This is a genomic window from Hymenobacter persicinus, assembly GCF_004167665.1.
GTDB classification, from domain to species: domain Bacteria; phylum Bacteroidota; class Bacteroidia; order Cytophagales; family Hymenobacteraceae; genus Hymenobacter; species Hymenobacter persicinus.
In genome coordinates, this window is record NZ_SEWE01000010.1 from 56,121 (window position 1) to 112,029 (window position 55,909).

Consider the following 55,909-nt stretch of genomic DNA (forward strand, 5'->3'; position numbering starts at 1 on the left):
TTACTCTGATCAAACAGGAGTCCAATATGCGTGGTCTGAATCCTAGTATTGAAAGTAACCCAATTGATTCCTAAACAACGGCAGATTTTCTTCTGTGTATGAAAAAATAATTGCTAGGTTTTTAGAGTATTTTATTGCTGATTTGTCTCGGTATTAAACAAAACCAATTAAACCGTTCGCCAATGGCACTTGATGTAGCGCAGTTTCAGCAGGTTCTTGATCTTGCTAGTAAATCAGAGGCAACTTCCAAAGAGCTGCGTAAGGCTCTCAACCGTATTCAATCAGCCGTTCAGAATCTGGATGTAGCGGTAGGAGATGCAATTGCCATTCTCGATGGTGGTGTTGAACCGAAGCAGAAGAAGCCTTATTCTGGTAAGCCTCGTGGACGTCGTAAGAAAGAAGCTGGTGGTACGCAGGCTATGCTTGAAGGCATTCAGGCAACAGCAGCCGGTGATACAGCTAGCGACACAGCAGCGTTAGCGTCGACTATTGAATCAACCAGTAAGAAAGCTGGCAAGGGTAAATAACACCATCATGACTTGTAGGATAGCCCGATTAGTAGACCTAATCGGGCTTCTTTGTGTTGAACAATATGCTTTTCACTACGACCTACTACAGCGGCTATCATATTTAGACGGATTGTATGTTTAAGCTAACTTCATTGTGGTATTAATCATTTGTAATTTGTGAAGATTAGGTGTGATCTTATTTACGACGCAAGCATAGTTGATACAATACCTAAACAAGACGATAGCGGGCATAAAAAAGAGCCACTGCTAGTGGCTCTTTTGCTGCTGAGTGTCTGTAAGGCTATGCTATTTTCATTTTGCTGGTTGATGACTCTGTTGGCATAACCCAGCCCGCTTTGCTCATTTCATCTGTGTTAAGCGAACCATCACCATAGACATTCATAATCATATCCAATTCTGAGTGACCAACAATGTTCTTGATTGCTGTTATTTTCATTCCATCATTCAGGCTCTTATTGATAAATGTTTTTCTCGCTGTATGGCTCAAGATCAATTCTCTTTTGAGTTTGGTGTTATCCTCCTTCCCAACGTTGTTCTTAAAGTTGGTTCTGATTAGCGTGTAGCAGCCGATATCAGCTCGTTTCATCATCTTGTTCATAAAGTAACCAACTTGTGCAGTGTACTTAATACCTGTGCCTGTTTCCTTATCAAAAGCGAAGTTATAGTTGTGAAACTCTAAGACTCTTAGCGCGTCAGCGGTTACTGGTACTTCTACCATCTTAGTTGTTTTCTCTTGTAGTATCTTAATCTTCAAGCCGCCATCAATTTCTTGTATATGATGCTTTCTTACTTTCAGTGCATCAACAAATCTAAGTCCGGTATTTGCCATGAATACATAGAAATCACGGTGAATAAGTTCTTGATCCGTTTCTGTTGGCATGTGAGTAACAGCTTCTAATTCATCCTTGCTTAGAAATACTACTTTGTCATTCTGTACTTTCTTCAAGCCGGATTTCCATTTCTTAACTGAGCTAATGTCATAACCGAACTTATCAGCATAGAAGTAATAGACAATCTTCATTTTCTGTAACAATTCTCTGACAGAGCTATTGCGCATTCCTTTTATGTAAATAATGTCGTTGAACTCTGGATTAATTTCCTTCTCTATTGACATTGCTTCATGGTCAATGACTCTTGTATCTTTATTGGTGGTTAAGTATTCTCTGAAATTGTTTAACAACGTCTTGTTAATATCAGTGATATTTAATGTTGGTTTCCAATTTTCTATAATAGACTTTAGGCTAGTGTAGTTCTTAATGCTACTTGGTTTCAGTGTTGTGTTCTCTTTTAAGAATGAATCAATGTGAGAAGTGAATAGCTTAGATACATGTACGCCTTGATCTTTCTCTTCTTGCTCTATTTCAAGTTTCTTTAGTGTTACTTGCTTTTCTAGCTCAGCTAACTCAGAACGCAACATATCAAGAGTACGACCTAGTATCTTCTTAGCGGCTGGGGCTAATGTTTTGAGGTGCTGTAACTTCTCGTATTCAGTATCTAAGTTACGCTTGAACGGCTCTACACCATTCCTTTCACATTCAGCTAAGCAATACTCAACGTCTGACAATAGAGCTTGGATTAGCTTGTTCAACTCACCAGCATCTTTCCTATTTATAACGCGTCCGGTTGTCTTGTTGAACTCGTTTGGAGCTATGGTTACACCAGATACTTTCTTTTGAAATGGTACCTTATCTATGTGCGCTTTATGACTGTAGTTGATGCTGACACCAATTGTACCATTCGTGTTCGTACGCGGCTTGAAGCTAATCTTTCCCATTTTGCACTTTGTTAAGTTGGTGTATCTGGCTGAAAGCGAGTTGATACACAAAGATAACAAAGTCTCTGATACTGTATAAAGCATGTATAAGTTGGCTTATTGGAGGTAGTGATACAGAGCCTTTAAAGCAACGATTCCACCCCACGAAATCAGACCAATTACAACGAATAAAATGCTGAATATCAGTACTATTAATCCCTTGCCTGATCCTGTGTGCTTACCAGTAGCATAATGGTCTTTTAAAAGCCTAACATTCTTCTCGTTGCTCTTGTAGGCGAAATCGAACAGGTTGCCCAGAATCGGCACAGCTCCCACGATGGTGTCGATAAGGATGTTGAGGGCCATGCGCACGACCACCGCGCCGCTGGCTCCGTGGCGCATCATGGTCAGCAACAAAGCTCCGGACACGGCAAATGTGGACAGGTCGCCGATAACCGGAATCAGCCCCAGCAGCGGGTCGAGGCCGAAGCGGAACCGGGTGCCGGGCAGCTGAAACTGGCTGTCCATGAGGCGGGCCACGCGCTCCACCCAGCGCAGGCGCTCATCGGTATCGAAGGAAGCGGAAGCGGGCGGGGTGGGCTGATTGCGAACGGGCTGCATGGGAGAGTTTTTTTCGTCTTAAACGCGGGCCGCGGGCAAACGGCCGACCGACCAAGGCCGGAAAATCGTAGGGAAGCCTGCCAACCACTTGGCGCCTGCGACGGTTGTTGTCTTCCCGTTCTTTCTACCACCTAAAAAACTGTTTTGCTATGGAAACCAGAATTCTGGGCCGCTCCGGCCTGCGCGTCTCCGCCCTGGGCCTGGGCTGCATGGGCATGTCCGACTTCTACGGGCAGCCCGACGATGCCGAAAGCACCCGCACCCTGCACCGGGCCCTGGAGCTGGGCGTCACGTTTTTCGACACCGCCGACATGTACGGCCCCTTTAAAAACGAGGAGCTCGTGAGCCGGGCCTTCCGCGACCGGCGCGACCAAATTGTGCTGGCCACCAAGTTCGGCATCCTGCGCGACCCCAACGACCCCACCAAGCGCGGCATCAGCGGCCGACCCGAGTACGTGCGTCAGGCCTGCGAAGCCAGCCTCAAGCGCCTGGGCACCGACTATATCGACCTCTACTACCAGCACCGCGTCGACCCCGCGACGCCCATTGAGGAAACTGTGGGAGCCATGGCCGAGCTGGTCAAGGAAGGTAAAGTGCGCTACCTGGGTTTGAGCGAAGCTGCCGCCGACACGGTGCGCCGGGCCTGCGCCGTGCATCCCATTGCGGCCCTGCAAACCGAGTATTCGCTCTGGAGCCGGGAGCCCGAAGACGAGATTTTGCCTGCCATTCGGGAGCTGGGCGTGGGTTTCGTACCCTACAGTCCGCTGGGCCGGGGCTTTCTGACGGGCCAGATTCAGCGCTTCGAGGACCTGGCGCCCGACGATTACCGCCGCCACACGCCGCGCTTTCAGGGCGAAAACTTCCAGCGCAACCTCGACCTGGTAGCCCGCATCCGCGACATTGCCGCCCAGAAAGGCTGCACCGCCGGGCAGCTGGCCTTGGCCTGGGTGCTGGCCCAGGGCCAGGATGTGGTGCCCATTCCCGGTACCAAACGGGTGAAGTACCTGGAAGAAAACCTGGGTGCCCTGCAGGTTCAGCTCACGGCCGCCGAGCTGCGCCAGATCGACGAAGTAGCGCCCGTCAATGCCGCCGCCGGCCCCCGCTACCCCGCCGCCATGATGAACTCGGTGAATGGGTAAAGCGGTGAAATGGTGGAGTAGTGAAGTGGTGAATTGCCGTTCCGCTGGGGCTGGTGTCCTGCTTGGCATGGCGAGCAAGGCGAAGCAATCCGTCATTTGAAACGCCACAAACCCTGTTGACCAAGAAGCCCCGACGTTGCGCGAACGTCGGGGCTTTTTAGTGTAGATAGAATAAGGCATTGCCGCCGCTTGAGGCGCGAAATGTCGTGCCTCCTCGCAATGACAGGAGATGAACTCACCAGTTCACTACCTCACCGCCTTACCGGAGGGAGCAGGTCAATCAGGCCGTCTTCGCTGACTACGATGGCCATGCAGGCGTAGTGGCTGCTTTCCACGTAGCGCAGAGCGGAGTTGTAGCGGGAGCCGCGGGAGGAGTCACCCTTTTCGGTAGCCAGGCCGTCGAGGATGGCCCCGATGGCATAGCAGATACCCGACGGGTCAATGAACACGGCTCCGTCGATGTTGGTCACCAGCCGCAGCACCGAGGGCGTCATGATGCGGGGCGTGACACGGAAGCACTGCCGGGTGAGGCGCACGGCTTCCTGGGCGGCACCTTCCGATATCACCAGGATGGTACCGTTGGTTTGCTTAGTAGCCTTGAGCGTGAGCTCCCACAAGTACGCAATGCCCGCCGCATCGACGGTGGGAAATACGTGGTTGATGGCCCGGGCAAAGTTTTCCTCGTCCACGCGGCCCTGAGGCAGGCGGGGGGTGTTGGTGACCACCTTCATCATCACGTTGCCGCTGTGGCTGAGCTCCCAGCTGTAGTGCTTGGTGAAGTGGACCGTGAACAGCGGCTCGTAGTGCGGGTCGCTGGGCTCGACCAAGTGGCCCAGGCCGAAGACGTTGGCCGCGTCGGTAATCAGGGACGTGCGGCCCTCACTGAGCTCCAGTAGCTTACGAATGGAGCGGTGGTCGCGCAGGGTGATGGGGGTTTCGAGCGTCAGCACGGGCACCACGGCGGGGTGGTGGCGCCGGGCGACGAGCATGGTGCCCACGCCTTCGTCGCCCTCGTGGCGCAGGGCCGCCACACCGTTGCAGGCATCGTAGAGGCCGTGGTTGCCGGCGGCGGGACGCAGCATAAACCGGCGCCCGGCGGCCCGCAGCACCTCGTTGTAGTCGCGGTCCAGCACCGGCCGGTCGTCGTCGGTGTCGGTTTCGCGCAGGGCCCGGGAGCAGTCCTGCAGAAACTCCTGCACCGCCGCCGACAGCAAGGAGCTGGAGCGCATGCCGACCTGGGGCGGCAGGGAGTAGTAGCTCTGGAACGTTTCGGCCGAGAGCTGGAGCACGACCACCACCAGGTAGCCGTTCAAGCTCACGGGCAGGGAGCAAAAGCTCAGCCGGTCCTCCTGGTGGCGCTCAATCAGTCCGTTGAGAAGCTGCTCGGTGGCCGAGCGCATCAAATCGTACCAGCGCAGCTTCTCGAACCGGTCGTGGTCGGTGGGGTGCAGGTGATAGACCACGTCGCGGGGGCCGTCGGGCTCCAGGCTCGCGGCCCGGGCCTTGACGTCGGCAAAGTCCGCGGGCTTGTAGCGGTGGGTGGGGGGCTCAATGACGACGGCCTGGGGCTCGTCGGTTTCACGGGCCGAGGCCAGGCCCAGCAGGAAAACCTCGGGCTTCAGATTTCGGTCGAGCAAATTAAAAACACCATCGGCAAAAAGCTGGGCCGTGACGCGAAACAGGCTTTGGTGGTCCCACATGGGCAATTCGGGGCGGGGCAAACGAACGGGGAGGAAGGGCGTGAACCGGAAGGTACGGGAAAACGCGGCGGAAGGTGGTCGTCGGCCCGCACAAGATTCCGGGCCGGTAAGCCCAACAACGCCCTGCCGGCGCGGTTAGTGGGGAGAAACCCGCGTTCCGGCTTGCGAATGGGCGGCGGCGGGTGTAACTTAGATATTCCAGCCGCCGCCCGCCATGTTTATCGATATCATCCTGGCCCTTGCCTGCGCCATGTCGTTTTTACCCCTCACCACGGGGTATTGCGCCTACAGCTACGGCCGCTCGTTCTGGCTGTGGTTTGCCCTGGGCTGGGTGCTCCCGATTGTCTCGTTTTTCCTCTTGTTTGCCCTGCTCTACCGCAAGGAAATGGACGGGGGAGAGCAGGCCCTAGCCCAGGCCAAGGAAATTCTGGCCGCCGCCGAGGCCCGCAGCGTCCGGCTCCGGGAGCCGGAATAAGTCATTTGCTCCTTCTTTAATAAACGCCTGCCTGCACCCGGGTGGGCTTTTTTGGGGCCGACCGCTACCAACTTTCCAGCCATTGCCGCACGCCCCGGGCGGCGGCAGCCCCAGTGCTGAAGCAGCCCTGAAGCAGATAGCCGCCCGTGGGAGCTTCCCAGTCGAGCATTTCACCGGCCACAAAAACTCCCGGCCGCGGCCGCAGCATCAGGTGTTCGTCTACCGCCGCCCAGTCGACGCCGCCGGCTGTGGAAATGGCCTCGTCCAAGGGCCGCAGCCCCGTTACGGGAATTGGCAGGTGCTGGAGTAGCTGGGTTAGTGCTTCCGCCGAGGCGGTGGCTTCGGCCGGGGCCAGCTCGCGCAGCAGCGTCGGTACGGGCCGGCCCAGGCGCAGCTGCTGCTCCAGAAAAACGGCCAACGACTTGCCGCCCCGGGGCTTGCGCAGTTTCTGCACCAGCTGTTCCGGCGTCAGGTCGGGCTTGAGGTTGAGCACGAGCGGAGCCGGGGCTGAAACGGCCAACGCCGTCCGCAGCGCGGGCGTGAGGGCGTAGACCGGCGTGCCTTCCAGCCCGTAGTCGGTCAGCATCAGCTCGCCCCGCACCGTAGTTTCGTCGCAACTCAGGGCAATGTTTTTGAGGGGGACGCGCCCGATTTTCTCCCGGAAAAAAGTCGACCACGCCACTTCCGCCCCGCAGTTGGAGGGCGCAAACGGTGCGCTGCCCACCCCGACGGCGGCTAGGGCCGCCACCCACTGTCCGTCGGAGCCGGTCTTGGCCCAGCTCGCCCCGCCCAGGGCCAGCACCGTGGCGGCTGGTTGCAGCTCGGTTTCCTGCCCGGTAGCCTCGTTGCGCATCCGTAGGCCAGTGGCCGAAAAACCCAGCCAGCGGTGGCGCACGTGCACTTCCACGCCCAACTCGTGCAGGCGCGTGAGCCAGGCGCGCAGCAGTTGAGCGGGCTTGTAGTCGGCCGTGGGAAACACCCGGCCGCTGGTGCCCACGAAGGTATCCAGTCCCAGGCTGGTCACCCACTGGCGCAGGTTGTCGGGGGAGAAGTCCGTCAGGAAGCGGGCAAACCGGCCTTGGTGGAGGCCGTAGCGGGTTGCGAAGCCGGGCTGCGGCTCGGCGTTGGTCAGATTAAACCCCCCGTGTCCGGCCACCAGAAACTTGCGGCCCACCGTGGCCTGGGCCTCGTAGACCCGGACCCGGTACCCGGCTTCAGCCAGGTGCTGGGCAGCCAGCAGCCCGGCCGGTCCACCCCCGACAACGGCAACGAATAAAGACATAAGCAGCGGCTAAAGAGGCTGCAAGGTACGCGCGCCAGCAGTGCCGACCCAGCCCGGACCATACCCCAAATAGGCGGCTAGTCCGGCGCAATGGCTACGGCAGCCGTATAGCCGAGTTGATTTCTGCACCAAACCAGCATCTATGGGGCCGTATACCATTCTGATCGGGCTGAGCATGGCCGTCATTCTATCCTATCTGTTCGACCTGGCCGCGCGGGCCACCAAGATTCCCTCGGTGCTCATGCTGCTGCTCACCGGCATTGCCCTGCGCCAAGCTGCCGACTACACCGACACGGTGGTGCGCATTCCGCAGGTGGTGCTGGAAATTTTCGGCATCATCGGCCTGATTATGATTGTGCTGGAAGGCGCCATGGATTTGAAAATCAGCCGGGAGAAGGCCCCGCTGATTCGGCGCTCCTTCGTGGCAGCCGCGCTGATGCTCATCGTGCAGGCCGTGGCCATTGCCCTGCTGCTGCGGGCCTACGTGGGCGCTCCGCTGCAAACCTGCCTGGTCAACGCCGTGCCCCTGGCCGTGATTAGCAGCGCCATTGCCATTCCCAGCGTGGCCAACCTGTGGGGGGAAAAGCAGGAGTTTATTGTCTACGAAAGCACGTTTTCCGACATCCTAGGCATTATGTTCTTCAACTTTGCGCTGCAGGACAATTTCGCCCAGGGCATTTCCGTCGTCACCTTCTCCCGCGACGTGGTAGCCGTGGTACTGGTGGCCGTCGTCAGCACGGCGGTGCTGGCTTTTTTGCTCGACCGGATCCGGCTGCACATCAAGTTCTTCCTGATTTTCGCCTTTCTGATTCTGATCTACAGCCTGGCCAAGAAGCTTCACCTGTCCTCCCTGCTCGTGGTGCTGGTGTTCGGCTTGGCCGTCAACAATGCCGAGCTGTTTCTCAAAGGGCCGCTGCAGCGCTGGTTTCGGCCCGAGCGGCTGGCCAGTGAGCTGCACCAGCTCAAGACCATTACCGCCGAGTCGGCCTTCCTGATTCGCACCTTTTTTTTCCTGCTCTTCGGCTTTTCCATCACCATCAGCAGCCTGATCAGCGCCACGCTGCTCATCCAGGGCGTACTGATTGTGGCCGTGCTCACGGCCATCCGCTACGTGTATCTGCGCTTCGTGGCCCGCACCGACCTCATTCCCGAACTGTTCATTGCTCCCAAGGGCCTGATTACGGTGCTGCTGTTTTTCAGCATTCCCCGCCAGCACTCCATCGGCGAAATCAGCGAAAACATCCTCTTTATCGTCATCCTGCTCACCGGCGTGCTGATGATGGTCGGCCTGCTGCTGGCCCCGAAAGAACCCGAGCTGGGGGAGTACTGAGTTGATTAGTTGTTAGTTGTTAGTTGTTCGTTGCCGGGCCGTTGAACGATGCTGACAACTGACAACTAACTACGAACAACTAGCAACTGACAACACCTATTCCGTCTCCTTCAGTAACTGGCGGCGGTAGCTGCTCAGGATGGCGGATTTGCGGATAAAGCCCACATAGCGGCCGGCGTTGGCCACGGGCAGGGCGTAGACGTTGAGCTGCTCCATGCAGCGCAGCGTGTCCAGCATCATGTCGTCGGGGTTGACCACGGCCGGGGGCGGGGTCATCAGGTCCCGCACCCGGGTGGTGTTGTAGTGCTCGTCGTCGAAGAGGGCGTCGCGCACGGTGTCGAGCGTGATGATGCCCAGCAGTTGCCCGTCGTCGTCAACCACCGGAAACAGGTTGCGGTGGGCGTGGCGAAACACGGTGACCAGCTCGCCCAGGGTGCTGTCGGGGTGCACCGGCACGTAGTCGGTCTGCACCAGCGACAGTGGGTCGAGCTGGGCCAGCAGGCCCCGGTCCCGGTCGGCGTGCATGTGCACCCCGCGCGTGACGAGCTTGCGGGTATACACCGAGTAGGGCTCGAAGTAGCGGGTAATCAGGTAAGAGCTCGAGGCTACCACCATCAGGGGCACAAACAGGGCGTAGCCGCCGGTGATTTCCGCAATCAGGAAGATGGCCGTCAGCGGGGCGTGAATCACGCCCGCCAGCGTGCCGGCCATGCCCAGCACGATAAAATGCACCTCCGACACCGGGTAGACTCCGCTCAGGTTGATGATGCGGGCGGCAATAAAGCCCATCAATGCCCCGGCAAACAGGGAGGAGCCGAACATGCCCCCGTTGCCGCCCGCGCCCACCGTGATGCAGGTAGCAAACACCTTGAGCAGCATACTGGCGGCCGCCACGGCCAGCAGGGTCCACACGTTTTCGTCGCGGTACACCGAGAAGATGGAGTTGTCGACCAGGTTTTCGGGCTGCCCGCTGAGCAGCAGCTGCACGATGTTGTAGCCCTCGCCGTAGAGCGGGGGGAAAAAGAACACCATGATGCCCAACCCGAAGCCGCCCAGCACTACCTTGCGGAACGTGCCGTGCCAGCGCTCAAAGAACTTGTCGGCCCAGAAGTAGATTCGGATCATGTACACCGACAGCAGCGCCGTAAACAGCCCCAGCAGCAGGTAAAACGGGATGCCCTGCACCGGCCAGCTGTTGGTGATGAGCACGAAGGGCTGCCCGGCGTACAGGGCTTTGGAAACTACGGTGGCCGTGGCCGAGGAAATCAGCAGGGGAATGAAAAACGGCGCCGACAGCTCCGACAGAATCACCTCGACGGCGAACAGCACGCCCGCAATGGGGCTGTTGAAGATGGCCGCCACGCCCGCTGCCGCCCCGCAGCCCACCAGCAGGCGCCGCTCGCGCTGGCCCACGCGCAGGATGCGGCCCAGGTTGGAGCCCAGGGCCGAGCCCGTCACCGAAATGGGCGCTTCCAGCCCCGCCGACCCCCCGAACGAAACGGTCAGAAACGAAGTGATAAGCTGGGAGTAAAGCTTGCTGCGCGGCACCACGCTGCTCTGCCGGGCAATGTTGTAGATAATGGGGCCAATGCCCCGGCTCAGGGTGCCACCCAGCACGTAGCGGGTGAAAATGACCGTGAGGGCAATACCGATGATGGGGTAGAGAAACAGGGCAAACACCCGGTCCTGCTCGGGCACCCAGGCGTAGAGCAAGGTCTGGACCTCGTGCACTGAGGTTTTGATGGCCACCGCCGCCAGGCCCGCCAAGGCCCCCACCAGCACGCTTACCAGAATCAGGTAGACCCGGTCGTTGACGTGGCGCAACCGCCACAGCAACAGGGGACTCAGTAGCCGATGAAGGTAGTTTCTGGACATGGACTAGGCAATGGCGGGCAGCCCGTTCCGGGCCAGGGGGGAGCTTGCTCCGCTACCTCAACGCATGATACTGAAAAAGGGGTATTAACCGGCCACGGAAACGCAAAAATCGCGCCTACTGCATGGTTTTGGGGGGCGTGTAGCCAGCCGAAGCCAGCATGGCCCCGATGCCCTGCATCAACTCACTTTTGAGCTCCAGCGTGCCGCGGCGGTAGTCCTCGGCCAGGGTCCAGAAGTACACGTGCAGGTCCACGGTGCTGCCCACCGACTTCTCCAGCACCACGTAGGGCCGGTGGCCTTCCTGGTTTTCTACTTTGGCATTGGCCTGCACGTAGCGCAGCAGCAGATCCGACAACTGCTGAGACTCGCCCGCGTCGCCCAGGTCAACGCTCACCACGAAGTCCTGCCGGATGTGGCCGTCGAGGGTGAAGTTGGTCAGGGGCTCGCGCAGCACCACGGCGTTGGGAATGAAGATATCCTTGCCATCGAAGGTCTTGATGACCGTGGTGCGCAGGTTCAGCGCCTCCACCCGGCCCAGCAAGTCCTTGACCTGCACCGTGTCGTGAATGCGGAAAGGGCGGTTGAAAGCCAGCACCACGCCGGCCAGGAAGTTTTCGGCAATGTCCTTGAGCGCAAAGCCCACAATAAACGCCGATAGGCCCGCGCCGGCCAGCACGCCGCTGACCATGCCCGAAAGGCCCACCACCTGCATGGCCACTACCACGCCTACCAGCAGCAGGGCCCACTTGCTAAAGCGGGTCAGAAAATCAGCCAGGAGCAAATCGTGGGAACGGGCGCGGAGCTTGCCGCCCAGTAGTGCGCTCAGGCGGGTGGCTACCAGCAGGGCCAACCCCAGCACGATCAGGCCCACGAAGAGCTTGGGTAAAAGGTAAATAAACTGTTCCCAGTACGAGAATAATACGCGGCTCAAATCCTGTAGCATACGGTATGATTACGTGAGTGCCCGGGACAAACGGGAGGGGCAGCATCCGCTTTCGTGTACGGTCTGCCGCCACCCTGGGGTTCGGGACCCCTAGGCGGGGCGGTTGAGCCAGCCCCCAAAAGCCAAGGCTCCGAGGGCGTAAGCCACCACGTCGAGCGGGTCGGCGGTGGCACTGGGCTGCAGGTGGGGCAGTGCCAGCTCAAACCAGAGTGCAGTAACCACCCAGGTGCTAAAAATCCAGGCGGTGGGCAGCACGAAACCGGGGCGGCGAAAGTAAAGCCGGCGCAGCCCCACCAGTGCCACCGTCAGCTCCAGGGGCAGACAAACTAAATCGGCGAGGTAGGACGTGAGCAGGGGCAGCAGCAGTCCGGGCACGACGAAGCGGTTGAACTGCACGAGTCCGTAGGCGGCCACGCCCGCCACGAACAAAGGGTGCCGAAACTCACGGGGTAGCATGTGCGCTAGCCCGCCAGCACGGTGACAAACCAGAGAAAAAAGGCCATAATGGCCGCGAAGGCCAGTTGTCCGCCCCGCACGAGGTACTTGAAAAAGCGTAGTAATGGGCCGTCCGTCGGCTTGATGTCGATGAGCATAAACTGCGGCACCGGCTGGTTGGCAATTTCCTCCTGCTCGGCCGCCCGGCGCTGGGCCGCCGGGTCCAGCAGCTCGCCGCAGTACTCGCAGCAGTCAGTGGCCTGCTGCTGCCACGCGGACCACTGCCGGCAATGGGGACATTTCTTGGACGCGAACAAAGTTGCCATACCGTAAAAGTACGGCAGGAATTGTTGGCCGAACCCGGTCGGCTTCGGAGCGCCAAGACTAAGCAGTGGCCGGGTAAAAAGAAATACAACCCAGCTTTATCAGGCAAAAGTGCACGGCTAAAAGCGAAAATAAGGTTGGGTTTTTGCGAGGGATTTTTCGCTTCAATACGTTTTTTGCAATTAAAAATTACTCCGATTTATACGCCACTTGTTAATCATAAGAAAATTCATGTTTTCTTTGTCGCAACAGTACCCAACACACACTCTCTACAAACACACCCTACCATGGCAACAGCAGATTTGAACAAATTGCAGCAGCTTCTGAAAAGCGCTGAAGACAACGAACTCGTACTGAACCAGGTTCGCAAGAGCATGGACAAAGTGCGCACGGCGCTCGACGAGCTGAACGCCCTGCTGGCCCCGGATTATACGCCTGAGCGCAAGGAGCGTAAGCCCCGCGCCGCCAGCACCAATGGCACCGGCGCCCGTCGGGGCCGGCCGAGAAAAGATCAGTCGGCGGCCTAACGCCCTGCTTTTTTAATAAAGAAGCCCCCGTCAAGCAATTGGCGGGGGCTTCTTTATTTTTGGCCGTCAATAATTCCGGGCTGGTCTGGCTAGCTGAGCTATTTTAGTTTGCCGGTAAAAGGCGAAGTCAGCCGAGCGAATAATGGTTGCCGCTCCGACTGTCTGCTCAGCGTGCAGGTCCGCAATACGAACGTTAGAGCTCCATGATATCCTCGTTCCAGAGGGTGGGCTCGGCTTCGATAAATTCCTCCATCATCTGCACGCACTCGTCCAGGTCGAGGTCGACAACTTCCACGCCGTGGCTTTCCATAAATTCGCGGGCGCCATCAAAGGTGCGCGACTCGCCCACGATAACCTTCGGAATTTTAAATTGCACAATGGTGCCGGCGCACATAAAACAGGGCATCAGGGTGCTGTAAATAACCGTGTCGCGGTAGGTGCGCTGGCGGCCGGCATTGTTGAGGCAATCCATTTCGCCGTGCTTGATGGGGTTCAACTCCTGCACGCGCTTGTTGTGACCCTTGGCCACGATCTGGCCGTTGCGTACGAGCACCGAGCCGATGGGAATACCGCCTTCTTTACGCCCTAAGCGTGCTTCGTCGATGGCGGCCTGCATGAATTCGTCCATGGTAATTGGGGGGAGTGAGGAAGTGAAAAGGAGAAGTGATTACGCCGAAAACGACGAAAAGAAGAAGTGAAAAAAATGCGGGGGCTGCTGAAGATAAGCAGCGGAAAAACGTAATCGGGTCCGGCGCCGGGGAGCTAGACAATTTTACCGGGCGCAGATGCCGCGGTACGGGCAATATTCGCAGCGGCGCAAATCGTCGGTTTTACGGATGGGCTCCTGCGGGTCGAGGATGCGGCGGGCCAGCTCTCCGATAAGCTCCTCACTGGCCTGGGTAAACGACTGGCCGTCGGCCGTGACAAAGGCCATGTCGGCCGTGAGCAGGCCCTCGTTGATGCTGCGCAAGGACAGGATGGCCGCGTCGGCGGCGGGGCGGCTCTGGCTTTCGAGCATGTAGCGGTAGAGCCAGAGCTGCCGCACTTTTTCGGGCCCGGAGTCGGCATCGAGCAGGAGCTTTTCCCGGGCCGCGGGGGCGTCGCCCTTGCTGTTGAGGCGCAGCTCGGCGGCTCGCACCATGCCGGTTTTGTAGTCGACCACGCGCAGGCGGCCGTCGGACAGCTCGTCGAGGCGGTCGGCGGTGCCAATCAGGCGCAGGTTGAGGGTGCTGCCGTCGTCGAGGCGCACAAAGACCGTGGCGTGGAGCTTGGTTTCAAGGCCCTTGATGCGCAGGGGCAGCAGGCCGGGCTGGTTGGGCAGGCTTTCGAGGTAGCGGCGCACGAGCTGCTCGGCCACTTGCCCCAGCACGTGGTTGAGGCCCTCGTCGGGGCGGGCGTGGCGCTCCTGCTCGGCCTGCCAGAGGGCCGCGGCCACTTCCTGGGGCACGCGCTGCAGCAGACCCGGAATATCGGCGGCCGTGAGCTCCCGGCTGTCCTCGGCGAAGGGCAGAAACAGCATTTCCAGGGCCTTGTGCACGGCCGTGCCGAAGCCGTCGGCGCCGAGCTGCTCTTCTACTTCATCGTTTTCGCTGAACTTGGCCAAGCGGTTGAAGTAAAAGCGCAAGCTGCACTTGAGGTACTCGTTCAGGGCGGAAGGCGAGAGGCCGTTTTCGAGCCGAGTGCGCAGGGCCGCCAGCATTTCGGCGTCTTTTTCCAGCACCAAATCCCCTTCGTACCCGTCCGTGACGGCCTCGTCCTCCACCACGGCGGCCGTCAGGTCACGCAAGGTCAGGTTAGGGTTCTGCGGGGCCAGATCGTGCTCGAGCTGGAGTAGGAAGCGGCTCCGTTCCCCGGTGCGGGTACCTTCGGCTCCGGGCAGCACGTGCACTAAATCGACGTGGCGGGCCCGCTGGAGCAGGCGCCAGAACGTGTAGGCCGTGGCCGCCTCGTGGTCGGCGTAGGTGGGCAGGCGGAATTCGCGCAGCACGTCGTAGGGAAACAGGGAGCCGTGGCGCTTGGGGGCCGGCAGCACGTTTTCGTTGCAGCTCAGAATGATGACGTGGTCGAAGTCCAGGGCCCGGGTTTCGAGCAGGCCCATCACCTGCACGTCGGCAATGGGCTCCCCGCTGAAGGGCAGGCGGGTGCTGGTCATCTGGTCGTAGAGAAACCGGCGGAAGGAGCGCACCGACAGGCGCTGCTCCCGGCAGTCGAACACCGAATCGAGCCGCTTGACCAGGGTAAAAAACAGGTACAGGTACTCCGCCTCGATGGCCGAGTGCTGGTCCTGGTACACCTGCTTGAGCAGGTTGATGAGCGTGTAGCAGGCGGCAATGATGTCGTCGCAGGTGTCCCAGGTTTTGAACAGGGCCTCAATGAGCGGGTGGTGCTGGCCGAGCTCCTCGAGCTCGGTGGCGGGCAGCAGCACGGCATTGCGGCGCACAATTTCGCGGCACACCTTGTCGAGCAGGCCGTGGTACTGGGGCTGGTCGGGCTGGCGGTTGAGCCAGAGCTGGAAGCGGCGCAGAAACGGGTGGCCCAGCAGCTTGGTCACGGCCAGGTGGTGGTAGCGCGGCACGCCGTAGTCCTGCCCATCGGCGCCCTCCCGGATGCCGGTCAGGTGCACTTCGAAGAGCAGATCCACCAGGTTGAACAGCGGGGTGCTCTGGAAGCTCAGGCCCATGGTCACGTTGTAGTCGGGCGCTACGGTGGGGGGCAGGCCGTGCAGCACGGGCAGCAGCAGGGTTTCGTCGGGCAGCACGATGGCCACGGTGCCGGTGGGGTTCCGTTGCCGGGCTTCGGTGAGCAGCTGCCCGGCCACCTTGCCCTGCATGCTGGCGTTGGCCACGCCCACGAAGCGCACTTCCCGCTCCAGCCCCCGCAGCAGGTTGGCGGGGCCGCCAAATACCTCGTTGGGCAGCTCCCAGCGCTGGCGGTAGCGACGCAGGTGCTGGCCGGCGCGGTTGGGCGAGTCGGCATCCATGTAAAAGGCGTCGCCGTCGAAGCGCACCTCGGCGCGCCGTTCCTTGAGCAGGAGCTGAATCAGCTTTTCCTCGGCCCGCGACAGGTAGCCCAACCCCAGAAACACGTGCTGGGGCACCTCCTCCTCTTGTGTGAGGCAGGCCGTGAGCTTTTCCACCGCCAGACGGTAGGCTAGGCCGGGGTAGGCAATATGTTCGGCGAGCATTCGCTTACGCAGCTCCCTGTACACCTTTTCCAGGTCGTCCCAAAACTTGAAGTAGGCCCCCGTCATCGACTGGGGCGAGGGCGCCTCGGCCAGCTCCCAGCGCTCCAGGGCCTTGGCCTGGGAGAGGTACTCAAACACCTTGGCGGGCTGGGCCAGGTTCTGGTCGAGGTTGGAAAAGTCCTGGAGCAGCAGGCCCGACCAGCCCACGAACCGGTCGAAGTCGAGGCTGCGGTCGATGTCGCGCAGGATGTCGAAGAGCAGCAGCTGCAGGGTAATGGGCTCCTCAATCTGCACGCCGGCCAGCTCCACCGTGTAGTCTTCCATGGCCGCCACCCGCGGGCTCCACAGCGCCTCGCCGGCCCCGGTAGCCATGGCCAGCTCATTTTTCAGGTACACCACCGCCCGGCGCGTGGGCACGACGACGACCAGCTCCGAGAGGTCCTCGGGGGCATAGCGGCTCACCAGTTCCCGGGCCATCTGGGAAAGAAAGGAATCGGTGACGACGGCGGCCGGGGGAGGGGGAGCGGTAAGCATTGGAGACTGGGATTGAATAGACAAAAGGGCCTTGGTTGAAAAGTGTCAGCCGGAAAGAAAATCAGGGGCGCTATACGCCGCTTTTACTCAACGGCCGCTGCCGCGGGCTGCTGCGGCAGCGTGAAGATTAGTAGGCCCCCGAGCAGCAGGCCGGTGCCCAAACCGCCCAGATGCGCCGCATTGTCGGTATTAGGATATAAAAAGCCCAGCAGCAACCCGACAATGCCGTAGAGGACCGTAAAAATAAGGATTATGCCCCGGGCTTCGGACGGTACCCGGTGGCTGAAAGCCAGGACCAATCCGCCGCCGAACAGCCCAAAAATAGCCCCCGAAGCGCCGATAGAGACTATGTCGGGATGCCACCACGCGCTGGCTAGGCTGGCCCCCAGGCCGCCAAGAAAATAAAGCAAGGCCAGCCGGGTGGTGCCGATGGCGCGCTCCAGCGCCCAGCCAATCAGGCCCAGCGCCACCAGATTGTAGGTAACGTGCATAATGCCGCCGTGGACAAAAATGCTGGTCAGCAGCCGCCACCATTCTCCAGCTACCAGCTTGGAGCCGTGCAGGGCGCCCCAAGCCAGTAGGTCCTGGCTGCGGAAGTGCATCACGCCCAGCCCGGCAAAAACCATGACCAGAAATACCAACCCATTGGTGCCGAGCAGCAAAGGCGTAAGGGCGTAGCCTTGCCGGGGCCACACGTAGGGCTTCAGCTCGGTCCACAGTCCGGGCTCGGGCTCGGCGTTGGTGTCGGTGCGCCGCAGAACTTCCACGGAGGAAACCTCAGGAAATACGAGCATAAGCAAATACAGACCTAACCCCACAGTTAGCGCCCAGCCTAGCTTCCCCAGCGGAGCCTGGGCGCGCGTGGCAAAGCTCTGCGTTTGGGGCAGCACAACTACCGGAGCCGCCGATGCCTGGTAGCGCTGATTACGGCCCACAGCCTGCTGGAATTCGTTGTGGTCGTCGGCCGCCGTGGCCAGGGCCAGATAGCTAAAGTGCGACAAGTCGGCAGCGTTGAAGGCCGCTTCGGAGCGCCGCATGAATTCCTGGTAGCGCGTTTCCTTTTCCGCCGTAGTCAGTTGGGAAGAAATGAATTCCGTCTCGTGCCAGCCCAGCCAGAGCGGTGCTGCCCGCTGCGCAGTATCGGCGGCCGTCGCCAGCAACGGGCAAGCAACGTAAAGGTCGAGCTGTATTTTTTCGTTGTTCTTGCCGACGGGAGTAGCCTGCGGATAAACGCTGGCGCCAGCTTTGTGCACGTACAGCTGCCGGATGGTATAGAAGCGGGCCGTGGGGTGTTGCCGGGACTCGGCAGGCGTTGCCAAGGAAGCAAGCTCACCGGTGGCCTGGGTTAGATAATTGGCTATAGACAGCGCCCCAAACGTCAGCATACCGGCGGGTACCAGGTAGAACAGGGTAGTCCATCGGTCATCGGATCCTCTTCTCAGTAGGCGAAGCGGACCTCGCAGTCCCAGAAAGGCAATGATTCCGCCCAGCGCGAAAAACACCCAGAAGCGAGTTTCCTGGTTTAAATCAACCCACCCCAAGTGCAGGACCAGCAGCCAGAACAGTCCGCCAAACAGCAGTACAAACGACGCGGTGACTAACAGCAGGGGGAAAAAAATGTGGCGAAGCTTGAATCCGTAATTGGCTAACATAAAAGGGTAGAGGTATCTTGAAAAGATAAGCGCTGTTCGCCGAAATAATCCTTCAATATTGCACCGTCCGGCGCAGTTCACTACCCCGCCGGCGCATTTTTATGAAAGCCAAGCACGGCCTGATTCTCTTTATTCTGGGCTGGTGCCTGCGGCTGGTCGGCGGCCTATTCAAGGTACAGCACTGGGCCGGGGCCGACAGCCTGCTGATTATCAGCACTGCGTTGCTCGTGGTGGGGCTGCTGGTTTTCGGGGCCAAGCTATTAGCTCACCCCAAGGTGAAGGAGTTTCTCAACCGGTAGCAGCAGAGCGTTTAAGCCGACAACCGGTTGCCAGACTTGGTCCCAGGCCTTAGGCGTGCGCCTCGGTGGCGTTGGGCTCCACCAGCTCGGCCGCGGCCGGCGCGGGCGTAGGGGCCACATAGTTGGCCAGGGAGCGGACGGCCAGCAACACGCTGACTACGGTCAGCACGGCCCCAGCCAGGAAGGCGGCGCCGGGAAAGTGGACGGGCGCTTCGGGACCGGTGAAGTAGGAAAACAGGTTGGTCATGAACGGCGGCCCCACGATGGAAGTCAGGCTGACCAGGCTGGTGAGGGCACCCTGCAGCTCGCCCTGCTCGTTGGCTGGCACCTGCCCGCTCATGATGCCCTGCAAGGCTGGTCCGGCAATGCCGCCCAGGCAGTAGGGCACCAGAAAGGCAAACATCATCCAGCCTTCGGTGGCAAAAGCAAACAGCAGAAAGCCCACCGCGTACATGCCCAGCCCAATAAAAACCGAGCGTTTCGGGCCCAGCTTGGGGTTCACCCACCGAATCAGCAGGCCCTGCACCAACCCGGTGAGGATGCCGATGGCGCCCAGGGAGTACCCCACCCATTTAGCCGTCCAGCTGAACTTGTACATGGTGTAGTACGACCAAGTGCTTTGGGTGGAGTGGGCCGCCAGGTAAATGCAGACCAGGGAGCCCACCATGCCCAGAATCACCGGGTAGCGCTGCAGCTGCCGGAGCGAGCCGATGGGGTTGGCGCGCTTCCAGTCGAAGGGCCGCCGGTGGGCCTGGTCCAGGGACTCGGGCAGGATAAAGTAGCCGTAGAGCCAGTTGCAGAGCGTCAGCACGGCCGCCACCAGAAACGGCACCCGGGGCCCGAAGCCGCTGAGCAGCCCGCCGATGACGGGCCCGATGGCGAAACCCATGCCGAAGGCCGCCCCCACCAGACCGAAGTTCTGAGCCCGTTTTTCCGGCGGACTGATGTCGGCAATGTAGGCCATGGCGGTGGAGAAGCTGGCCCCGGTGATGCCGGCAATGATGCGCCCCACGAACAGCCAGCCGATGCTGGGTGCGAAGGCCAGAAAGAGGTAATCGAGTCCGAAGCCGAAGAGGGCAAAGAGCAGCACCGGCCGGCGGCCGAATTTATCGGACAGGTTGCCCAGCACCGGCGAAAACAGAAACTGCATGCTGGCGAAGGCAAACATCATCCAGCCCCCGTAGCGGGCCGCCTCGCTGAGCCGCTCGGCCGCGCTCAGGTGGCTGCCCAGCAAGTCCCCGATTAGCTTGGGCATAATCGGGATGATGATGCCAAACCCAATCACGTCGAGCAGCAGCGTGACGAAGATAAAGCCGAGGGCGGCCGGGCGTTTGTCGGACATAGCGGTAGGGCAGGTGGCGGATCCGCAAGTTAGTATTCTGCGCAGGGGCTGCCAAACAAATTAGCATCGGAGCTCCGGCCCAACCCGCCCGGAAGCAGCCGCTTAAAACTCAATTACCTCCTCCGTATCGAAGTAGTAAAGCACGCAGCGGACCTCATTATAGCGCAGCTGCCGAAAAAGCTCGGCGTATTCCTGCAGCAGGCGGCGGTGTTGGTCTTTCGGCGGCGGCACCCGAAAGTCGAGCAGCGTGACGCGGGTGCCGGCCCGGCTCCGGGCCCCGCCCAGGGCTTCAAACACCACCCGGTCGGGCTGGTAGTCGCGGCGCTTCACGCCCCCGACCAAGATTTCCCGCTCGGTTTCCACCGCCACCTGGGCACTGAAGTAGTGGGCCAGTTGGGGGTGGGTCACAACCTGCTGGAGGCGGGCCACCAGCTCGGGCTTTTCGCGCAAACTGATCAGGCCCTCGGCGGCCAGCTGGGTAGCTACCTTCGGCACGTCGGCGGCCAGCACCACCCGGCGCAGGGCGTAGTGCAGCTTGCGGTTCCACTCGTTGCGGACCTGCTGCTCGTCGAAGTCAAAGACCGTATTGGCGTGGCGGCGCAGGCGCAGGCGCTCCTCCCAGGGCGCGGTGCCCAGGTTCAGCAGCGGATAGTCGGCCCGGGCGGGGGGCGCCGGCCGGCGGCGGGCGGCCGCCCCTCCCGACAGCACGAAGCTCACCTGCTCCTCGTCCCACTGGCCGGCATCCACCAGAAAGCGGTGCAGTAGCTGGCTCACGTTGCGGGCCGCGGCCTGGGGCGCGTCGTCGGTGGAAGCAGCTTTCGTGGGGCGGGGCCGCTCGGCAATGGCATAAAGGCGGTGGCGGGGGCGGGTGAAGGCCACGTAGAGCATGTTGAGCCCTTCAAGAAAGGTTTTCTCGCGCTCCTCGGTATACTGCTCGGCCAGGGGCGTGTGCAGCAGGGCGCCGCTCAGCGGCACCACGGCTACGGCGGGCATCTGCTCCAGGGGCTTGGTTTGCGCGTTCAGCTGCCCCCAGAGCAGGGTGTTGCGGTGGGGCTCCAGGCTCCAGTCGGCGAAGGGCACAATGACCACGCCGTAGGCCAGCCCTTTGGCCGTGTGCACGGTGGTAATGGTAACGGCGTCGCGGCCGCCGGGGGCGTTGATGCTCAGCGTGCTTTTGCGCTGGTCCCAGTAGGTGAGGAAGTTGTTGAGGTTGTTGCCGAAGCGCAGGCTGTATTCCAGCGTCAGGTCGAGGAAGCGAAACAGGTACTCACTCTCGCCGTTGCGCCCCAGCAGCCAGAAGGTCCCAATCAGGCGCTCGGTCAGCTCGTAGAGGCCCAGGTTGCCGACTTCGTGTTCCTTCACGTCGTAGCCCAGCTCGCGCAGGTGGTCGAAGAAGGGCTCGGCTTTTTCCTCCACGGCCAGGGTTGAAATATCCCGGGCCCGGGCCGGGGTAGGGGCCAGCCGCCGCACCACTTTGTCGACCAGCAGCAGGGCTTCGGCCCGGGCCAGGGTATCGACGGGCTGATTGAGGACCCGGAAAATGGAAACCAGCAAATTGACGACCTCGGCAAACTCCAAGGACAGCGAATCGGCGGAAATAATGGCGTAGCCGCGCTCCTTCAGAAACTTGGCCACCAGCCGGCTGCTGTGGCGGGTGCGGCAGAGCACGGCCACGTCGCGCAGGGCAAAACCGTCGCGCAGGGCCTGTTCTACGAGCTGCAGCGTCAGGTACAGCGTGCTTTCCTCGTAGTCGAGCAGGGCGTCTTCGCGGTGACCGGGTAGCAGCTCGGCGGAGTAGGTGCCGTCGGCGGGGGAATAGCGCCGGGCCGGGGCATCGTGCTGGGTGAAAATGATTTCGACGTGGCCGGCCGCCGCTCCCGCCGGCGGCGCCTGCTGGGTGAAGCCCTCGTCGTAGATGCTCTGGACCAGCTCAAACTGGGCGTGGGTTTGGCTGATCTGGGCGAAAAAACGGTTGTTGAAGCCGATAATCTCGGGGGCCGAGCGGAAGTTGGTGTTCAGCGCCCGGGGCTCCAGGACGTGGTCCAGGGTCTGGTAGCGCTCCTGGAGCAGCGCCTGCATGTCCGGGTCGGTGGCGCGGCGGTAGAGGTGCTCGGTCTGGCCCTGGTGCAGGCGCAGAATCTGCTCCATCTCGCCCCCGCGCCAGCGGTAGATGGCCTGCTTGGCGTCGCCCACGGCCAGGCTCAGGTTGTCGGTAGCCACGGCGTTTTCGACCAATGGCAGCAGGTTGTTCCACTGCAGTACCGAGGTGTCCTGAAACTCGTCGATGAGCAGGTGGGCGTACCGGTCGCCGAGCCGTTCGTAGAGAAACGGCACGGGCTCAGTCAGCACGATGCTGGCAATGCGGCGGTTAAACTCGCTGATGAGCACCACGTTCCGCTCCCGGCTGAGCTGGTCCACAATCTTGCTCAGCTCGCTCAGCAGCGAAGCGTGAAACAGGTACTGCTGCATGCCGCTCAGCAGCAGATAGCTGGGCAGGTGCAGGGCCCGCAGCTCTTCCAGCTCCCGGAAGGCGTCGTGCAGGGTGGGCTTGATGGCCTCGATGCGGCTTTTGAAAGGCTCCTTGTCGCCGGCCCCGCTGCTCCACTTACCCGAGTCGGCCACCTTGCTGGCCGTAGCCGTGGGCGTGTTGCCGTCCTCGAGCCAGCGCCCCCACTTGGCGAAGTGGGTGTAGATGCCGTTGGCCCCGCCCGCCAAGTGCACCGGCTCCAGCCCCTGCCCGCTGATGGCATCGAGGGCCTTGAAGGCGGCCAGCTGCACGGCGCCCTCAATTTCCTGGCGGCGCTTGCGGATAGCCTCGTGCAGGCGGCGGAAGTCCTGCAGGGTGAGCAGCTGGAGCTGGGCCACGGCCTCGTGCACGCTCTCGTTGAAGAGGTACTTGCCAAACTTGACCAGCTCGTCGGGCAGGGTGTTCCAGCTTTTGCCCTCCTCGGCCTTCCCCAGGGCGTACTCGGCCAGGGTTTTGGACAGCAGCGCCGAATTGGGGTCCCGGTTCACCTTGTCGAGCAGCACGGCCACCGCGCTTTGCAGCACCGCGTCGGTATCGAGTTCCACCTCGAAAGTAGCGGGCAGACCCAACTCCCGGGTAAAGGCCGTCACGATGCGCTGCACGAAGGAGTCGATGGTGCTCACGGCGAAGTCGGCGTAGTGGTAGAGCACCAGGCGGAAGGTTTCCTGGGCCCGGCGCCGCACTTCCTGCTGCTGCTCGGCCTCGGTGTCGAGGCGGCGGGGCAGCTGCCGGGCGGCGTACAGCTCGGCCGTCACCTCGGCCAGCAGGGCATCCGGCTGCCCTTCGGCGGGGTAGGCAAACTGCCGCAGGGCGCCGATGATACGCTCCTTCATTTCCCCGGCCGCGTCGTTGGTGAAGGTGATGGCCAGGATGCTCTTGAAGTAGGCCGGGTCTTCGGAGCCCAGGGCCAGCTTCAGGTATTCCTTGGTCAGCTGGTAGGTTTTGCCGGAGCCGGCAGACGAGGAATAGATGCGGAAGGTGGCGGGCATGGGGAAGGATGGGTAGCGGCCCGCAAAATAGCCTATAAGTAGCGGTTAACCGGGCCTTTTTTTGAGTAAACTGCCACTTCTACAAGGACTTTAACAACAGGCAGAAAAGCTGTAAATAACTATCTAATTGGGTATAATGTCACCTGCAATACTTTTTTTAACGGGTATAGTACTGTATAGCTTAGGTTGCTATGCAGTCGGGCTTATCACGGAGTGGGCATTGTCTTGTAGGCTTGGGTGGCGAGTTCTTATTCGCTCTTTCTTCTATGCGTTATTCTTCGGGGTGGGAATTGTGGCAAGCGGAGGCGAGCCTGGGTTCGGGTTTCCCGCCCCAAATGTTGTAGCGATACTTCTTATGTATGGTTCATGGCGTGGTGCTTTCGTCACTACGCTGGGTGTTTTCATTTTTTGGTGGGTAATGCTGTTGTGCTTTATGCTGGTCTGGCATTTTGTAAAAAAAAGACGACGTAAGATTCAGCCCTAGCAGACAGCTGTCCTTAACCATGGTTATACCTGCCAATTATAACACCGCCTCCCGCAGCCGCTGAATCACGTCCTCCGGCACCCGCCGCGGCCGCAAAGTCTGCGGGTCCAAGAAGGCCCACTGGGTTTCGGCCTCGCAGAGCAGGGCCCCGTCGCTCGTGCGCTCAATGCGGGTAAAGCGCTGGCTCTGGGCCCCGCGCACCGTGCCCACCCAGGTCGTGCAGCGCAGCTCGTCGTGGAGCAGGGCGGGGCGCAGGTAGCGGATGCGGTGCTCCATGACCACCCACATATAAGGACTAGGCGCGGCCGTTGGCGGGTAGCAGGCCCGCCAGTGGGCGCTGGCAATGTCCTGCACCCAGCGCACGTACTGCACGTTGTTGGCGTGATGAAGCTCGTCGATGTCGGCTTCTACCACGCGCACGAGGTGGGAAAAGCGGAAGGAGTCGGGGGCGGCAGGTTCCATGGGGCGTAAAGAAACAACCCGCAGAACTGATTTTCGGCCCGTGAGTCCAGGAAAGAAGCCCCGATTCAGGCTTTTTTCGGGGTGGGGGAATAAAAAATGCGCGGCGGACTAAATATTATTCGGGCCTCGGCAAAGGCCGAAAAGGTGCTTTAAACGGAGTGGTGCCCGTATTAGGGGTCCGCAGCCCGGGGCGGCCCCGCGGATTGGGGGCGGTGGCAAGCTACTGTGCGGGTAAAGTCGTATATTTGCCTAAGTTTAAGAAATGTGCATCACGCCTTCTGCCAGTTGTCCCGCAAGGAGCCCGCTCAGATTTCATGGCCACTTTGCTTGAATGACATACATAAACAAACAACATGCAGACAGGAACAGTAAAATTCTTCAATGACACCAAGGGCTTTGGCTTCATTAAAGTAGACAACTCGAGCGAAGACATCTTCGTGCACGTAAGTGACCTCATCGACGAGATTCGTGAAAACGACAAAGTACAGTTCGAAGTAGCTCAGGGCAAAAAAGGCCTGAACGCTGTTAAAGTGTCGCTGGTTTAGTCCCGCTTCCCTTCGAACAACCAAAGAAGCCCGCTGCAAAGCGGGCTTCTTTGCTTTTAGGGCCACCCCGCGAATAGTATTTTATCCACGCCCTTCGGAACGAATCGGCCCCCTTGCGTCGTTAGGCGGCTTTAGCTGGGTGAATGTTCCACGCTTAGTTGGATAATCTTTACCCGCGAATAACAGCTCCCTATCTTTTTTGCTGGAAAAGCCGTACCTTTGCAGCCGCATTGAGAACGGCCATGTTCCGCGCAGCAGAGGCTGCAGTAATCTAATAGGCTGGCCGCCTTCGTCTTCCCGTCCGTTGCTTCCGTCGCTTGTCGTTGTTGTTGAGTGGGAAAGGAACGTCGCTGAATCCGCTGTTTTCAGAGCTAGTGTCTCCCATTCCATCAAACCAAGTCATGGAAAAAGTAAAATTTGAAGAGCTGAATCTCTCCGAAGAGATGATGCGCGCCATCACCGACCTCGGCTACGAAGAGGCGTCCCCCATCCAGACGGCCGCCATTCCGGTGCTGCTCGAAGGTCACGACGTTATCGGCCAGGCCCAGACCGGTACCGGCAAAACGGCCGCTTTCGGCATTCCCGCCATTGAGGGCATCGATGTAAACAGCAAAGCCGTGCAGGTGCTCGTGCTCTGCCCCACCCGCGAGCTGGCCGTCCAGGTATCGGGCGAGCTGCAGAAGCTGGGCAAATATAAGCGCGGCCTGGCCGTGGTGCCGATTTACGGCGGCCAGAGCTACGACCGGCAGTTCCAGGCCCTGGAGCGCGGCGTGCAAATCGTCATTGGCACTCCCGGCCGGGTAATGGACCACCTCGAGCGGGGTACCCTGAAGCTGGACAAAGCCACCAAGATCATCCTCGATGAGGCCGACGAAATGCTCGACATGGGCTTCCGCGAGGACATCGAAATCGTGCTGAGCAAGATGCCCGAGCAGCGCCAGACGGTGTTCTTCTCGGCCACGATGAGCAAGCCGATTATGGAGCTCACCAAGAAGTACCAGACCAACCCGCAGATCGTAAAAGTCAACCACCAGGAGTTGACCGTTACGAACATCGAGCAGATGTACTACGAGGTGCGCAACCCGATGAAAAAGGACGTGCTGTCCCGCATCATCGACATGTACAACCTCAAGTCGACCATCGTTTTCTGCAACACCAAGCGCATGGTGGATGAGTGCGTGGCCGAGCTCCAGGCCCGCGGCTACTTCGCCGACGGCCTGCACGGCGACATGGGCCAGCAGCAGCGCCAGAATACGCTCGACAAGTTCCGCAAGGGCACGCTCGAAATTCTGGTGGCTACCGACGTGGCCGCCCGCGGCATCGACGTGGAGAACGTGGAGGCCGTGGTGAACTACGACTTGCCCGCTGATGAGGAGTACTACGTGCACCGCATCGGCCGCACTGGCCGGGCCGGCAAGCTGGGCAAGGCCTTCACCTTCGTCAGCGGCCGCGACATCTACAAGCTGCGCGACATCATGCGCTTCACCAAGGCCCAGATCAAGCAGGAGCGGATTCCGTCCTTCGAAGACGTGTCGGAGGTGAAAACCACGCTGTTTTTGGCCCAGATCAAGGAAGTCATTGAGAAGGGCAAGCTGGAGAAATACGTGCAGCGCGTGCAGCGCCTGCTCGACCAAGAGGAGGACATCACGTCCCTGGACGTGGCCGCCGCCCTGCTGCGCATGACCATGAAGGAGGACAAGCAGGCCGAGAAGAGCCTCGAAGCCGGCCGGGAGCGGGGTGCCGTTCGTCCGGGCTTCACCCGCCTGTTCGTGACCATGGGCAAAAAGGACCGGGTGCACCCGCGCGACATCGTGGACCTGATTGCCGAAAACACCGCCCTGGTGGGCAGCAAAGTCGGCGACATTGCCCTCTACGACAAGTTCAGCTTCGTGGAAGTGCCTTCGGAGTACGCCGAGGAAATCATTGAGAAACTGGGCCGCACCTCGATTCAGGGTCGTCCGGTGGCATTCAACATTGCCACGCCCCGCCAGGAAGGCGATGCGCAGCAGGAAGGCAACACCCGCGGCCCCGGTGGCTTCGGCGCCGACGACAACCGGCCCGCTCGCCGGGCTCCGTACGGCAACCGCGAAGGCGGTAGCTCCTACGGCGGCGGCTACAAAGGCAACCGGGACGGCGGCAGCTCCTACGGCGGCGGCAACCGCGGTGGCTACGGCGACCGTCGGGAAGGCGGCTACGGCGGCAACCGCGACGGGGGCTCCTCGTACGGCGGCGGCTACAAAGGCAAGCGCGACGGTGGCAGCTACGGTGGTGGTGGCTACAAAGGCCGCCGCGACTAAGCAGCACAGATTCGCTTAACGCAATAAAAAAAGCCTCTCCGGATTTCGGAGAGGCTTTTTTTATTGCCCTTGGCAAAAGCTTCGTGAGCTACTGCCCAGGGCTGTAATTACTTTTTCTCGGCGGCGTCGCGCAGGTTGCGGATTTCGTCGTGGCCCTGCTGTACGCCCTGGTACTGCTTCTCGATAACGGCTTTCAGGCCGGAGGGCAGGTCCTGGGCTTTGAGAGCCGTCTGGTAGGCTTTCTTGGCGTAGTCTTCGCCCCGCTCGCACTCGGCCAGGATGCTGTGGCGGTCTTTGCCCGACACGATGCCCTTCAGGTTAATAAAGGCGCGGTGAATAGTGCCGGTAACGGAGCTTTCTTCGTCAGGCTTCAGATCCAGCTTGAACATCTGGTCTTCCAGCTCGGTGATGTAGCTGGCGCGCTGAGCGGCGTATTTTTTGAAAATCTGCTTCAGGTCCGCATCCTCGACGTCGGTCATGGCTTCGGCATAGCCTTTCTGGCCGTCCTTGAGGGTTTCGATGAGTTCGTTGGCGAGGGCCTGGGTTGCTTTGGCTTCCATAGACATGGTTGTGGGTCGTTTGGGTTGTAAGGAAAGAACTAGTGCCTCTCTTTACTGTCCCGAAGCCAATAGGGTTACGACTGGGCGCCTAGCCGACGACGGGAACCGACGTCCGACTCAGGGCCTGCCCCGCCAGAAAGCCGGTGGTCCAGGCTGCCTGGAAGTTGAAGCCCCCGGTGATGCCGTCGATATCGAGGACCTCCCCGGCGAAGTGCAGGCCGGGCACGAGGCGGCTTTCCATGGTTTTCATGTTAACCTCCTCCAGTGGAATACCCCCGCAGGTCACGAATTCTTCCTTGAAGGTGGTTTTGCCGCGCACGGCCAGGGGCATGCGCAGCAGCAGCTCAATCAGGCGGTTCTGCAGCTTGGCCGGCAGCTCACTCCAGCGCGTTTCGGCCCCCACGCCGGCTAGCTCGGCCAAACTGCGCCAGAGCCGCTGGGGCAGCCCAAACAGCGGGTTCGACAGCACGGTTTTGCGGCCGTTGTCGGCGCGGAAAGTGTGCAGCCACTGGCGCAGCGTCTCCTCCGTGAAGCTCGGAATCCAGTTGACCAGGGCCGTGCCGGTGTAGTTGAGCTCGTGCAGGCGGCGGGCCCCCCAGGCCGAGAGCTTGAGCACGGCCGGCCCGCTGATGCCCCAGTGCGTAATCAGCAGCGGGCCTTCGTAGTCAAGCTTCTCGCCGGCCAGCACCACCCGGGCCAGGGGCACACTCACGCCCATCAGGTCCTTGAGCGGCGACTCCGGCACGTTGAAGGTGAACAAAGACGGCACCGGTTCCACGACGCCATGCCCCAGGGTCCGCAGCCAGTTGTAGCCCTCCGACTTGGGCAGGCCCCCGGTGGCCACCAGCAGGCGCTGTACGTGCATTACCTGCGCAGTAGCGCCGCTCAGGTGCAGGGCGAAGCCGCCGCCCGGCAGGGGCTCGATGCGCTCCGCGCTGGTGCTGGTCAGGATGCGCACCCCCGCGCGACGGGCGGCGTCGAGCAGGCACTGGGCAATGGTTTCGGAGGAGTCGGTGGTGGGAAACATGCGGCCGTCGGGCTCCGTTTTGAGCTGCACGCCGCGCTTTGCAAACCACGCAACCGTCTCCGGGGCGCCAAACTGGCGGAAGGGCTCCTTGAGCTGCTTGGCCCCGCGGGGGTAGTGCTGCACGAGCTGGGTGACGGTGGGGCAGTTGTGGGTCACGTTGCAGCGCCCCCCGCCCGACACGCGCACTTTGCTGAGCAGCTTGCCGGTTTTTTCCAGCAGATATACCGTGAGCTGCGGATTGGCCTCGGCGCAGGCAATAGCCCCGAAAAAGCCCGCCGCTCCGCCCCCCAGCACTGCTACCGTCGAATTACTATCCTTCACGGTACAAAGATAACCCGCGGATTCGGCCGGGCTTTCGGCTGCCACAGATTTCGTAGTCGAGTAGCCCCTAAACTTGTGCAATCCGGGCGAATCCCTGGTGCTGTGGGCTAGCAGTAGTCCAGGGCCGCCAGTAGGTCGTTGTGCTGAAACTCGTAGGGCAGGGTGCGCTGCAACAGGGAGCTGTCGATAAGCTTGCCACCCTGGCTTGTGGCCTCGAAGGTGGGAACGGTCAGGCCCAGCTTCCGGGCCGCCGCGGAGTAGAATTCCTGGCGGGAGGGATGGTGGCTGGCGCAGGCGTTGAAGGTGTAACCCCAGGCCTTTTCCCGGATGATGCTGGTGAGCAGACCGATGCAGTCGTCGAGGTGAATCAGGTTGACGGGGGCCTCGGCGTTGGGCAGGTTTTGCCGGCCGGCCAGAAAGCGTCCGGGAGGCCGTTCGGGACCAAACAAGCCGCCGAAACGGACCACCGTGCTCAGCCACTGCCCCCGGCGGGGCGTGAAGTGCCCCTCGGCCCGCAGCAGGTCGGAGGCCGCGTCCGGCGACGACACCGCGTCCGATTCCCGCATCCGCCGGTTGGCGTCGGGATACACGCTGGTGGAGCTCACAAACAGCACGTGCCGCACGCCCACCGACGCCACCACGCTGCCCACCGGCCGCAGCAGGCTGGGGTAGCTGTTGGCCGCGGCGGCCCGGGGCGGCACGTTCAGCACCAGCACATCCACGCCCGTGAGCATGGTGCGCAGCGTGTCGGCGTCGGTGGGGCTGAAGTCGTTGCCCAGGCGCAGCAGGTAGGGCGTAATGCCGGCGTCGCGCAGGGTCAGCAGTTGGGTGGGCGTGGTGGTGGAGCCCACAACGGGGTAACCGGCCGCCACCAGGGCCTTGGCCAGCGGCAGGCCCAGCCAGCCGCAGCCGAGCACGGCCACTGTGGGAAGGGAAGAAGCAGATGCGGGTGCACTCATGGAAGGCCAAAGGTGGCAAAAAATCCTTCGTGAGTATCTTCGGCGGGCAAAACCAGGTAAATCCCGTTCTTGCGCCTTTCCCACCATTCTTTTTCAGCCTTCCCCACTATGCCTGCTTACTCCCAACCCATGCTCCGCGACAATGCGCTCCACGGTAAAACCATCGTCGTGACCGGCGGGGGCACCGGCCTGGGCCGCGCCATGACCACGTACTTCCTGCAGCTGGGGGCCAACGTGACCATCAGCAGCCGCAAGCTGGAGGTGCTGGAGAAAACGGCCGAGGAACTGCGCGCCCAAACCGGCGGCCGGGTGCTGGCCGTGCAGTGCGACGTGCGCAAGTACAACGAAGTGGAAGACATGCTCCAGCGCACCATCGACGAGTTCGGGGGCGTCGATGTGCTGCTCAATAACGCCGCCGGCAACTTCATTTCACCCACGGAACGCCTCTCGCACAAGGCTTTCGACGTCATTGTCGACATCGTGCTGCGCGGCTCCTACAACTGCACGCTGGCCTTCGGTAAGCGCTGGATTGCCGACCAGAAGCCCGGCACCATTCTCAACATCGTGACTACCTACGCTTCCGTCGGCTCGGCCTTCGTGGTGCCTTCGGCGGCCGCCAAAGCCGGCGTGCTGGCCATGACCCGCTCCCTGGCCGTGGAATGGGCCAAGTACGGCATCCGCTCCAACGCCATTGCCCCCGGCCCGTTCCCGACGGAAGGTGCCTGGAGCCGGCTGTTTCCCGCCCCCCTGGCCGAAAAGCTCGACCCGGCCGCGTCGGTGCCGCTCAAGCGCGTGGGCGAATATCAGGAGCTAGCCAACCTGGCCGCCTACCTCGTGTCCGACTTCTCAGCCTACGTCAACGGGGAAGTCGTCACCATCGACGGCGGGGAATGGCTCAACGGGGCCGGCGAGTTCAACAAGCTGGAAATGATTCCGGCCCCGATGTGGGACGAAATCGAAAAAGCCATGCGCCGCTAAACCACCGATTCGCGCGAGCTTTTCGGATTTTACGGATTTTGGAAACGACGCTGCTGTCGGTTTGATATTCCGTCAAGCATAGCTGATAACCAAAAAAGGCCACCCCAGCGGGTGGCCTTTTTTGGTTGAAATACTCAGCCCCACAACGCGGGGAGTCTGACTAATTCCGATAAATCCGGGATTAAAGCTTGTATCCCTTGAAGCCTTTGGTGAACTCAGCGGCAGGAATGGGCTGGTTGGCCAAGACGTCGAAGAACTCAAACTTCTCGAATAGGCCCTTGTCGTCGTGGACCTGCACGACCAGGGGCAAAAACAGCTTCTGGTCGACGCAGACGATAGTGCGCTTGCCGTAGCCGTTGGGCACGAGCAGGGTTTTGCCAGCCGGCACGGGCGCGTCGGGGGCCAGGTCGTTGCGCTCCATAATACGGTACTCGCCGCAGCCAAACCGGTCGGCAATGTTGGCCAGGGTTTCCTGCTTGGTGGTTTTGTAACTCACGTAGCGGAACTGCGGAAAATCGGAGCGCAGAACGTAGCAAGGGCGCCCGGTGATGGTCGTGTCGCCGGCGTAGCGGAAGGTGCGCTCAAAGGTGTGGTCCTGGCGCTGGGAGGAGCCCTTGATAATGTCGGCAATGGTGCCAAAGCCCGCGTCGAGGACGCTGTGGTGCTGACCTTTGCGCATGATTGAGCCGTTGGGATCCAGGCTCAGGGTCACGTAAGGAAAGCTGTTGGGGTACACCCAGGCGTCCCCGTCATTCTGGCCCTTCACCCACAGCACCTCGATGCCCTTGTCGTTGCGCAAATACACGCGCAACGGGTTGAAGCCCATTTTCATGGCCGTGCGGGCCTGTTGGTATTTGCCGCCCGAGCGTTCCTGGGCGCGCACGTTGCAGCGCAGGGTTTTAAGACCTTCGATGGAAGCCGTCAGGCGGGCCAGCAACTGGTCAGTGGTCATCTTGTCGGCCACGGGGGCCGGGGCAGCGGCCAGGGCGGCGAGGAAAACGGCTGCGAGAACGGGGAGCCGGAAATGGTGAAGCATGTAGCGCGAAAACAATAAGCTAGAGTCCTGAAAAAGCTAATTTAGCACAAACCGGGCCGTAGCTCCACTCTACCGGCAGAAACCCGGCTAATTTAGGCTGATGCGCGGGAAGCGCGACGCCGTGCTGTCGAACACAAACAGTTCGTCGACCTCCACCTGCTCGAAGAACCGAAACAGCGGAAACTGTTCCACCACGGCCCGAATTACGTCGGCATTAAGGCCATTCATCGTAATCCAGCCCCGGGTGCGGCTGGCGCTGATGGCGTAGGCCTCCACCACGTTTTCCTCAATAAGCCGGTTGATGAGGGCGCGGTGCTGGGGAATCAGGGCAATAAAGTCTTCCGTGAAGCTGGCGGGAAAACGGACGGTAACGACGAAACGGGCCATAAGCAAAGGGCGGCTAACTGCCTGCTAAACGCCGCCCTAACCGATAAAGTTGGCCTTTTCGCGGCCGAAAAGGCAACTTTTTGCCCGCTAGCCCGGACTAGAGGGCCATGAACTTTGCCATCATCACTCCCACGCACAACCGCCGGCAGTACCTGCCCGAAGCCGTGGCCAGCGTGCGGGCCAGCATCAGCGCCCCTCTCGACTTTGGCTTTGAGCACCTGATTTACGACAACGGCTCCACGGACGGCACGCCGGAGTGGTTGCCCACGGCCGCCCGGGAAGCCGGTCCGCCACTGCGCTATTGGCACGACGCGGAAAAAGCCCGCGCCGGGCTGGCCCGCAACCGCCTCATTGCCCAGGCCGGTCCAGATTCCTGGCTCGTACCGCTCGACGACGACGATTTGCTGCTTCAGCGCAGCCTCTATCACTATGCCGACCTGGTGCAGCGCCACCCCGGCCGGCCCTGGTTTGTGGCCGATTTTCTGCGCATGGATGAGGAGCGGCGCTACCTGCCCGGCGAAGATTACTACGCCTGGCGCTTCGCGTCGCCGCGGGAGATGCTGGGGGCTATTTTCCGGGCCGAGCATTTTATTCAGGGCAATGTCTGCTTCAGCAAGGCGCTGTTTGACCAGGTCGGGGGCTACGATGAGGCGCTGCCCATGGCCGAGGACCTCGACCTCTACGTGCGCTTTTTGCTGGCCGGGCAGCTGCCGGTCGTGTCGCCGCACATCAGCCACCTGCACCGCTTCCACCGCAATAATGTGAGCATTGGCGTTGATGCCACCGCCCATCAGCACGACTTGCAGCTGATTTACGATAAATACGCCGCGGCACTGCGGCAGCTAGGCATTGAGAAACCCGGCTCGTAAATGCGCACCCGATAATTATTTCTGCCCGGATTTTTCAAATTCCTGCCGGGTAATAATGGTTAGCTTGGTGTCGGCGAAGGAAAAAATGGAGACGTATTTTTCGCCCAGGACCAAATGATTTTTACCCGGCAGCCGGTCGTGGTACAGCAGTAGAGTACAAATATCCGTCGGGGTCATAAATGGTGTGGTGTCAGCCCGGTGAAAATGCAGCGTTGACCGTACGGGTGCCGTTTGGGACTGGGAGCCGAGTAAAACCGCCCCGGAATGCAGCTGCTGGCGGGCCAGCAGCCGCCCGCTGGTGTTGTAGCGCAGTAAGTAGTCGTTGCCGACCAAGAACTGCCCGGGCTGGGTGGTAGCCGTGAGCACGTACACCCAGGTTTGCTTGCCCTTGGGCAGCACAATAGCGTTGAAAGTGGCATTCGGCGGCAAACTTACGCCCGGAATACGCTGCAGGTCAGCCATGGATTTCAGCCGGACGCTCAATAATTTGCGTTCGGCAGAAGTCAGGTTTCGTGGTCCGCGCCTGACGCCCGTGCTCGGAGCAATGGCAGCCATGGGGAAGCAGTACTCGGCCAGCACCCGCGGCTTGTCGGCGGGGCCGCCCACGAAGAGCGTGCGTACCGAGTCGAGAGTGGTGTAGCTGAAATAAGCCATTACCTGCCGGGTGGGAAAATGGCTGGCCTGTAATAAATCGGTGGAAACCCAGGAGGCACGCTCCAAGTGGTAGAGGGCTTGGCCTTCGCGCAGTATTTCGCGGCTGGCGGTGGTCAGATTACGCTGGGCTGAAACGGCCGGAGCAACTGCCAACAGGCAGAGCAGAAGTAAATATCTCACAGGAATAAAATAGATAAGGAGAAATAGAATAAGCGAAGCTAATTGTTCTTGATAGAATATGAAATAAATGCCTCGTTTAATTACAGATTTTTATAAATGACCCCGCCCTTCATGACTAGTTTAATTTGCCGCAGGGCCGCCAGGTCCTGGGTCGGATCAGCGGGTACGGCAATTATGTCGGCCAAAAATCCCGCGGCTAGCGTACCCCGGTCAGTCAGGTGAAAAATGCGCGCGTTACCGCTGGTTGCGCCCCGTAATACAGTTAGTGGTGGCAAACCGTAGTCCTGGACGAGCAGCTCCAGCTCCCGCACGTTGTCGCCGTGGGGAAACACGCCCACGTCGCCGCCCACGGCCAGCGTCACGCCGCTTTGCAGGGCTGCCCGCATGCTGGCGCGCTGTTGTACTAGGCGCTCGGGCAGGGGCTGGCCCGGCTGCCAGCCCCGGTAGCGCGAAATGGCGTCGCCGGCGGCTACGGTGGGGCAGAGGGCCACGCCGCGCTGCTTCATGAGCCGGAAGATTTCCGGGGTGCCCGCGTCGCCGTGCTCAATAGTTTCGACGCCCGCCAGCGTGGCGCGCCGCATGCCTTCGGGAGTGGAAGCATGGGCTACCACGGGCCGCCCGGCCGAGTTTGCCGTGCGCACAATCAGGTTGAGCTCGTCCTGGGTGAAAGTAGGGCGGGCAGGCTCGTTGGCCCCCCAGCGGTAGTCGGCGTACACCTTGATAACGTCGGCACCCTTGCCAATCTGCTCCCGCACGGCCCGAATAATGCCGTCCACGCCGTCGGCCTCCTGGGCGCCCTGGGGCACGTCGACGTCGGTGGCAAGCTTGGGGCCGTAGCTGCCCGTGGCCACCAGGGCGCGCGTAGCCACGAGCAGGCGGGGGCCCGGAATCAGGTTTTGGTCGATGGCCTGCTTGAGGCCCACGTCGGCGTAGCCCGCGCCCTCCGAGCCCAGGTCACGGGCGGTAGTGAAGCCCGCTTCCAGGGTACGGCGGGCGTGGGCCGTGGCCCGGGCCACCCGCAGGGCCTGGCTTTCGAGCAGCACTTGGTCGTTCCAGGGCGTTTCGTTGTAGGGGTGGAGCAGCAAATGGGAGTGACCCTCAATCAGGCCGGGCAGCAGCGTGAGGCCCGGCAACTCCATGAGGCGGGCAGTAGCAGGGGCTGCAATCTGCGCCGCCGGCCCCACGGCTTTAATCCGGCTCCCTTCCACGAGCACCACCCAGCCCTCGTGCCGGTCCTGCCCATCAAAGACGGCCGCCGGGCGCAGCAGCACCAGCTCCGGAGCCGTGGATGCCGTTTGCGCCGCCGCCGTCAAGGAACTCAACAAGGCGACTACTACTGCCGCACGAGGCAGGAAGGAGGCAAACACGAGCATGGTATGAAGAAGTGAGAGGGACACGTCCTTACCCCGACAATCGGCGTTACGCTCCGGTTGTCGAGCAAGAAACGTGAGGAGTGGCTTTAAGTGAACTTGAGACGTCAACCTACGCAAAAAGCGCCGCCTTCAAACGAAAGCGGCGCCTCTGGGCCTGGGTTGTCCTGGAATCCTACAGTTGTGCGTCGGCTTTGGCGGCTTTCTGCTTGATCTTGGACTTCTTGATCTTCTGGCTTGGTGCGGCGGCTTCGGTTGCATTCGGCCCGCCCACCAGGGTCATTTCCTTGACCAGATGGCCCGCACCGGCGTATTTATCCACCACAAACAGCATGTAACGCACGTCGAGGGTGATATTGCGGACCCGGTCGGGGTCGTACATGATATCGGACATGGTGCCTTCCCAGTTCCGGTCGAAGTTGGTGCCAATCAGCTCCCCGCGGCCGTTGATAACCGGGGAGCCGGAGTTGCCGCCGGTGGTGTGGTTGGTGGCAATAAAGGCGACCGGCACGGTACCGTTCACGGCGTATGGACCGTAATCTTTGCTTTGGTACAATTCCACGAGGCGGGCCGGCACTTCAAAGTCAGGGTTGGTCGGATCGGCCTTTTCCATCAGCCCGTCGAGGGTGGTATAGTAGTCGTACTGCACGCCGTCGGCGGGCTGGTAGCCGGCCACCTGTCCGTAGGCTACGCGCAAAGTCAGGTTGGCGTCGGGGTAGAATTTCTTGTCGGTCTGCATCTGCCGCAGGCCGGCCAAGTACGTGCGCGAGAGCAGAGCAATGTTATCGGTGGCCGCGTTGTATGTCGGCAGAATATTCGCCCGATAATGGCTGATAACGGCGTTGGAGAGCTGGTAGGCTGGGTCATCAGTCAGGGCCCGGGCGTTGCCCTTGCCTAGCTCATCAATAACGGCGGCGGCCCCTTCAGAGGTAGTCAGGCGGGAGCGGCTGAAGAGTTGGGCAGCATACTTGCTCCAGCCGTCGGCGCCGGGATACTGCTTCTGCAGCGCTTTCACGTAGTCAGGAACCAGGGCCGGCGGGGTGCCTTCGGCGTAGAGTGCCAGCAGGGCTGCGGCCACTTTCTGGTCGGTGGGCGCATTGTAGTTTTTGTAGAAACCGATCCGGCCGGCCTTGGCTTTCTCGGCGGCGGCGGCAATGTCCGCGGCGGGCTTTTTCTGGGCTATCAGCTCCGGCAGGTGGGCAATGCTGTTGGCATAGGCCAGCAGCTCCACGCCCAGCACGGCCTCGGTCACGTAGTCCCGGGCCAGGGTGTAGCTGCGGCCGGTGCGGTAGTTTTTCTCAAAGCCGGCCAGCAGCGGTCCGTAGGCGGCTTTGCGAGCCTCGTCGCCGCTTTGCACCCATTGCGTGAAGCGGGCTTCCTGCTCCTGCTTGCGGGTCACGGCGTCGAGCTTTTTCAGGCCCCGGGTTTCGCCGATCCACTTTTTCCAGTAGTTGGCAATGCTGGCGTATTTGGCCGCGTACTGAATCCGGACCTTGTCAGAAGCCTTCATGTCGGCATCCAGCAGGCGGAGCTTGGCATCCCGGATTTTCACCTTCGCCGGGTTCGACACCGAGTAGGTTTCGTCCACGCCCCAGGACGTGAGGTACTCGTTAGTGCGGCCGGGGAAGCCAAACACCATCGTGAAGTCGCCGGGCTTGATGCCGCTGAGCGAGATGGGCAGGTGGTGGCGCGGCTTAAACGGCTGGTTCGTAGGAGAGTAGGCGGCGGGCTTGTTATCGGGGCCGGCGTAGATGCGGAAGATGCTGAAGTCGCCGGTGTGCCGGGGCCAGGCCCAGTTGTCGGTGTCGCCGCCAAACTTGCCGATGGCCGACGGCGGGGCGCCCACCAGCCGGATGTCGGTAAAGACTTCGGTCACGAACATGTAGTACTCGTTGCCGTTGTAGAAGGGCCGGATAAACGACTGGTAGTGCGTGCCCTGCACCGCGGCCTGGGTTACGCGCTGGATGTTGGTTTGCACGAGCCGCTCCCGGTCGGCCTCGGTGATGTTGGACGTGGGCACGCCGGTCAGCACCTGGCTCGTCACGTCTTCCATCCGAATGATAAACGTGGCCGTCAGCCCCGGGTTCGGCAGTTCCTGCTCCCGGTTCATGGCCCAGTAACCCTTGGTCAGGTAGTCGTTTTCCACCGACGAATGGCTCTGAATCTGGCTGTAGCCGCAGTGGTGATTGGTGAGCAGCAGGCCCTGGTTGGAAATGATTTCCCCGGTGCAGCCACCGCCAAACTGTACCACGGCGTCCTTGAGGCTACCCTGGTTGACGCTGTAAATCTGCTCGGCAGTGAGCTTGAGGCCTTTTTGCTGCATGTCGGCCTCGTTGAGTTGCTTGAGCAGCAGCGGCAGCCACATGCCTTCGTCGGGCGGGGTGGCCATCAGGGAAGCGGGCAGCAGCAGGAACGCTAGCAGAGCCAGCCGGGAGAAAATGCGCATGGTGTGAGTAGGGGTGGTGTGCTACGAAAATACGCCTTTTGGCGCGAACCAAGGCCATAAAAAAGCCCGCGCTGGTTAGCGCGGGCTTTGCAGATCTGTCCGAGTGTCGGTTACGAATGACCCAGCTCGGCCACGGCGGGCTGGCTTTTGTCAGATACGGCCGGGGCGGGGGCCACGCCGGACGCAGCACTGGCCGAGGTCTTTTCCCACTCCTGGAAGCGGGCAATTTCTGCCTGAAACTTGGTGATAAACCAGCTGATGAGGGCAAAGTCGTCCATCACGCCGACGACCGGAATAAAGTCGGGCACCAGATCCAAGGGCGACAACACGTACAGCAGCACCGCTACGCCCGACACGATGGTGCTGGTTTCGACCTGCCGGTAAGCGCCCGTCACGTAAGCCTGCACCAAACGCACCAGGGTCAACCCCAGATCGATGAGCTGGCCGAAGGCGCCCTTGCTGCTTTTCTTGTCGGCCAGCTTCTCGGCCACTTCCTTCAGGATGATGGCAATCTGGAAAGGCCGGCCCAGCAGCTTGCTGGCGCGGGTGATGAAGACGCTGAAAATTGCGTTTTTGGAGATTTTGAGGCCTTTTTCGGCAAGAGACGACATACGCGAATGGTGAGAGTACAAAGTCTGGGGCTTTACGACGGTGCAGCTTAAATGGTTGGTGGGCGGCCCGCTGGCCGTAAGTGCCGAGTCGGGCGGGCGGGTTGCAGCTTCCTTTTCGGGCTCAGTAGCGCCGGATTGCGCAATTCTTCTACCTTCGTCCCGCACTACTGCCCCACCTTATGCTGACTGCCCGCCCCGCCTCCGGCACCTACGTGCCCTACTTCCTCAACTACATCAGCCGCGTGCCCGAGGGTGCTGAGCCCCTGGACCTGCTCCGGCAGCAGCCCGCCGAGCTGCGCGCCCTGATCGGAAATTTGAGCGAGGAGCAGGCCCTGACCAGCTACGCGCCCGGCAAGTGGACCATTAAGCAGATGCTGCTGCACATGATTGACACGGAGCGCATCTTCGCTTACCGGGCCCTGCGCATTGCCCGCGGCGACCAGCAGCCGCTGCCCGGCTTCGATGAAAACGCCTACGCCGAGGAATCCGGGGCCGACGGCCGCACGCTGGCGGACTTGTTCGAGGAATACGACGCGGTGCGCCAGGCGTCGCTGACCTTGTTCCGGAGCTTCTCGCCCGACATGCTCGACCGGAGCGGGACGGCCAGCAACAATCCGTTGACCGTGCGGGCCCTGCTGTTTGTATTGCCCGGTCACGAGGCCCACCACATGCACATTCTGCGCGAGCGGTATCTGCCCCTGCTGGGCTAACTCCCTTCGCACAACACCGCCTGACGCTCTTGCGTTAAGGATTCATAGTTTATTTCTCCCTAACCATTTTGCACCATGGCCAAAGCACAAGACGCCCGCAAGGAAAAAAAGAAGGAGCCCGCCAAGTCGGCTAAAGAAAAGAAGGCTGCCAAAGACGAGAAGAAAAAAGCCAAGAACAGCAGCAGCGAATAGCCTGCACCGGCTGCCGCCCGGCCTGCCCCGGTTGGCCCCCATAATTCAAGTCCCGCTACCGGCTGCCGGTGGCGGGACTTGAATTATGGGGGCAAGCGGAAAAGCGGGCTAGAGCGTGTAATACACCTCTTTTTCCTTGTCGTGGTGGTGAATGTAGCCGTGCAGGGTGAGCTTGATCAACGTCTGGTAGGCCCGGCGCTTGCCCAGGTTGCCCAGCTTCATGTACTGGGTTAGGGTAATGCGGGGGTGCTGCTTGAGATACTCTAGCACGGCCAACTCGTGACGGTTGAGCGGAATATGCTCAAACGGCGTGGCGTTGTCGCGCTCCAGGGCCTTTTCCGTCAGGCCGCTGGTTTGCACGCTCTCGTCGCGCACCCGCACGAATCCCCGCCAGTCGCCTTCGGCCACCTGGGCCCGGTGGGGCTTGCGGCGACTCTCGGCCACGGTCACAATCAGCACGGTGCGGTGGTCTTCCTCCACTTCCTCGAAGTGCAGGTCCAGAGGCGGGTCCACGTACTGGGCCGCGGCCAGCTGCAGCAGATACATTTCCTCCTCCGGGTCGCGCACGCCCACCACCCGCCCGGCATCATCGACGCCGACCAAGATGTGGCCCCCGCGCGCATTGGCCAACGAGGCCAGCGTGCGGGAAATGCGGGTCGGGTGGGTTGTCTTCTTCTTGAATTCAACCTGCTCGCCCTCGCCCTGCCTGATTAAGTCCTGAAGCTCCGGCATAGTCTGACTACGGAATGGGTTACGGTGCGGGAAGAGTACTGCGGTTAGCCGATACCGGTTTCCTCCTCCGAAATTCGCCAGAGTCGGCTGGCCTCGGCCCGGTTCTGCGCCCGGCTCGACAGCAGCCGGGCCGGCTTGCTGTGCTTGAAGTACCTGCCGCTGATATGCTGGACCTCGGGCGCCGAGGCCAGGAAAATGCTGGTTTGGGCCCCGCGCTCCGGGCTTACCATGAAGGGCTTACCCAGCCCCCAGACCGTTTTCAGCAGCCCCGAGCGGGTCGGGGGCACCAGGCCGGTGTTCACGATGCCCGGGTGCAGGCAGTTGGCCGTGATGCCAGTCAGGTCGAGGCGGTGGGCCAGCTCGTTGGTAAACAAGATGTTGGCTAGCTTGGAATCGCAGTAGGCGGCGAAGGAGCTGTATTTCTCCGGGTCGTTGCGCGCGGCCTGGGAAGGCTCAATCTCGCCCAGCCAATGCCCGTCTGAGGCCACGGTCACGACCCGGGCCTGCCCGGCGGCATCGAGCTGGGGTAGCAGCAGGTTGGTCAGCGCGTGCACCGACAGGTGGTTGGTTGCCCAACTCAGCTCGTGGCCCTCGGCCGTAATGGTCAGCGGGCCGGGCATCACGCCCGCGTTGTTGACCAGCACGTCCAGCTTGTCGTAGCGTCGGCCTACCTCGGCGGCCAGCTCCCGCACGTTGGCAATCAACGACAGGTCGCAGAGCAGCACGTCGGCCTGAGCCCCGGGCACGGCTTCGACGATGGCGGCCTGGGAATTTTCGGCCCGCGCCGGGTCGCGGCATACCAGCACGAGGTGGGCGCCGCGGCGGGCCAGCTCCCGGGCCGTGACGAAGCCGATGCCGCCGGAAGCGCCGGTGATGAGCACGGTTTTGCCGCGCAAAAGATGAGGGTCAACAAAAGCAGCCATGAGGCAGGCAGAAATGAAAGCAGCGGGAGAAAAAGCCGGGGCGGGCCAGGATACTAACGTTGAAACGATACCGGGAAGTTTTACTTTTTCGCCGATGGGGCCCAACGCAAAATGCCGCCCCCTTGCGGAAGCGGCATTTGGTACCTAAACCGAAAAGCGGGTCTGCTTAGAAGGGCAGGTCGTTGTCGTCGTCGCTGGCGATGGGAGCTGCGGGCTGGGCGCGCAGATTCGGGTTCTGGTTCTGGGCGGGAGCCGCCGCGCGGGGAGCAGCCTGCTGGTTGTAGCCGCCGCCGGCCGGAGCACCACCACCGGTGCCAGCTTCAATGCGCCAGGCTTCGAGGTTGGTAAAGTACAGCATCTGGCCGTTTTTGTTGAACCCCCGACCACGCAGGTTGAAGGTTACTTTTACTTCGTCACCAACTTTGAAAGGATCAATCAGGGCAGTTTTGTCCTGCACCATCTGGAATTTGATATGCTCAGGGTATTGGCCATCCTGAACTTCCAGCACGAATTCGCGCTTGCGGAATTTCTCACTCACCTGCTGTTCGTCGAAAATCTCGTGCAGGCGGCCGGTAGCTTCGTAAGCCATAGGAAAGGATATTAAGAGGGGTTTGAAACGTTAACAAACGTACGAAAAAAAACGGGTTTTGGCCAGGTTCGCCGCCCGAAATCCGGCCCCGTTCTCTGCGTATCTTTACCCTCGATTTCGGCTCTAACCGCTCAGAATAGCATTTTTCGCATGAACTATCCCTTCGCTTTAGCCCTGCACGGTGGGGCCGGTACCATTTCCCGCACGCTGATGTCGGCGGAGGCCGAACGGGGCTACCGCCAGGCTCTGCAAACCGCTGCAGAGGTCGGCTACGCCGTGCTCCGCCAGGGCGGCCCGGCGCTGGACGCGGTGGAAATGGCGGTGCGCAGCCTCGAAGACTGCCCCCTGTTCAACGCCGGCCGGGGCGCGGTGTTCACCCACGACGGCCACCACGAAATGGACGCGGCCATCATGGACGGGCGCGACCGGGCCGCCGGTGCCGTGGCCGGGGTGCGGACCGTGCAAAACCCGATTCGGGCCGCGCGCTTGGTGATGGAAAAGACGGACCACGTGTTGCTGGCCCACCCTGGCAACGACGAACTGGCCCGGGAGTTTGGGTTGCCCACCCAACCGGCCGAGTACTTTTTCACCGAGCACCGCTACGCCCAGCTCCAGGAAGCCCTGGCCGAAGGCCGCATGCGTCTTGACCACAGCGAGGCTAAAGCCGCCCTGCCCAACGAGGACCCCAAAAAGAAAATGGGCACCGTGGGCGCCGTGGCCCGCGACCAGCACGGCAACCTGGCCGCCGCCACCAGCACCGGGGGCATGACCAACAAGCGCTACTCCCGTATCGGCGACTCGCCTATCATTGGCTCGGGTACTTTCGCCGACAACCGCACCTGCGCCATCAGCTGCACCGGGCACGGCGAGTTTTTCCTGCGCGCCGTGGTGGCCCACGATATTTCCTGCCTGATGGAATACCGGGGCTTGAGTTTGGCCGAAGCCTGTCGCGTCGTGGTGCACGACAAGCTTGCGCCCGTCGGGGGGGAAGGTGGGCTGGTGGCCGTCGACAGCTTCGGCAACGTGGCGCTGCCTTTCAACTCCGACGGCATGTACCGGGCCAGCATCTCCTCGGCCAGCGAGCTGTACGTCGGCATTTACAAGGACTAGGTGCACCCGGAAAAATGCACCATATATATAAGGAGTAGCCCGCGGGTGCTTTAACCACCGATACTGCCCACCAAAAAAGCCGGTTCCACTGCGGAAACCGGCTTTTTTTGATGAATTGCTACGCCAAAACAACGGGCTTAGGCCGTCGGGACGGGTGGCGCGGGAGCCGGGGCCGGTGAGGCCGCCGCCTCGGGCGTGTGCAGGGTTTTGTCGGCGTAGAATTTTCGCTCACTGATATCGTACACGTTGCCCTTGGCCAGCACGTGCATGGTCATGTTCTCCAGCGAAATGGCTGTGCCTTTTTTCGCGGCCGCGGCATTGTTGTGCTGGATATTGTGGCCGTCCATGATGATAACCAGGTTGGAGCCGATGGTTTCAATCAGGCAGCCGTCGGTGATGAGGATGCCCGTGTCTTCGCCCAGTCCAATGCCGATGAGCTTGGGGTGGAGGGCCACGGCTTCAATGAGCCGGCCGAACCGGCCGCGCTTCACAAAGTGCGAGTCGATGATGGTGTTGCGGGTCAGGGCCAGGCCGGTGCCCATCTTCACGGCGCCCTTCATCAGCGCGTCGGGCACGCTGCCCCCGCGAATCATGATTTGCGACATGGCCATGGCTCCGGCGCTGGTGCCGGCAATGACGAAGTTGGGCTCCTTGTAATAACGCTCGGTCATGCGCGTCAGAAACTCACTGTCGCCGAACATTTCCTTCAGGCGCGACTGGTTGCCGCCGCTCATCATGATAATGTCGGCCGCCAACAGGCGCTCCAGGTACTCGGGCTGCCGGGCATCTTCGGGCGTGCGGATGTCCATGATGCCAATGTTGAGGCAGTTGAGCATGGCAAACGACGACACGTAGATCTTCGCCACTTCCTCCGGAATCATGGAGGCCGTGGTGATGACCTCGATGCGCGGGTCCGCCTTCCCCGATTCAAGCACCACCCGTTTGATGATGCCGAGCTCGAAGAAGTTCAGGTAATATTTTTTCTTGGTACGCGGGTTCGGATACGTGCCTTTGTCTTCATTGCCACCGATGGCAATCAACTTCCCGAGTGGTTTCTGTGCTTTCAACGCGAAAAATCAATTTTAAAAGAAACGAAAGGTAACAACTGCCAACTGGCAAGCAAGGTTCACGCCACTTAGAGCGGCAGCCTCCGCCGGTTTAGGCCGGCCGGCCCACCATCGTGTCGAAGGTGCTGGTGGCTACCGAGTGGTAGTTGGGACGGGCTTCGGCATAGATGGCCTGGGCCCGGGCCCGCCCGCCGGGACCATTGAGCAGGGCTTTGTACTGCGGAACCAGGAATTTGCGCCGGCCCACCCGGGTCAGGAACTGGTGGAGCGCCGCCTCGGCCGGGGCGTAGCCGACAGCAATGGTGAGCGGAAACCAGGCCGCCAGAATTTCCGAGTTGCCGGACTGGGTAAATCCAAAGGCCTTATCCAAATCCTGAAGCTGGGCCGGGGTGAGCTGCTTGGGCAGGCCGTGCAGAAAGTGCACCCACTCGTGGCTGCTCCAGCTAGCTACGTCGGGCAGCAGAGCCGCCGGGGTGCCTTGCTGCCAGTTGCGCAGGGCCTCTTCCACAGCCGCAAAGCGGGCGGAGCTGACCGGAGGCGCCACCGTCGGAATGCCGGGCCCGTTGATCCAGGCATCGAGCTGGAGCTTATCTTCAAGTCCGGGCTCCCGGTCCAGTAGCTCCCGGCGCAGGTAGGCCACGAACGAGGCCGTGTCCATGGACTGAAAGCTGTGGCGGGCAAAGTACTCCTTAATAAAGGCGTCCAGCTTTTCGCGGCCGACCAGGTGCTCCAGGGTGAGCAGGAGGTAGTCACCTTTTTCGTAGGCAATTTCGTTGAGGCCCTCGTCGGGGTCGCGGCCGGCTAGGTCGAGGTGCAGGTGGGTATCCGGGCTGGTGGCACCCAATTCCTCGATGGTGTGCAGCAGCCCGGTGTGGCCCAGCACCTGGAGCATATCGGCGTAGGGGCGGCCGTAGAGCTTCTCCATAATGCGGCGCTCAAAGTACACGGTGAAGCCTTCGTTGAGCCAGAAGTCGTTCCAGGTGGCGTTGGTTACCAAGTTGCCCGACCAGGAATGGGCCAGTTCGTGGGCCACCAGGCTGGTCAGGCTCCGGTCGCCGGCCAAAATCGTGGGTGTTACAAATGTTAAACGCGGATTCTCCATGCCGCCGAAGGGAAAGGAGGGGGGCAGCACCAGCAAGTCGTACCGGTCCCAGCGGTAGGGACCGTACAGGGCCTCGGCCGCGCCCACCATCTTTTCCAGATCCACAAACTCATGGGTGGCCGTGGGCAGGGTCACGGGCTCGGCGTAGATGCCGGTGCGGGTGCTGAGCGGGGTAAATTCTACGTCGCCCACGGCCAGGGCCATCAGGTAAGCTGGGATGGGTTGGCTCATGCGGAAATGGTACTCGCCGCTGGCCGCGCGGTGCTGGGGGTTTTCAGCGCTCATCAGCGCCAGCAGCTCGGCCGGCACCTGCACCCGGGCCTCGTAGGTGAAGCGGATGCCCGGCGAGTCCTGGCACGGAATCCAGGTGCGGGCCAGAATAGCCTGGGACTGGGTGAACAAAAACGGATGCTGGCGGCCGGCGGTCTGTTCGGGCGTGAGCCACTGCAGGGCCGCGGCTTCGGGCCGGGTGCGGTAGCGCAGCGTCACGGTGCGCGTGTCGGGCTTGATGACCGCGCGCAACGCCTGGCCTCGCACCGGGTCGTCGGCGCCCAGCGCGAATTCCGCCTGCTCCCCGTGCGGTCCGTCGAGCAGCACAGCGTCTACGTCGAGGTGGCGGGCGTCGAGCCAGAGCTCAGTGGCGCCGGTGTGGTTGTCGAGGGTCCAGGTGGCTTCGCCGGTCAGGGTCCGGCTGGTGAAGTCAACGGTCAGGTGCAGGGCCAGGTGACGGACCTGTACTTCGGCGGGGCGGGCGTAGGTGTGCGGGTCGGGCGTGAGCATGGAGCAGGGAAGGAAACGGAAACGATTCTATACGGCAGCGGACCGGCCGCCGCCGGAAAGCGCCAAATATAAGGTAAAACCTGCCGCCCGATTTGGCCTAGCAGCGCTGGGGGCGTATCGGCAAAACCCCTAACTTGCACCCACGGGTGGAATACTGCCGAGCTGACAACCCATCGGCGCGGAAAACAGTAGAACGCGGAACAGCCTTGGGCGGGCGTGGTTGGTTTCCAAGCCGGCCGGCTACCCCGGGCTACCGCCCTTTCTTATCCACCTGTAGTGAACTTCATGAATCAAGCAATTCGTCCGACCTTCTTTACTGCCCTGCTGTTCTGGCTGCTGAGCCTGGCGCTGGCCACTTCCTCGTGCAGTCAGGATCAGAAGGACCAAACCCAGGGCTCGTCGACCACGGCCAGCGGCGCCACCAAAGCGGGCGGCGCCCAGCCTCTGCTCGACAGCGTGTACGTGGTGCGAGCCATGAATGCCGAGCCAGCCTTCAAACCCCAACTGATCTGGGCCAAGAAATTCTACCGGGAGCGGGGGTTCCGCCTCGGCTGGTTTCGCAACCACGAGGTTCTGCCCCAGGCTAAAACGCTGCTCAGCGTCATCAACAAGGCGGCTGACGAAGGTCTCGACCCCAAGAAATACAAGGTCCGGGACTTCGATAAGCTGTTTGCCGACCTAGAAAAGGTGCAGGATGACTCCACCAAGCGCAATGCGCTGGAAAAGGAAATTGACGTGGCTCTCTCCGGCACGTATTTCAACTATGCCTCTGATTTCTACCGTGGTAGAGTGAATCCGCGCGAGGTGAAGGGTATCGACTGGGACGTGAAGCGCAACAAAATCAAGCTGCACAAAGCCCTGATGACCATTCTCAAGGAGCGGGAAAGCACGTATCCGTACTACGAGTTTGAGCCTTTGCACGAGGAATATGAAGGGCTGAAAAAAGCCCTGGCCGAGTACCGCACCATTCAGCGTAATGGGGGGTGGCCCGTGCTGCCCGCCGGCACCAAGCTCAAGCCCGGCGACTCCTCGCCCAACGTGGCTTTGCTGCGCCAGCGTCTGCTGGGCACGTCGGCGGCCAGTGCTACCAGCACCACCCCGGCGCAAACTGTAGCCAACGGGTCGGCCGCGCCGGCTCCAGCCCCGAAGTACGACGATGAACTGGTCAATGCCGTCAAGGAATTTCAGCGCGACATGGGCCTGAAAGTAGACGGTATTGTGAGCGGCGAGACCGTGCAGCAGCTCAACGTGCCGGTGTCGGATCGGGTGCGCCAGATCACCGTGAATATGGAGCGTTGGCGCTGGGTACCCAAGCGGTTTGAGAAGGATTACCTGCTCGTCAATATTCCCGACTACAAGCTCCACATGATCGAAAACGGCAAGGAAGTTTTCGATATGCGCGTGATTGTGGGCAAGACCCTGAACGCCACGCCGGTCTTCAGCGATAAGATGGAGTACGTGGTATTGTCGCCGTACTGGAACGTGCCGTGGAGCATTATTGAGAAGGAGCTGAAGCCAAAGCTGATCAACAATCCATCCTACCTCGACCACCTCGACATGGAAGTGGTGAAGGGCTACGGTAAGAAAGCCGTGGCCGTCGACCCGGGTTCCATTGATTGGTCGAGCATCAAGCAGGAGACGTTCAAGTACACCGTGCGCCGCCGTCCGGGCCCGAAAAACGACCTGGGGGAGGTGAAGTTCATCTTCCCTAACTCGAACGATATATACCTCCACGACACGCCCCACGACGAGCTGTTCAGCCAAACCAAGCGCGGCTTCAGCCACGGCTGCGTGCGGGTGGCCGAGCCGCTGAAGCTGGCCGAGTACCTGCTGCGCAACAAGCCCGGCTGGGACATGCAGACGATTCAGGATACCATTGCCGAGCGCCACGAGAAGTATGTAGCGTTGAAAGAAAAGCTGCCCGTCTATCTGGTTTACTTCACGGCCTGGGTGGATGAGTCCGGCCACGTTAACTTCCGCGACGACATCTACGGTCACGACAAAGCCCTGGCCCGCGAGTATTTCAACTAGCGGCCCACGGTCCCGGACCAAGCGGCCTGCTCGCTCTTCCTAACTCAAGCCCCGACTGCTCCAGTCGGGGCTTTTTGTTTTCTGGCTACCTCTGTCAAGCCTCGCAGCGGGCTGCCGAGTGAGTTCAGGCAAAGCGGAGGGAGGGAACTTGGCCTACTTCATTCGAGCAACATTGCCTCGACTTGATTGGTCTGGCTATCCTAGGGCTCAAAGAACCCCCATCAGGCTGTTTACATATGTAATACAAATGTAAATCAGGCGAAATGCCTTTTGTGTCATATGTAAACACAGGTGAAGACCCGGATTCAGAATTTCTTTGAAGACATATAGCCAGTTGTACAGCAACTGAAGAAGCCATAATTCGGTACATTTGTAAATAAATGTATTTTCAAGCATGGTTGAGCGGATTCGTGACCTTCTAAAAGCCCAGCAACTGTCTTCCACGCAGTTTGCGGATGCTATTGGCATTGCCCGCCCCATCATGAGCCATATCCTGAGCGGGCGCAATAAGCCCAGCCTAGAAGTGGTGCAGAAGATTATTGCGGCCTTCCCTGAACTCTCCCTGCCCTGGCTGCTGAGCGGTAGCGGGGAAATGCTAGCCGTAGCGGCTTCCGTAGCCCCAGCAACTGCTGCTGCCGCCGAAAGCCAGCGAGAAGCTAGCAGCAGCCCTACAAGCCCTAGAAGAGTCCGTACGGCTGCGGCAAGGCCCGCGGTGGCCCCTGAGCCAGCGGATAACCCAGCGGTGCCCGTGGTGACCCCGACGGCGGCTCAACCTCCGATAGTGGCTGAGACGGGGTCGGCGCCGGTAGTTCCCGAAGTGGCACCAGCTTTAGCCGTGGCTCCGGCCCCGCTGCCCGCGCCTGCTGTGGTGCCTTCTGCCGCTTCCGCGGAGGCCCAAGTCCTGGCGGCCGGTCTGGGCGAGCCGGGTAAAAAGATCCGGCGTATCGTCATCTTCTACCACGACGGAACATTCACCGATTATCAGCCCGAGCAGTAAGAATCTGCTGCTGCTACTGCTCGGGCACGAGGCCGGATTCGGCCCGAGCAAGCCAGCTAGAGACCAACGGGAGAAGAGGCCACCAGCGGATGCTGTGAATAAGCCTAAAACATGCCGATGATGTAAGAGGTGCAATTTGGCAGATTCCTAGAGGTGAAGATGCTGTAAACGGTGTTTTAGCCGGTTCTCTAGTGTCTTTTAGCTTGGTTTCTGGTATTAAGAAAGCTGTAAAAGTTATAGTAATCATATGGAGATATAAATGATGTGATAAGAATATTATTGGTTTGTTTTAAATTCTATTTTTCAGATAGTTACATGCGTTTTATTGAATCTATTTAGAGGGTAAAAAGCTTACTTGAAACTCATTGCTAAATATAGGATTGATGATAAAAAAGGGATTTTTGTAAACAACATGTAGTAGTGCACATGGAGAGGCCAGTATGCTAAGTGTGTTAACATTGTTTTGGATTGGAATAAGTCAATTTTTCGGCAATGTTTTGCGCTAACCGGTTTAGCCGGATTTCATGTGAAGCCGCGAATTGAGCCATGCAATACCTGCGTTGCAGGGACCTCGCAGCTGGGGCCGAGTCCGGTCAGCGAAGCAAGAGTTTGTGGCCAGTCGACGGTCTGAGAATGGGGGTAAAAGTTAGACAAAGTTGACCTTGTGTAGATATGTAAATAACATATCTGCATTGATAGTGATTGACGTAAAGCGGAGGGAGGTGCAGCCGAACAAGCTACCCGAAAAACCTCCGGCAGGATAGCGGGATAATGCTTGGCGGTTTTGGGGGGGCTGCTTACCTTTGGGCCATGAAAAAGTCCCGTCTGCTCCTGTTGTTCGCCACCTGCGCTTCCTTCTCCCTCTCGTCCTGCGAGCAAGCTCCCGACGCTGAGAAAGACCCCAACGCCGATGCCGCCTATAAGCGCAGCCACCGCACGGAAGAGTACCGCGCCGCTCAGCGCAGCAACCCTGCTCAATAAGTACTGCTTGGTAGGGCTGGTCAGCGGCCGGCCCCCGGTAGCTTCCCCAGTGTAGCTGCTTCGTCACCTAACAATAGAAAGCCCCACCCGATGAAATTCAGGTGGGGCTTTGCCGTTGGTACGTTCGCTGGCTACAGGGCAATACTAGTGCGCCTCAGCTGGCTCAGGGACCAGCAGATGGGGCAGGTGAATGTCGGCCAGCAGGGAGTTTTCGAGTAAGTCGGCCCAGGTGCGCAAGTAAAGGACCACGTCGTCGCGCTGGTTGTGCCGCAGGGCATTGCGGCGCTCAAAGGGAATGGCGGCCCGGATAACCGGGTCGGAAAGGCGCTCCAGGTGGGTCAAATCGGCGCGACTGAAACCCACGGCCAGCATTTCGTCGATGGTAGCGTCAATGGGCAACCCGCTGGTCGGGCAGTAGTCCGTAAGCTGCCGCTCCCAGTCGCCGTAGCGCTGCATGGCCCGGGCGTGGATTTCTGCCTTCGAGAGGTGAGTAATGGTCTGGGCCAGGTGGCCGCAGTTGCAGCTGCCCATGTGGCCCCACTGGTAAGGCGCTTCGGCAGCAAGGCGCTGGGCAGTTTCGCGCAGGGCCTGGATAACGGGAAGGGTGCTCTTTGCCATAAAAACAAACGTCAGGGTAAGCGGGCCGAGTAGGTAAGCAACACCTGAATAAGCAAAAAAAGTCGCGTTTTGTTTCAGCGTGAAGGAGTTGGCCAGGGTGGAAACGAATAATTCTGCCCAACCACCAGCAACAAAAAAAGCCCGGACCTGAGTCCGGGCTTTATGAGGTTAAGAGGCTAGCCTAACGGCCGCTGTTGCCGCGGTACGGGCGCCGGGGCTGACCACCGCCGCTGCCACCGGCAGCCCGCTCACCCGCGGGCCGGGAGTTGCCGCCGGAGCGGCCACCGCCCGCCGGGCGCGACTCGCTGCGGCCGGAGCCGCCGGAACGGCCGCTGCCTTCCGCGCGGGGCGGACGGGCATCACCACCCCGGCCGGGGCGGGGCGGACGACCAGCGGGGCCTTTCGGGCGCTGAATCGGCGGGCCACCACTCAGGGGCACGGGCACCACGAAGGGGCTGAAGTAGGGGTGGTCGGAAATAACTGGAATCTGCTTGCGAATCAGTTTCTGAATGTCCTGCAGGTAAGCGCGCTCTTCCTCGTCGCAGAAGCTCAGAGCCTTGCCGTCGGCGCCGGCCCGGCCGGTGCGGCCAATGCGGTGCACGTAGGTTTCGGGCTCGTTCGGAATTTCGTAGTTGATAACGTGTGTCAACTCGTCCACGTCGATGCCGCGGGCGGCAATATCGGTAGCGACCAGCACGCGGGTGCTGCCGGCCTTGAAGTTGGACAAAGCCCGCTGCCGGTGGTTCTGCGACTTGTTGCCGTGAATGGCCTCGGCCGGCACGTTGGCCTTGGCCAGGGTTTTGACCACCTTGTCGGCCCCGTGCTTGGTGCGCGTAAACACCAGCACCCGCTTGATATCCTTGTCGCGCAGGATGTGCTCGAGCAGCTCGGGCTTGTCGTTCTTGGGCACCATGTACACCGACTGAGTGATGGTGTCGGCAGTGCTCGACACGGGCGTCACGGCCACTTTCACCGGGTTCGGCTTCAGAATGGACGCGGCCAGCTCCTGAATGGTGCCGGGCATGGTAGCCGAGAAGAACAAGGTCTGGCGTGAGGTCGGCAGCTTGGGCAGGATGCGCTTGATGTCGTTGATAAAGCCCATGTCCAGCATCCGGTCGGCTTCATCGAGCACGAATACCTCGATGTGACGCAGGTCCACGAAGCCCTGGTTCATCAGGTCGAGCAGGCGGCCGGGGGTGGCAATGAGGATTTCCACGCCGCGCTTCAGGGCGTTGGTCTGGGGCGTCTGGCCCACGCCGCCGAAAATAACGGTGTGGCGAATGGGCAGATGGCGGCCGTAGGCGGCAATGCTTTCCCCGATCTGGATGGCCAGCTCCCGGGTGGGCGTGAGCACCAGGCAGCGGATGCGGGAGTGCGAATGGTTTTCCAGCTTGGCCGTCTGGCTCAGAATCTGGAGAATGGGAACGGTAAAGGCCGCGGTTTTGCCGGTGCCGGTCTGGGCCACGCCCAGCAGGTCGCGGCCGTCGAGCACGTGCGGAATGGCTTGCTCCTGAATGGGGGTTGGGGTAGTGTAGCCTTCCTCGTGCAGGGCACGCAGGATGGGCGGAATTAGATTGAGTTCGTCGAACGTCATCAGAAGGAAAATGGGAGAAAAAAAGGCCGCGGCACTAATTGAAACGGCCGGTTGCAGCCTTTTTTTAGGAAAGCAGGCTGCGGGGTGCAGAAAAAAAGAAAGGAAAAGCTGAGGTCCGGAAGCCGGAAATGTCCCCGGCGGCAAGCCAGGTTGGTCAGCAAACGTATAAGCCCAACAGGCTAGAGGAGGTTTTAGACTCCATTTTTGAAAAACTATTTCTTCACGCGTCCACCAACATGAACGTCACCGACCGCAAAATTCTCTACGACGGGCACTACAAACTTACGCAACTCCTGGTCCAGGACGGCAACGACCAGCTCAAGCGGGAGCGTTTTGAGCCCGGGCAGGCCGTCGGGGCCCTCGTTTTCGACTCCCGCAAGCAGCGCTACCTCTTCGTGCGGCAGTTCCGGGTGGGCCCCGAGGCCGAGGTGCTCGAAATTCCGGCCGGCATGCTCGACGCCAGTGACCAGAGTCCCGAGCAGGCCATCCGCCGCGAGATTGAAGAAGAGCTGGGCTACAAAGTAAATCAGCTGCTGCCCATCACCGAGTGCTTTCCCTCGCCCGGCAACAGCGCCGAGAAGTTCTACCTCTACTACGCCGAAGTCAGGGAGCAGAGCGGGCCGGGTGGCGGCGTGGCCGACGAGCACGAGCAGATTGAGGTCGTTGAGCTGAGCCGGGAGCAGCTGGCCACCGAGCCCTGGCAGGACGCCAAAACCCTGGTAGCCGTGCAGTGGGAAAGGCTGCGCCAACGCTAAGCGGCAGCCTTTCCCATTTGTGTAAGCCAAGTGCTAAAAAGCCGAGCCGGGGTAAACCAGGCTCGGCTTCTTAACGACTTGCGCAGGTTGGAAAAAGCCCTCTACTGCACATTGATGATGTATTCGAAGCTTTGCTTAAGCTTGGAATCGGTGATGGTGAGGGTAAGAGGCTGCGGCGTTTCGGTTTTAACAAATGGAATGCTGCGCACGCTCTTGTACTGATCCTGGTTCCAGAAGCGGCCGGTGCCGGGCGTCAGCGTCTGGGCGAAAACCTCCTTGCCGTCCTTGTCCTTGGCCGAGAGCGAGAGCAGGGAAGGGTCGGCGTTCTGGGCACCGCGGCGGTACATGGTCACGGTCAGCTCGCCGCCGGGCGGCAGGGCCCGGAAGCGGCGCTGGTAGGTGCTGTCGGCCCAGCGGTTCATTTCGCGCTGCGCGTCGATGGCCGTGAGCATCTCGGCGTAGGGACGGTACGCCACGCGGGTCATGGTGGCGTCTTTCTGGGAGTCCTCGTCGGTGTTTTTCGTCACGTTCTGAACCAGGGCGCACTCTTCGTCTTTCTTGGGCCGCAGGTAGCGCTTGCGCTCGGGCGTCACCATCTGGGCGGAAGCGGCCAGGGACGAGAGCAGGGTGAAGACAAGTAAAATCTTTTTCATCGGGCAAATATGGTAGGAGGCAGGGCGGCGGGCGGACCGCCGCGTTCCAAAGATACGCAGGCGGGCGGTAGCAGCGGCCGCCCCGCGCTCAAACGCCGTGCCGGAACCATGAACGGCCCTGCAGGCGGGTGAAGCCTTGGTAGCTAATTCATGACACAGCCATAATACGGTCGTAACGCCCCCGTAATCTTGGCTAACGACCTTTGGAATGCGCTATTCGCCTTGAGCTTATGTCGATTCCGAACCCATTTTCCTGGTTGCGCCGCCCGGGGCGGGTGCTACCCTATTCTTTCCTGCAACTGGTGCTGGTGCTGGAACTGGCGCTGGCCCGGACTTCGGCCACCCGGCGCCTGGCCTCGCCCTTTCGCCTAGGTGGGGGAACCCGGCCGGCGAGTCTGCGCCCGATGGCTAACCCGGCCCTGGCATGAGTAAGCTCAAACTCAAGCCGCGGCGGCGCAAGGTCGATGTGGTCGTCGTCTCGGACGTGCACCTGGGCACCTACGGCTGTCACGCGGCCGAGCTGCTGCGCTACCTGAAAAGTGTGCGCCCCAAGGTGCTGGTGCTCAACGGCGACATTGTCGATATCTGGCAATTCAGCAAAAGCTACTGGCCCCGGGCCCACATGCGCGTGCTGCGCTACCTGGCCAGCCTCGGCGCCAAGGGTACCAAGATTCACTACCTGACCGGCAACCATGACGAGCTGCTGCGCAAGTTTGCCGGCACCCAACTCGGCAACTTCAGCATCGACAACAAGCTGGTGCTGGAGCTGGCCGACGGCAAGGCCTGGCTGTTTCACGGCGACATCTTCGACGTGACCATGCAGCACGCGCGCTGGCTGGCCCGACTGGGCGCCCACGGCTACGACGCGCTGATTCTGCTTAACCGCGTGACCAACTACCTGCTCCAGCGCCTGGGTCGGCCCCGGGTGGCCTTGTCGAAGGCCGTGAAAAACCGGGTCAAGGGCGCCGTGAACCTGGTCAGCGGCTTTGAGCAGACCGCCGCCCGCATTGCCGTCGACAACGGCTACCGCTACGTGGCCTGCGGGCACATTCACCACCCCGAAATCAAGACCGTTGCCACCCCGCAGGGGGAGGTGGTGTATTTGAACTCCGGCGACTGGGTCGAAAACCTGACCGCGCTGGAGTACTCGGCCGCCACGGGCTGGCAGCTCTACCGCTACGCCGACGACCCACTGATGCAGCACGCCTCGGCCCTGGAGCTCGACGCCGGCGACCAGGCCGCCGACATGCCCGTCGAGGAGCTGCTCAGCGACCTGCTGGTCGAATTCAAGCTCACCACGCCGGCGGCCTGACGCCGCGCCGACGGTTGCTTTATCTTGTCCGAACCTTTGTAAATGCCCCGCATTCTGTACGCCATCCAGGGAACCGGTAACGGCCACCTCAGCCGCGCCCTCGACATCGTGCCCCTGCTCCAGCGGCACGCCAGCCGCGTCGACGTGCTGGTCAGCGGCCCCCCGGCCGACATCCCGCTGCCCTTTGCCGTGAAGTACCGCTGCCACGGCCTGGGTTTTATTTTCGGCAAAAAGGGTGGCGTCAACTTCGTCAAAACCTTCTGGCAGCTCAACTCGGCCGCTTTCCTGCGCGAAATTCGCCAGCTGCCCGTCGAAGCCTACGACTTGGTCATCAACGACTTTGAGCCCGTGTCGGCCTGGGCTTGCCAGCGGCGCCAGGTGCCCTGCATTGCCCTGAGCCACCAAAGCGCCGTGCTCAGCGACTACGCCCCGCGCCCCCGCCACGACGACCCCATCGGCCGGGCCGTGCTGCGCCACTACGCCCCGGTCACGGCCCGCTACGGCTTCCACTTCGACCGGTACGAGCCCGGCATCCACACGCCCGTCATCCGCCGGCAGGTTCGGGAGCTTACGCCCCACAACGACGGCCACTACACTGTGTACCTGCCCGCCTTCGACGAGCCAACCCTGGTGCAGCGCCTGCGCTACCTGAGCGGCAGCACCCGCTGGGAGGTGTTTTCCAAGCACAGCACCCAGGAGTCGGAGCACGGCCGGGTGCGGGTGCGGCCCGTGAGCGGGGCGGCCTTCACCGACAGCCTGGCCCGCAGCGCCGGGGTGCTCTGCGGGGCCGGCTTCGAGACACCCGCCGAGGCACTGTATCTGGGCAAAAAGCTGCTGGTGATTCCGATGAAAAACCAGTACGAGCAGGCCTGCAACGCCGCCGCGCTGGCCCGGCTGGGCGTGCCGGTGGTAAAGGGGCTCAAAGACCGGCACCTAGCGGGCCTCGACGAGTGGCTGCAAACCGGCCGCCCCGTGCCCGTGGCCTACCCCGACGAAACGGCCGCCGTGATTGGCAAGCTGCTGCTCGAGCAGCTGCCCGTGCTTAGCCATTAGTAGCCCTGATGCGCCTCACCCTCCCGCCAAAACCCGTTCTTGCGGCATGCCCGATCTAATTGC

General features: G+C 60.9%; 51 protein-coding genes and 1 pseudogene (1 of these 52 running past the window's edge). 21 read left to right on the plus strand and 31 right to left on the minus strand.

The features are described from left to right. Positions 1–182 precede the first annotated feature (182 nt). Positions 183–527: a hypothetical protein gene (locus EWM57_RS06750; protein WP_129920375.1), complete on the plus strand. Its 345-nt coding sequence runs from the start codon at positions 183–185 to the stop codon at positions 525–527. A 283-nt stretch (positions 528–810) separates the two neighbouring features. Here the strand turns inward: EWM57_RS06750 and EWM57_RS06755 are convergent, their stop codons facing one another. Both EWM57_RS06755 and EWM57_RS06760 read right to left on the minus strand, forming a co-directional pair. Beyond that, a complete protein-coding gene (locus tag EWM57_RS06755) occupies positions 811–2,304 on the minus strand; it encodes a tyrosine-type recombinase/integrase (RefSeq protein ID WP_165370439.1) in 1,494 nt (497 codons plus the stop codon). 96 nt (positions 2,305–2,400) lie between these two features. Next, positions 2,401–2,904, minus strand: coding sequence for a DUF4112 domain-containing protein (locus EWM57_RS06760; RefSeq protein WP_129920377.1), 504 nt, complete (start codon positions 2,902–2,904; stop codon positions 2,401–2,403). A 149-nt stretch (positions 2,905–3,053) separates the two neighbouring features. Between EWM57_RS06760 and EWM57_RS06765 the strand changes: the two genes are divergently transcribed. Further along, complete coding sequence (locus EWM57_RS06765; protein ID WP_129920378.1) at positions 3,054–4,043, plus strand: aldo/keto reductase; 990 nt, start codon at positions 3,054–3,056, stop codon at positions 4,041–4,043. A 251-nt stretch (positions 4,044–4,294) separates the two neighbouring features. Here EWM57_RS06765 and EWM57_RS06770 read toward each other — a convergent pair whose 3' ends face one another. Beyond that, entirely contained in the window at positions 4,295–5,764 is a 1,470-nt protein-coding gene (locus tag EWM57_RS06770; protein ID WP_129920379.1) for a diadenylate cyclase, read from the minus strand. 193 nt (positions 5,765–5,957) lie between these two features. Here EWM57_RS06770 and EWM57_RS06775 point away from each other — a divergent pair, with 193 nt between their 5' ends. Further along, the gene (locus EWM57_RS06775; RefSeq protein WP_129920380.1) at positions 5,958–6,218 is read left to right on the plus strand and encodes a hypothetical protein; all 261 of its coding nucleotides are present in this window, start codon (positions 5,958–5,960) and stop codon (positions 6,216–6,218) included. 64 nt (positions 6,219–6,282) lie between these two features. Here EWM57_RS06775 and EWM57_RS06780 read toward each other — a convergent pair whose 3' ends face one another. Beyond that, positions 6,283–7,500 (minus strand): BaiN/RdsA family NAD(P)/FAD-dependent oxidoreductase, encoded by a 1,218-nt coding sequence (locus tag EWM57_RS06780; protein ID WP_129920381.1) that lies wholly within the window; start codon positions 7,498–7,500, stop codon positions 6,283–6,285. Positions 7,501–7,642: 142 nt separating this feature from the next. Here EWM57_RS06780 and EWM57_RS06785 point away from each other — a divergent pair, with 142 nt between their 5' ends. After that, entirely contained in the window at positions 7,643–8,830 is a 1,188-nt protein-coding gene (locus EWM57_RS06785) for a cation:proton antiporter domain-containing protein (RefSeq protein ID WP_129920382.1), read from the plus strand. 96 nt (positions 8,831–8,926) lie between these two features. On the opposite strand, the gene EWM57_RS06790 is transcribed toward EWM57_RS06785, so the two are convergent. The 4 genes from EWM57_RS06790 to EWM57_RS06805 all read right to left on the minus strand — a co-directional run bounded on the left by EWM57_RS06790 (position 8,927) and on the right by EWM57_RS06805 (position 12,409). Next, positions 8,927–10,705, minus strand: coding sequence for a chloride channel protein (locus tag EWM57_RS06790; protein WP_129920383.1), 1,779 nt, complete (start codon positions 10,703–10,705; stop codon positions 8,927–8,929). Between the two features lie 115 nt (positions 10,706–10,820). After that, complete coding sequence (locus EWM57_RS06795; protein WP_129920384.1) at positions 10,821–11,648, minus strand: mechanosensitive ion channel family protein; 828 nt, start codon at positions 11,646–11,648, stop codon at positions 10,821–10,823. A 90-nt stretch (positions 11,649–11,738) separates the two neighbouring features. Then, positions 11,739–12,104, minus strand: a complete 366-nt coding sequence (locus EWM57_RS06800) for a hypothetical protein (protein WP_129920385.1) — start codon at positions 12,102–12,104, stop codon at positions 11,739–11,741. A 5-nt stretch (positions 12,105–12,109) separates the two neighbouring features. Further along, positions 12,110–12,409 (minus strand): hypothetical protein, encoded by a 300-nt coding sequence (locus EWM57_RS06805; RefSeq protein WP_129920386.1) that lies wholly within the window; start codon positions 12,407–12,409, stop codon positions 12,110–12,112. A gap of 21 nt (positions 12,410–12,430) precedes the next feature. Here EWM57_RS06805 and EWM57_RS06810 point away from each other — a divergent pair, with 21 nt between their 5' ends. Further along, positions 12,431–12,934 (plus strand): hypothetical protein, encoded by a 504-nt coding sequence (locus EWM57_RS06810; RefSeq protein ID WP_129920387.1) that lies wholly within the window; start codon positions 12,431–12,433, stop codon positions 12,932–12,934. A 193-nt stretch (positions 12,935–13,127) separates the two neighbouring features. On the opposite strand, the gene EWM57_RS06815 is transcribed toward EWM57_RS06810, so the two are convergent. The 3 genes from EWM57_RS06815 to EWM57_RS06825 all read right to left on the minus strand — a co-directional run bounded on the left by EWM57_RS06815 (position 13,128) and on the right by EWM57_RS06825 (position 18,304). Further along, entirely contained in the window at positions 13,128–13,562 is a 435-nt protein-coding gene (locus EWM57_RS06815; RefSeq protein WP_129920388.1) for a nucleoside deaminase, read from the minus strand. 144 nt (positions 13,563–13,706) lie between these two features. Next, entirely contained in the window at positions 13,707–16,652 is a 2,946-nt protein-coding gene (locus tag EWM57_RS06820) for a PD-(D/E)XK nuclease family protein (RefSeq protein ID WP_129920389.1), read from the minus strand. An 83-nt stretch (positions 16,653–16,735) separates the two neighbouring features. After that, positions 16,736–18,304 (minus strand): rhomboid family intramembrane serine protease, encoded by a 1,569-nt coding sequence (locus EWM57_RS06825; RefSeq protein ID WP_129920390.1) that lies wholly within the window; start codon positions 18,302–18,304, stop codon positions 16,736–16,738. A 101-nt stretch (positions 18,305–18,405) separates the two neighbouring features. Between EWM57_RS06825 and EWM57_RS06830 the strand changes: the two genes are divergently transcribed. Further along, a complete protein-coding gene (locus EWM57_RS06830) occupies positions 18,406–18,603 on the plus strand; it encodes a hypothetical protein (RefSeq protein WP_129920391.1) in 198 nt (65 codons plus the stop codon). Positions 18,604–18,652: 49 nt separating this feature from the next. On the opposite strand, the gene EWM57_RS06835 is transcribed toward EWM57_RS06830, so the two are convergent. The 3 genes from EWM57_RS06835 to EWM57_RS06845 form a co-directional block, all read right to left on the minus strand. Continuing rightward, positions 18,653–19,945, minus strand: coding sequence for a TCR/Tet family MFS transporter (locus tag EWM57_RS06835; protein ID WP_129920392.1), 1,293 nt, complete (start codon positions 19,943–19,945; stop codon positions 18,653–18,655). A gap of 102 nt (positions 19,946–20,047) precedes the next feature. After that, the gene (locus EWM57_RS06840) at positions 20,048–23,461 is read right to left on the minus strand and encodes a UvrD-helicase domain-containing protein (RefSeq protein WP_129920393.1); all 3,414 of its coding nucleotides are present in this window, start codon (positions 23,459–23,461) and stop codon (positions 20,048–20,050) included. Between the two features lie 520 nt (positions 23,462–23,981). Then, positions 23,982–24,407, minus strand: coding sequence for an acyl-CoA thioesterase (locus EWM57_RS06845; protein WP_129920394.1), 426 nt, complete (start codon positions 24,405–24,407; stop codon positions 23,982–23,984). 353 nt (positions 24,408–24,760) lie between these two features. On the opposite strand from EWM57_RS06845, the gene EWM57_RS06850 reads away from it, so the two are divergent. Then, entirely contained in the window at positions 24,761–24,952 is a 192-nt protein-coding gene (locus tag EWM57_RS06850) for a cold-shock protein (RefSeq protein WP_129920395.1), read from the plus strand. Between the two features lie 401 nt (positions 24,953–25,353). Continuing rightward, positions 25,354–27,249: a DEAD/DEAH box helicase gene (locus tag EWM57_RS06855; RefSeq protein ID WP_129920396.1), complete on the plus strand. Its 1,896-nt coding sequence runs from the start codon at positions 25,354–25,356 to the stop codon at positions 27,247–27,249. A 107-nt stretch (positions 27,250–27,356) separates the two neighbouring features. Here EWM57_RS06855 and EWM57_RS06860 read toward each other — a convergent pair whose 3' ends face one another. The 3 genes from EWM57_RS06860 to EWM57_RS06870 form a co-directional block, all read right to left on the minus strand. Beyond that, positions 27,357–27,809, minus strand: coding sequence for a PA2169 family four-helix-bundle protein (locus EWM57_RS06860; RefSeq protein ID WP_129920397.1), 453 nt, complete (start codon positions 27,807–27,809; stop codon positions 27,357–27,359). 88 nt (positions 27,810–27,897) lie between these two features. Next, positions 27,898–29,157, minus strand: a complete 1,260-nt coding sequence (locus EWM57_RS06865) for a BaiN/RdsA family NAD(P)/FAD-dependent oxidoreductase (protein ID WP_242510002.1) — start codon at positions 29,155–29,157, stop codon at positions 27,898–27,900. A 107-nt stretch (positions 29,158–29,264) separates the two neighbouring features. Then, complete coding sequence (locus EWM57_RS06870; protein ID WP_165370440.1) at positions 29,265–30,116, minus strand: NAD(P)-binding domain-containing protein; 852 nt, start codon at positions 30,114–30,116, stop codon at positions 29,265–29,267. A gap of 108 nt (positions 30,117–30,224) precedes the next feature. On the opposite strand from EWM57_RS06870, the gene EWM57_RS06875 reads away from it, so the two are divergent. Beyond that, positions 30,225–31,094: an SDR family oxidoreductase gene (locus EWM57_RS06875; protein WP_129920399.1), complete on the plus strand. Its 870-nt coding sequence runs from the start codon at positions 30,225–30,227 to the stop codon at positions 31,092–31,094. Between the two features lie 181 nt (positions 31,095–31,275). Here the strand turns inward: EWM57_RS06875 and EWM57_RS06880 are convergent, their stop codons facing one another. Continuing rightward, the gene (locus EWM57_RS06880; RefSeq protein WP_129920400.1) at positions 31,276–32,130 is read right to left on the minus strand and encodes a LysM peptidoglycan-binding domain-containing protein; all 855 of its coding nucleotides are present in this window, start codon (positions 32,128–32,130) and stop codon (positions 31,276–31,278) included. An 87-nt stretch (positions 32,131–32,217) separates the two neighbouring features. Next, the gene (locus EWM57_RS06885) at positions 32,218–32,517 is read right to left on the minus strand and encodes a hypothetical protein (protein WP_129920401.1); all 300 of its coding nucleotides are present in this window, start codon (positions 32,515–32,517) and stop codon (positions 32,218–32,220) included. A gap of 107 nt (positions 32,518–32,624) precedes the next feature. Here EWM57_RS06885 and EWM57_RS06890 point away from each other — a divergent pair, with 107 nt between their 5' ends. Next, positions 32,625–33,386: a glycosyltransferase family 2 protein gene (locus EWM57_RS06890; RefSeq protein WP_129920402.1), complete on the plus strand. Its 762-nt coding sequence runs from the start codon at positions 32,625–32,627 to the stop codon at positions 33,384–33,386. A gap of 15 nt (positions 33,387–33,401) precedes the next feature. On the opposite strand, the gene EWM57_RS06895 is transcribed toward EWM57_RS06890, so the two are convergent. The 4 genes from EWM57_RS06895 to EWM57_RS06910 form a co-directional block, all read right to left on the minus strand. After that, complete coding sequence (locus EWM57_RS06895) at positions 33,402–34,220, minus strand: hypothetical protein (RefSeq protein ID WP_129920403.1); 819 nt, start codon at positions 34,218–34,220, stop codon at positions 33,402–33,404. Positions 34,221–34,300: 80 nt separating this feature from the next. Then, entirely contained in the window at positions 34,301–35,617 is a 1,317-nt protein-coding gene (locus EWM57_RS06900; RefSeq protein ID WP_242510003.1) for a metal-dependent hydrolase family protein, read from the minus strand. A gap of 148 nt (positions 35,618–35,765) precedes the next feature. Next, positions 35,766–38,036, minus strand: coding sequence for a S46 family peptidase (locus EWM57_RS06905; protein WP_129920404.1), 2,271 nt, complete (start codon positions 38,034–38,036; stop codon positions 35,766–35,768). 110 nt (positions 38,037–38,146) lie between these two features. Beyond that, complete coding sequence (locus EWM57_RS06910; protein WP_129920405.1) at positions 38,147–38,647, minus strand: YkvA family protein; 501 nt, start codon at positions 38,645–38,647, stop codon at positions 38,147–38,149. 179 nt (positions 38,648–38,826) lie between these two features. On the opposite strand from EWM57_RS06910, the gene EWM57_RS06915 reads away from it, so the two are divergent. Beyond that, the gene (locus EWM57_RS06915; RefSeq protein ID WP_129920406.1) at positions 38,827–39,357 is read left to right on the plus strand and encodes a DinB family protein; all 531 of its coding nucleotides are present in this window, start codon (positions 38,827–38,829) and stop codon (positions 39,355–39,357) included. A gap of 300 nt (positions 39,358–39,657) precedes the next feature. Here EWM57_RS06915 and EWM57_RS06920 read toward each other — a convergent pair whose 3' ends face one another. From EWM57_RS06920 to EWM57_RS06930, 3 genes are all read right to left on the minus strand, one after another. After that, a complete protein-coding gene (locus EWM57_RS06920; protein ID WP_129920407.1) occupies positions 39,658–40,281 on the minus strand; it encodes an AlbA family DNA-binding domain-containing protein in 624 nt (207 codons plus the stop codon). 44 nt (positions 40,282–40,325) lie between these two features. After that, positions 40,326–41,204 carry an SDR family oxidoreductase gene (locus EWM57_RS06925; RefSeq protein WP_129920408.1) on the minus strand — a complete coding sequence of 293 codons (879 nt, stop codon included), beginning with the start codon at positions 41,202–41,204 and terminating at the stop codon, positions 40,326–40,328. A gap of 166 nt (positions 41,205–41,370) precedes the next feature. Further along, complete coding sequence (locus tag EWM57_RS06930; RefSeq protein WP_129920409.1) at positions 41,371–41,793, minus strand: DUF3127 domain-containing protein; 423 nt, start codon at positions 41,791–41,793, stop codon at positions 41,371–41,373. 150 nt (positions 41,794–41,943) lie between these two features. Between EWM57_RS06930 and EWM57_RS06935 the strand changes: the two genes are divergently transcribed. Continuing rightward, positions 41,944–42,903 carry an isoaspartyl peptidase/L-asparaginase family protein gene (locus EWM57_RS06935; RefSeq protein ID WP_129920410.1) on the plus strand — a complete coding sequence of 320 codons (960 nt, stop codon included), beginning with the start codon at positions 41,944–41,946 and terminating at the stop codon, positions 42,901–42,903. Positions 42,904–43,040: 137 nt separating this feature from the next. Here EWM57_RS06935 and EWM57_RS06940 read toward each other — a convergent pair whose 3' ends face one another. Further along, on the minus strand, positions 43,041–43,943 hold the full coding sequence (locus tag EWM57_RS06940; RefSeq protein WP_242510004.1) for a cyanophycinase: 903 nt from the start codon (positions 43,941–43,943) through the stop codon (positions 43,041–43,043). A gap of 118 nt (positions 43,944–44,061) precedes the next feature. After that, a complete protein-coding gene (locus EWM57_RS06945; protein ID WP_129920412.1) occupies positions 44,062–45,852 on the minus strand; it encodes a M1 family metallopeptidase in 1,791 nt (596 codons plus the stop codon). 285 nt (positions 45,853–46,137) lie between these two features. On the opposite strand from EWM57_RS06945, the gene EWM57_RS06950 reads away from it, so the two are divergent. The 4 genes and pseudogenes from EWM57_RS06950 (at position 46,138) to EWM57_RS21105 (ending at position 49,861) form a co-directional block, all read left to right on the plus strand. Continuing rightward, positions 46,138–47,883, plus strand: a complete 1,746-nt coding sequence (locus tag EWM57_RS06950; RefSeq protein WP_129920413.1) for a L,D-transpeptidase family protein — start codon at positions 46,138–46,140, stop codon at positions 47,881–47,883. 394 nt (positions 47,884–48,277) lie between these two features. Then, positions 48,278–48,397, plus strand: a pseudogene (locus EWM57_RS21920) (helix-turn-helix domain-containing protein); the annotation flags it as partial. A gap of 303 nt (positions 48,398–48,700) precedes the next feature. Then, positions 48,701–48,880 carry a hypothetical protein gene (locus tag EWM57_RS21535; protein ID WP_242510005.1) on the plus strand — a complete coding sequence of 60 codons (180 nt, stop codon included), beginning with the start codon at positions 48,701–48,703 and terminating at the stop codon, positions 48,878–48,880. 810 nt (positions 48,881–49,690) lie between these two features. Next, positions 49,691–49,861 (plus strand): hypothetical protein, encoded by a 171-nt coding sequence (locus tag EWM57_RS21105; protein WP_165370441.1) that lies wholly within the window; start codon positions 49,691–49,693, stop codon positions 49,859–49,861. 144 nt (positions 49,862–50,005) lie between these two features. Here the strand turns inward: EWM57_RS21105 and EWM57_RS06960 are convergent, their stop codons facing one another. Continuing rightward, the gene (locus EWM57_RS06960; RefSeq protein WP_129920415.1) at positions 50,006–50,479 is read right to left on the minus strand and encodes a hypothetical protein; all 474 of its coding nucleotides are present in this window, start codon (positions 50,477–50,479) and stop codon (positions 50,006–50,008) included. A gap of 181 nt (positions 50,480–50,660) precedes the next feature. After that, positions 50,661–52,073, minus strand: coding sequence for a DEAD/DEAH box helicase (locus tag EWM57_RS06965; protein ID WP_129920416.1), 1,413 nt, complete (start codon positions 52,071–52,073; stop codon positions 50,661–50,663). Between the two features lie 236 nt (positions 52,074–52,309). Here EWM57_RS06965 and EWM57_RS06970 point away from each other — a divergent pair, with 236 nt between their 5' ends. Further along, positions 52,310–52,828: an NUDIX domain-containing protein gene (locus tag EWM57_RS06970; protein ID WP_165370442.1), complete on the plus strand. Its 519-nt coding sequence runs from the start codon at positions 52,310–52,312 to the stop codon at positions 52,826–52,828. A gap of 101 nt (positions 52,829–52,929) precedes the next feature. Here the strand turns inward: EWM57_RS06970 and EWM57_RS06975 are convergent, their stop codons facing one another. Next, positions 52,930–53,481 carry a hypothetical protein gene (locus EWM57_RS06975; protein ID WP_129920418.1) on the minus strand — a complete coding sequence of 184 codons (552 nt, stop codon included), beginning with the start codon at positions 53,479–53,481 and terminating at the stop codon, positions 52,930–52,932. Between the two features lie 230 nt (positions 53,482–53,711). On the opposite strand from EWM57_RS06975, the gene EWM57_RS06980 reads away from it, so the two are divergent. The 4 genes in view from EWM57_RS06980 to EWM57_RS06995 are tightly spaced (at most 46 nt apart) and all read left to right on the plus strand, a layout consistent with a single transcriptional unit that may run on beyond the window. Then, positions 53,712–53,909, plus strand: a complete 198-nt coding sequence (locus EWM57_RS06980) for a hypothetical protein (RefSeq protein ID WP_129920419.1) — start codon at positions 53,712–53,714, stop codon at positions 53,907–53,909. Further along, positions 53,906–54,793, plus strand: a complete 888-nt coding sequence (locus EWM57_RS06985) for a UDP-2,3-diacylglucosamine diphosphatase (protein WP_129920420.1) — start codon at positions 53,906–53,908, stop codon at positions 54,791–54,793. The genes EWM57_RS06980 and EWM57_RS06985 overlap by 4 nt, the downstream gene beginning before the upstream one ends. Positions 54,794–54,835: 42 nt before the next feature. Next, positions 54,836–55,846: a glycosyltransferase family protein gene (locus tag EWM57_RS06990; protein WP_129920421.1), complete on the plus strand. Its 1,011-nt coding sequence runs from the start codon at positions 54,836–54,838 to the stop codon at positions 55,844–55,846. A gap of 46 nt (positions 55,847–55,892) precedes the next feature. Further along, positions 55,893–55,909: the beginning of a GH1 family beta-glucosidase gene (locus EWM57_RS06995; RefSeq protein ID WP_129920422.1), read on the plus strand. 1,414 nt of this gene lie beyond the right edge of the window; the window shows 17 of its 1,431 coding nt (coding positions 1–17); the start codon lies at positions 55,893–55,895; its stop codon lies beyond the right edge, outside the window.

What these genes read in the sequence shown, in the direction of transcription:
- EWM57_RS06880 (WP_129920400.1), bottom strand. Translation starts at nt 32,130, where the DNA reads ATGCTTCACCATTTCCGGCTCCCCGTTCTCGCAGCCGTTTTCCTCGCC.
- EWM57_RS06905 (WP_129920404.1), bottom strand. Translation starts at nt 38,036, where the DNA reads ATGCGCATTTTCTCCCGGCTGGCTCTGCTAGCGTTCCTGCTGCTGCCC.
- EWM57_RS06855 (WP_129920396.1), top strand. Translation starts at nt 25,354, where the DNA reads ATGGAAAAAGTAAAATTTGAAGAGCTGAATCTCTCCGAAGAGATGATG.
- EWM57_RS06950 (WP_129920413.1), top strand. Translation starts at nt 46,138, where the DNA reads ATGAATCAAGCAATTCGTCCGACCTTCTTTACTGCCCTGCTGTTCTGG.
- EWM57_RS06815 (WP_129920388.1), bottom strand. Translation starts at nt 13,562, where the DNA reads ATGGACGAATTCATGCAGGCCGCCATCGACGAAGCACGCTTAGGGCGT.
- EWM57_RS06960 (WP_129920415.1), bottom strand. Translation starts at nt 50,479, where the DNA reads ATGGCAAAGAGCACCCTTCCCGTTATCCAGGCCCTGCGCGAAACTGCC.
- EWM57_RS06850 (WP_129920395.1), top strand. Translation starts at nt 24,761, where the DNA reads ATGCAGACAGGAACAGTAAAATTCTTCAATGACACCAAGGGCTTTGGC.
- EWM57_RS06915 (WP_129920406.1), top strand. Translation starts at nt 38,827, where the DNA reads ATGCTGACTGCCCGCCCCGCCTCCGGCACCTACGTGCCCTACTTCCTC.
- EWM57_RS06835 (WP_129920392.1), bottom strand. Translation starts at nt 19,945, where the DNA reads ATGTCCGACAAACGCCCGGCCGCCCTCGGCTTTATCTTCGTCACGCTG.
- EWM57_RS06845 (WP_129920394.1), bottom strand. Translation starts at nt 24,407, where the DNA reads ATGGAACCTGCCGCCCCCGACTCCTTCCGCTTTTCCCACCTCGTGCGC.
- EWM57_RS06930 (WP_129920409.1), bottom strand. Translation starts at nt 41,793, where the DNA reads ATGGCTTACGAAGCTACCGGCCGCCTGCACGAGATTTTCGACGAACAG.
- EWM57_RS06780 (WP_129920381.1), bottom strand. Translation starts at nt 7,500, where the DNA reads ATGTCTTTATTCGTTGCCGTTGTCGGGGGTGGACCGGCCGGGCTGCTG.
- EWM57_RS06985 (WP_129920420.1), top strand. Translation starts at nt 53,906, where the DNA reads ATGAGTAAGCTCAAACTCAAGCCGCGGCGGCGCAAGGTCGATGTGGTC.
- EWM57_RS06825 (WP_129920390.1), bottom strand. Translation starts at nt 18,304, where the DNA reads ATGTTAGCCAATTACGGATTCAAGCTTCGCCACATTTTTTTCCCCCTG.
- EWM57_RS21105 (WP_165370441.1), top strand. Translation starts at nt 49,691, where the DNA reads ATGAAAAAGTCCCGTCTGCTCCTGTTGTTCGCCACCTGCGCTTCCTTC.
- EWM57_RS06785 (WP_129920382.1), top strand. Translation starts at nt 7,643, where the DNA reads ATGGGGCCGTATACCATTCTGATCGGGCTGAGCATGGCCGTCATTCTA.
- EWM57_RS06990 (WP_129920421.1), top strand. Translation starts at nt 54,836, where the DNA reads ATGCCCCGCATTCTGTACGCCATCCAGGGAACCGGTAACGGCCACCTC.
- EWM57_RS06760 (WP_129920377.1), bottom strand. Translation starts at nt 2,904, where the DNA reads ATGCAGCCCGTTCGCAATCAGCCCACCCCGCCCGCTTCCGCTTCCTTC.
- EWM57_RS06965 (WP_129920416.1), bottom strand. Translation starts at nt 52,073, where the DNA reads ATGACGTTCGACGAACTCAATCTAATTCCGCCCATCCTGCGTGCCCTG.
- EWM57_RS06870 (WP_165370440.1), bottom strand. Translation starts at nt 30,116, where the DNA reads ATGAGTGCACCCGCATCTGCTTCTTCCCTTCCCACAGTGGCCGTGCTC.
- EWM57_RS06875 (WP_129920399.1), top strand. Translation starts at nt 30,225, where the DNA reads ATGCCTGCTTACTCCCAACCCATGCTCCGCGACAATGCGCTCCACGGT.
- EWM57_RS06805 (WP_129920386.1), bottom strand. Translation starts at nt 12,409, where the DNA reads ATGGCAACTTTGTTCGCGTCCAAGAAATGTCCCCATTGCCGGCAGTGG.
- EWM57_RS06975 (WP_129920418.1), bottom strand. Translation starts at nt 53,481, where the DNA reads ATGAAAAAGATTTTACTTGTCTTCACCCTGCTCTCGTCCCTGGCCGCT.
- EWM57_RS06800 (WP_129920385.1), bottom strand. Translation starts at nt 12,104, where the DNA reads ATGCTACCCCGTGAGTTTCGGCACCCTTTGTTCGTGGCGGGCGTGGCC.
- EWM57_RS06790 (WP_129920383.1), bottom strand. Translation starts at nt 10,705, where the DNA reads ATGTCCAGAAACTACCTTCATCGGCTACTGAGTCCCCTGTTGCTGTGG.
- EWM57_RS06840 (WP_129920393.1), bottom strand. Translation starts at nt 23,461, where the DNA reads ATGCCCGCCACCTTCCGCATCTATTCCTCGTCTGCCGGCTCCGGCAAA.
- EWM57_RS06920 (WP_129920407.1), bottom strand. Translation starts at nt 40,281, where the DNA reads ATGCCGGAGCTTCAGGACTTAATCAGGCAGGGCGAGGGCGAGCAGGTT.
- EWM57_RS06755 (WP_165370439.1), bottom strand. Translation starts at nt 2,304, where the DNA reads ATGGGAAAGATTAGCTTCAAGCCGCGTACGAACACGAATGGTACAATT.
- EWM57_RS06775 (WP_129920380.1), top strand. Translation starts at nt 5,958, where the DNA reads ATGTTTATCGATATCATCCTGGCCCTTGCCTGCGCCATGTCGTTTTTA.
- EWM57_RS06945 (WP_129920412.1), bottom strand. Translation starts at nt 45,852, where the DNA reads ATGCTCACGCCCGACCCGCACACCTACGCCCGCCCCGCCGAAGTACAG.
- EWM57_RS06860 (WP_129920397.1), bottom strand. Translation starts at nt 27,809, where the DNA reads ATGGAAGCCAAAGCAACCCAGGCCCTCGCCAACGAACTCATCGAAACC.
- EWM57_RS06885 (WP_129920401.1), bottom strand. Translation starts at nt 32,517, where the DNA reads ATGGCCCGTTTCGTCGTTACCGTCCGTTTTCCCGCCAGCTTCACGGAA.
- EWM57_RS06890 (WP_129920402.1), top strand. Translation starts at nt 32,625, where the DNA reads ATGAACTTTGCCATCATCACTCCCACGCACAACCGCCGGCAGTACCTG.
- EWM57_RS06925 (WP_129920408.1), bottom strand. Translation starts at nt 41,204, where the DNA reads ATGGCTGCTTTTGTTGACCCTCATCTTTTGCGCGGCAAAACCGTGCTC.
- EWM57_RS06765 (WP_129920378.1), top strand. Translation starts at nt 3,054, where the DNA reads ATGGAAACCAGAATTCTGGGCCGCTCCGGCCTGCGCGTCTCCGCCCTG.
- EWM57_RS06820 (WP_129920389.1), bottom strand. Translation starts at nt 16,652, where the DNA reads ATGCTTACCGCTCCCCCTCCCCCGGCCGCCGTCGTCACCGATTCCTTT.
- EWM57_RS06795 (WP_129920384.1), bottom strand. Translation starts at nt 11,648, where the DNA reads ATGCTACAGGATTTGAGCCGCGTATTATTCTCGTACTGGGAACAGTTT.
- EWM57_RS06935 (WP_129920410.1), top strand. Translation starts at nt 41,944, where the DNA reads ATGAACTATCCCTTCGCTTTAGCCCTGCACGGTGGGGCCGGTACCATT.
- EWM57_RS06970 (WP_165370442.1), top strand. Translation starts at nt 52,310, where the DNA reads ATGAACGTCACCGACCGCAAAATTCTCTACGACGGGCACTACAAACTT.
- EWM57_RS06830 (WP_129920391.1), top strand. Translation starts at nt 18,406, where the DNA reads ATGAAAGCCAAGCACGGCCTGATTCTCTTTATTCTGGGCTGGTGCCTG.
- EWM57_RS06750 (WP_129920375.1), top strand. Translation starts at nt 183, where the DNA reads ATGGCACTTGATGTAGCGCAGTTTCAGCAGGTTCTTGATCTTGCTAGT.
- EWM57_RS06980 (WP_129920419.1), top strand. Translation starts at nt 53,712, where the DNA reads ATGTCGATTCCGAACCCATTTTCCTGGTTGCGCCGCCCGGGGCGGGTG.
- EWM57_RS06910 (WP_129920405.1), bottom strand. Translation starts at nt 38,647, where the DNA reads ATGTCGTCTCTTGCCGAAAAAGGCCTCAAAATCTCCAAAAACGCAATT.